Annotated in this window: 59 protein-coding genes (2 of these 59 cut by a window edge); 35 read left to right on the top strand and 24 right to left on the bottom strand. The window is 64.4% G+C overall.

Translation table 11 applies throughout. From position 1 onward, the window contains the following. A protein-coding gene (locus tag EDE08_RS22395) for a molybdopterin-dependent oxidoreductase (protein WP_131870954.1) crosses the window boundary here: on the top strand, positions 1–1,558 show its 3' portion. The gene continues 1,169 nt to the left of window position 1, outside the view; only the last 1,558 of its 2,727 coding nucleotides appear in the window; its start codon lies beyond the left edge, outside the window; the stop codon is at positions 1,556–1,558. A 166-nt stretch (positions 1,559–1,724) separates the two neighbouring features. Here the strand turns inward: EDE08_RS22395 and uraD are convergent, their stop codons facing one another. The 4 genes from uraD to EDE08_RS22370 form a co-directional block, all read right to left on the bottom strand. Continuing rightward, complete coding sequence (gene uraD, locus EDE08_RS22390; RefSeq protein ID WP_165936108.1) at positions 1,725–2,612, bottom strand: 2-oxo-4-hydroxy-4-carboxy-5-ureidoimidazoline decarboxylase; 888 nt, start codon at positions 2,610–2,612, stop codon at positions 1,725–1,727. Between the two features lie 4 nt (positions 2,613–2,616). Further along, entirely contained in the window at positions 2,617–3,552 is a 936-nt protein-coding gene (gene puuE, locus EDE08_RS22385; protein WP_131870952.1) for an allantoinase PuuE, read from the bottom strand. Further along, complete coding sequence (locus tag EDE08_RS22380) at positions 3,553–3,966, bottom strand: DUF3830 family protein (RefSeq protein WP_131870951.1); 414 nt, start codon at positions 3,964–3,966, stop codon at positions 3,553–3,555. Between the two features lie 1,215 nt (positions 3,967–5,181). Next, entirely contained in the window at positions 5,182–5,610 is a 429-nt protein-coding gene (locus EDE08_RS22370) for a hypothetical protein (protein WP_131870950.1), read from the bottom strand. A gap of 302 nt (positions 5,611–5,912) precedes the next feature. Between EDE08_RS22370 and EDE08_RS22365 the strand changes: the two genes are divergently transcribed. After that, positions 5,913–6,164 (top strand): DUF2798 domain-containing protein, encoded by a 252-nt coding sequence (locus EDE08_RS22365; RefSeq protein ID WP_131870949.1) that lies wholly within the window; start codon positions 5,913–5,915, stop codon positions 6,162–6,164. Positions 6,165–6,171: 7 nt separating this feature from the next. Here the strand turns inward: EDE08_RS22365 and EDE08_RS22360 are convergent, their stop codons facing one another. Further along, positions 6,172–7,959, bottom strand: a complete 1,788-nt coding sequence (locus EDE08_RS22360; RefSeq protein WP_131870948.1) for a chloride channel protein — start codon at positions 7,957–7,959, stop codon at positions 6,172–6,174. A gap of 13 nt (positions 7,960–7,972) precedes the next feature. Then, entirely contained in the window at positions 7,973–8,626 is a 654-nt protein-coding gene (locus EDE08_RS22355) for an L-fuculose-phosphate aldolase (protein WP_207913066.1), read from the bottom strand. Between the two features lie 281 nt (positions 8,627–8,907). On the opposite strand from EDE08_RS22355, the gene EDE08_RS22350 reads away from it, so the two are divergent. The 5 genes from EDE08_RS22350 (at position 8,908) to EDE08_RS38540 (ending at position 12,891) form a co-directional block, all read left to right on the top strand. Then, positions 8,908–9,114 carry a hypothetical protein gene (locus EDE08_RS22350; protein WP_131870947.1) on the top strand — a complete coding sequence of 69 codons (207 nt, stop codon included), beginning with the start codon at positions 8,908–8,910 and terminating at the stop codon, positions 9,112–9,114. A gap of 110 nt (positions 9,115–9,224) precedes the next feature. After that, positions 9,225–9,791, top strand: a complete 567-nt coding sequence (locus EDE08_RS22345) for a YciE/YciF ferroxidase family protein (protein ID WP_131870946.1) — start codon at positions 9,225–9,227, stop codon at positions 9,789–9,791. A 165-nt stretch (positions 9,792–9,956) separates the two neighbouring features. Continuing rightward, positions 9,957–10,340 carry an Hsp20/alpha crystallin family protein gene (locus EDE08_RS22340; protein WP_024342525.1) on the top strand — a complete coding sequence of 128 codons (384 nt, stop codon included), beginning with the start codon at positions 9,957–9,959 and terminating at the stop codon, positions 10,338–10,340. Between the two features lie 8 nt (positions 10,341–10,348). Then, complete coding sequence (gene lon, locus EDE08_RS22335) at positions 10,349–12,730, top strand: endopeptidase La (protein ID WP_131870945.1); 2,382 nt, start codon at positions 10,349–10,351, stop codon at positions 12,728–12,730. Between the two features lie 5 nt (positions 12,731–12,735). Further along, positions 12,736–12,891, top strand: a complete 156-nt coding sequence (locus EDE08_RS38540; RefSeq protein WP_162832024.1) for a hypothetical protein — start codon at positions 12,736–12,738, stop codon at positions 12,889–12,891. Between the two features lie 73 nt (positions 12,892–12,964). On the opposite strand, the gene EDE08_RS22330 is transcribed toward EDE08_RS38540, so the two are convergent. From EDE08_RS22330 to EDE08_RS38535, 5 genes are all read right to left on the bottom strand, one after another. After that, positions 12,965–13,267 carry an HU family DNA-binding protein gene (locus EDE08_RS22330; RefSeq protein WP_025037698.1) on the bottom strand — a complete coding sequence of 101 codons (303 nt, stop codon included), beginning with the start codon at positions 13,265–13,267 and terminating at the stop codon, positions 12,965–12,967. A gap of 343 nt (positions 13,268–13,610) precedes the next feature. Then, a complete protein-coding gene (locus EDE08_RS22325) occupies positions 13,611–14,843 on the bottom strand; it encodes an acetyl-CoA C-acetyltransferase (protein ID WP_131870944.1) in 1,233 nt (410 codons plus the stop codon). 233 nt (positions 14,844–15,076) lie between these two features. Continuing rightward, entirely contained in the window at positions 15,077–16,540 is a 1,464-nt protein-coding gene (locus tag EDE08_RS22320) for a GH1 family beta-glucosidase (protein ID WP_131870943.1), read from the bottom strand. Between the two features lie 148 nt (positions 16,541–16,688). After that, positions 16,689–17,096, bottom strand: a complete 408-nt coding sequence (locus tag EDE08_RS22315) for a hypothetical protein (protein WP_165936098.1) — start codon at positions 17,094–17,096, stop codon at positions 16,689–16,691. Positions 17,097–17,158: 62 nt separating this feature from the next. Beyond that, positions 17,159–17,326, bottom strand: coding sequence for a hypothetical protein (locus EDE08_RS38535; RefSeq protein WP_165936097.1), 168 nt, complete (start codon positions 17,324–17,326; stop codon positions 17,159–17,161). Positions 17,327–17,625: 299 nt separating this feature from the next. Here EDE08_RS38535 and EDE08_RS22310 point away from each other — a divergent pair, with 299 nt between their 5' ends. From EDE08_RS22310 to EDE08_RS22290, 5 genes are all read left to right on the top strand, one after another. Next, the gene (locus tag EDE08_RS22310) at positions 17,626–18,585 is read left to right on the top strand and encodes a helix-turn-helix domain-containing protein (RefSeq protein WP_245524854.1); all 960 of its coding nucleotides are present in this window, start codon (positions 17,626–17,628) and stop codon (positions 18,583–18,585) included. A gap of 97 nt (positions 18,586–18,682) precedes the next feature. After that, complete coding sequence (locus EDE08_RS22305; RefSeq protein ID WP_165941764.1) at positions 18,683–18,952, top strand: hypothetical protein; 270 nt, start codon at positions 18,683–18,685, stop codon at positions 18,950–18,952. 121 nt (positions 18,953–19,073) lie between these two features. Then, a complete protein-coding gene (locus EDE08_RS22300) occupies positions 19,074–20,279 on the top strand; it encodes an NAD(P)/FAD-dependent oxidoreductase (protein WP_131870939.1) in 1,206 nt (401 codons plus the stop codon). Between the two features lie 85 nt (positions 20,280–20,364). Beyond that, a complete protein-coding gene (locus EDE08_RS22295; RefSeq protein WP_165936096.1) occupies positions 20,365–21,282 on the top strand; it encodes an MBL fold metallo-hydrolase in 918 nt (305 codons plus the stop codon). Between the two features lie 147 nt (positions 21,283–21,429). Next, the gene (locus tag EDE08_RS22290) at positions 21,430–22,176 is read left to right on the top strand and encodes an SDR family NAD(P)-dependent oxidoreductase (RefSeq protein WP_245524853.1); all 747 of its coding nucleotides are present in this window, start codon (positions 21,430–21,432) and stop codon (positions 22,174–22,176) included. Between the two features lie 113 nt (positions 22,177–22,289). Here the strand turns inward: EDE08_RS22290 and EDE08_RS22285 are convergent, their stop codons facing one another. Continuing rightward, on the bottom strand, positions 22,290–24,728 hold the full coding sequence (locus EDE08_RS22285) for a TonB-dependent receptor (protein ID WP_131871034.1): 2,439 nt from the start codon (positions 24,726–24,728) through the stop codon (positions 22,290–22,292). 353 nt (positions 24,729–25,081) lie between these two features. Between EDE08_RS22285 and EDE08_RS22280 the strand changes: the two genes are divergently transcribed. Then, positions 25,082–27,250, top strand: coding sequence for a PQQ-dependent dehydrogenase, methanol/ethanol family (locus EDE08_RS22280; RefSeq protein WP_207913064.1), 2,169 nt, complete (start codon positions 25,082–25,084; stop codon positions 27,248–27,250). A gap of 100 nt (positions 27,251–27,350) precedes the next feature. After that, the gene (locus EDE08_RS22275) at positions 27,351–27,989 is read left to right on the top strand and encodes a response regulator transcription factor (RefSeq protein ID WP_245524852.1); all 639 of its coding nucleotides are present in this window, start codon (positions 27,351–27,353) and stop codon (positions 27,987–27,989) included. 16 nt (positions 27,990–28,005) lie between these two features. Here EDE08_RS22275 and lanM (EDE08_RS22270) read toward each other — a convergent pair whose 3' ends face one another. Together lanM (EDE08_RS22270) and EDE08_RS22265 are read right to left on the bottom strand one after the other, a co-directional pair. Continuing rightward, positions 28,006–28,404, bottom strand: a complete 399-nt coding sequence (gene lanM / locus EDE08_RS22270; protein ID WP_131870936.1) for a lanmodulin LanM — start codon at positions 28,402–28,404, stop codon at positions 28,006–28,008. A 38-nt stretch (positions 28,405–28,442) separates the two neighbouring features. Then, positions 28,443–29,801: a histidine kinase gene (locus EDE08_RS22265; protein WP_131870935.1), complete on the bottom strand. Its 1,359-nt coding sequence runs from the start codon at positions 29,799–29,801 to the stop codon at positions 28,443–28,445. Between the two features lie 207 nt (positions 29,802–30,008). On the opposite strand from EDE08_RS22265, the gene EDE08_RS22260 reads away from it, so the two are divergent. Next, a complete protein-coding gene (locus EDE08_RS22260) occupies positions 30,009–30,629 on the top strand; it encodes a response regulator (protein WP_028180673.1) in 621 nt (206 codons plus the stop codon). Between the two features lie 69 nt (positions 30,630–30,698). After that, positions 30,699–31,544 carry an S-formylglutathione hydrolase gene (gene fghA / locus EDE08_RS22255; RefSeq protein WP_131870934.1) on the top strand — a complete coding sequence of 282 codons (846 nt, stop codon included), beginning with the start codon at positions 30,699–30,701 and terminating at the stop codon, positions 31,542–31,544. A 47-nt stretch (positions 31,545–31,591) separates the two neighbouring features. Here the strand turns inward: fghA and EDE08_RS22250 are convergent, their stop codons facing one another. Beyond that, the gene (locus EDE08_RS22250; protein ID WP_131870933.1) at positions 31,592–32,164 is read right to left on the bottom strand and encodes a DUF3280 domain-containing protein; all 573 of its coding nucleotides are present in this window, start codon (positions 32,162–32,164) and stop codon (positions 31,592–31,594) included. A gap of 60 nt (positions 32,165–32,224) precedes the next feature. Here EDE08_RS22250 and EDE08_RS22245 point away from each other — a divergent pair, with 60 nt between their 5' ends. From EDE08_RS22245 to EDE08_RS22220, 6 genes are all read left to right on the top strand, one after another. Further along, entirely contained in the window at positions 32,225–33,406 is a 1,182-nt protein-coding gene (locus EDE08_RS22245; protein ID WP_131870932.1) for a lanthanide ABC transporter ABC transporter substrate-binding protein PedA1, read from the top strand. Between the two features lie 113 nt (positions 33,407–33,519). Continuing rightward, complete coding sequence (locus EDE08_RS22240; protein ID WP_131870931.1) at positions 33,520–34,458, top strand: YVTN family beta-propeller repeat protein; 939 nt, start codon at positions 33,520–33,522, stop codon at positions 34,456–34,458. Continuing rightward, complete coding sequence (locus tag EDE08_RS22235; RefSeq protein ID WP_131870930.1) at positions 34,455–35,264, top strand: lanthanide ABC transporter ATP-binding protein PedB/LutE; 810 nt, start codon at positions 34,455–34,457, stop codon at positions 35,262–35,264. Before EDE08_RS22240 ends, EDE08_RS22235 begins: the two co-directional genes overlap by 4 nt. Beyond that, a complete protein-coding gene (locus tag EDE08_RS22230) occupies positions 35,261–36,109 on the top strand; it encodes a lanthanide ABC transporter permease protein PedC (protein WP_131870929.1) in 849 nt (282 codons plus the stop codon). The genes EDE08_RS22235 and EDE08_RS22230 overlap by 4 nt, the downstream gene beginning before the upstream one ends. After that, positions 36,106–36,714 (top strand): hypothetical protein, encoded by a 609-nt coding sequence (locus EDE08_RS22225; RefSeq protein ID WP_131870928.1) that lies wholly within the window; start codon positions 36,106–36,108, stop codon positions 36,712–36,714. Before EDE08_RS22230 ends, EDE08_RS22225 begins: the two co-directional genes overlap by 4 nt. A gap of 125 nt (positions 36,715–36,839) precedes the next feature. Next, positions 36,840–37,142: a copper-binding protein gene (locus EDE08_RS22220; protein WP_131870927.1), complete on the top strand. Its 303-nt coding sequence runs from the start codon at positions 36,840–36,842 to the stop codon at positions 37,140–37,142. Between the two features lie 55 nt (positions 37,143–37,197). On the opposite strand, the gene EDE08_RS22215 is transcribed toward EDE08_RS22220, so the two are convergent. Together EDE08_RS22215 and EDE08_RS22210 are read right to left on the bottom strand one after the other, a co-directional pair. Then, the gene (locus tag EDE08_RS22215; protein WP_131870926.1) at positions 37,198–37,758 is read right to left on the bottom strand and encodes a PQQ-dependent catabolism-associated CXXCW motif protein; all 561 of its coding nucleotides are present in this window, start codon (positions 37,756–37,758) and stop codon (positions 37,198–37,200) included. Then, on the bottom strand, positions 37,755–38,639 hold the full coding sequence (locus EDE08_RS22210; RefSeq protein ID WP_165936095.1) for a substrate-binding domain-containing protein: 885 nt from the start codon (positions 38,637–38,639) through the stop codon (positions 37,755–37,757). Before EDE08_RS22210 ends, EDE08_RS22215 begins: the two co-directional genes overlap by 4 nt. A gap of 128 nt (positions 38,640–38,767) precedes the next feature. Between EDE08_RS22210 and EDE08_RS22205 the strand changes: the two genes are divergently transcribed. Both EDE08_RS22205 and EDE08_RS22200 read left to right on the top strand, forming a co-directional pair. Next, a complete protein-coding gene (locus tag EDE08_RS22205) occupies positions 38,768–39,691 on the top strand; it encodes a quinoprotein relay system zinc metallohydrolase 2 (RefSeq protein ID WP_131870925.1) in 924 nt (307 codons plus the stop codon). 53 nt (positions 39,692–39,744) lie between these two features. Further along, the gene (locus tag EDE08_RS22200) at positions 39,745–40,563 is read left to right on the top strand and encodes a quinoprotein dehydrogenase-associated SoxYZ-like carrier (protein ID WP_165936094.1); all 819 of its coding nucleotides are present in this window, start codon (positions 39,745–39,747) and stop codon (positions 40,561–40,563) included. 119 nt (positions 40,564–40,682) lie between these two features. Here EDE08_RS22200 and EDE08_RS22195 read toward each other — a convergent pair whose 3' ends face one another. Continuing rightward, positions 40,683–41,042 (bottom strand): hypothetical protein, encoded by a 360-nt coding sequence (locus EDE08_RS22195; protein ID WP_131870923.1) that lies wholly within the window; start codon positions 41,040–41,042, stop codon positions 40,683–40,685. 138 nt (positions 41,043–41,180) lie between these two features. On the opposite strand from EDE08_RS22195, the gene EDE08_RS22190 reads away from it, so the two are divergent. The 5 genes from EDE08_RS22190 to EDE08_RS22170 are packed head-to-tail and all read left to right on the top strand — an operon-like array spanning position 41,181 to position 44,814. Continuing rightward, positions 41,181–42,128 carry an ABC transporter substrate-binding protein gene (locus EDE08_RS22190; RefSeq protein ID WP_165936093.1) on the top strand — a complete coding sequence of 316 codons (948 nt, stop codon included), beginning with the start codon at positions 41,181–41,183 and terminating at the stop codon, positions 42,126–42,128. 1 nt (position 42,129) lies between these two features. Then, positions 42,130–42,867: an ABC transporter permease gene (locus EDE08_RS22185; protein WP_131870922.1), complete on the top strand. Its 738-nt coding sequence runs from the start codon at positions 42,130–42,132 to the stop codon at positions 42,865–42,867. Then, complete coding sequence (locus EDE08_RS22180; protein WP_131870921.1) at positions 42,857–43,597, top strand: ABC transporter ATP-binding protein; 741 nt, start codon at positions 42,857–42,859, stop codon at positions 43,595–43,597. The genes EDE08_RS22185 and EDE08_RS22180 overlap by 11 nt, the downstream gene beginning before the upstream one ends. Before the next feature lie 48 nt (positions 43,598–43,645). After that, complete coding sequence (locus EDE08_RS22175) at positions 43,646–44,440, top strand: pentapeptide repeat-containing protein (protein ID WP_131870920.1); 795 nt, start codon at positions 43,646–43,648, stop codon at positions 44,438–44,440. Between the two features lie 26 nt (positions 44,441–44,466). Further along, positions 44,467–44,814 (top strand): hypothetical protein, encoded by a 348-nt coding sequence (locus EDE08_RS22170; protein WP_131870919.1) that lies wholly within the window; start codon positions 44,467–44,469, stop codon positions 44,812–44,814. Positions 44,815–44,836: 22 nt separating this feature from the next. On the opposite strand, the gene EDE08_RS22165 is transcribed toward EDE08_RS22170, so the two are convergent. From EDE08_RS22165 to lanM (EDE08_RS22145), 5 genes are all read right to left on the bottom strand, one after another. Next, positions 44,837–45,046 (bottom strand): hypothetical protein, encoded by a 210-nt coding sequence (locus EDE08_RS22165; protein ID WP_131870918.1) that lies wholly within the window; start codon positions 45,044–45,046, stop codon positions 44,837–44,839. A 187-nt stretch (positions 45,047–45,233) separates the two neighbouring features. After that, entirely contained in the window at positions 45,234–46,076 is an 843-nt protein-coding gene (locus EDE08_RS22160) for a DUF6662 family protein (RefSeq protein ID WP_245524851.1), read from the bottom strand. 248 nt (positions 46,077–46,324) lie between these two features. Further along, complete coding sequence (gene pqqA / locus EDE08_RS22155; protein ID WP_008562446.1) at positions 46,325–46,405, bottom strand: pyrroloquinoline quinone precursor peptide PqqA; 81 nt, start codon at positions 46,403–46,405, stop codon at positions 46,325–46,327. A 216-nt stretch (positions 46,406–46,621) separates the two neighbouring features. Next, positions 46,622–47,074: a hypothetical protein gene (locus tag EDE08_RS22150; RefSeq protein ID WP_245524850.1), complete on the bottom strand. Its 453-nt coding sequence runs from the start codon at positions 47,072–47,074 to the stop codon at positions 46,622–46,624. Positions 47,075–47,094: 20 nt separating this feature from the next. Continuing rightward, positions 47,095–47,493 (bottom strand): lanmodulin LanM, encoded by a 399-nt coding sequence (gene lanM, locus EDE08_RS22145; protein ID WP_131870916.1) that lies wholly within the window; start codon positions 47,491–47,493, stop codon positions 47,095–47,097. A gap of 346 nt (positions 47,494–47,839) precedes the next feature. Between lanM (EDE08_RS22145) and EDE08_RS22140 the strand changes: the two genes are divergently transcribed. The 4 genes from EDE08_RS22140 (at position 47,840) to EDE08_RS22125 (ending at position 51,941) form a co-directional block, all read left to right on the top strand. Next, positions 47,840–49,504 carry a methanol/ethanol family PQQ-dependent dehydrogenase gene (locus EDE08_RS22140; RefSeq protein WP_131870915.1) on the top strand — a complete coding sequence of 555 codons (1,665 nt, stop codon included), beginning with the start codon at positions 47,840–47,842 and terminating at the stop codon, positions 49,502–49,504. 11 nt (positions 49,505–49,515) lie between these two features. After that, positions 49,516–49,872, top strand: a complete 357-nt coding sequence (locus EDE08_RS22135; RefSeq protein ID WP_131870914.1) for a c-type cytochrome — start codon at positions 49,516–49,518, stop codon at positions 49,870–49,872. Continuing rightward, complete coding sequence (locus tag EDE08_RS22130) at positions 49,869–50,798, top strand: type 2 periplasmic-binding domain-containing protein (RefSeq protein WP_131870913.1); 930 nt, start codon at positions 49,869–49,871, stop codon at positions 50,796–50,798. Before EDE08_RS22135 ends, EDE08_RS22130 begins: the two co-directional genes overlap by 4 nt. A gap of 141 nt (positions 50,799–50,939) precedes the next feature. Next, positions 50,940–51,941: a Bug family tripartite tricarboxylate transporter substrate binding protein gene (locus tag EDE08_RS22125; protein WP_131870912.1), complete on the top strand. Its 1,002-nt coding sequence runs from the start codon at positions 50,940–50,942 to the stop codon at positions 51,939–51,941. 60 nt (positions 51,942–52,001) lie between these two features. Here the strand turns inward: EDE08_RS22125 and EDE08_RS22120 are convergent, their stop codons facing one another. After that, entirely contained in the window at positions 52,002–52,970 is a 969-nt protein-coding gene (locus tag EDE08_RS22120) for a helix-turn-helix domain-containing protein (protein ID WP_131870911.1), read from the bottom strand. Positions 52,971–53,483: 513 nt separating this feature from the next. On the opposite strand from EDE08_RS22120, the gene xoxF5 reads away from it, so the two are divergent. Beyond that, positions 53,484–55,289, top strand: a complete 1,806-nt coding sequence (xoxF5, locus tag EDE08_RS22115; protein ID WP_131870910.1) for a lanthanide-dependent methanol dehydrogenase XoxF5 — start codon at positions 53,484–53,486, stop codon at positions 55,287–55,289. A 122-nt stretch (positions 55,290–55,411) separates the two neighbouring features. Then, positions 55,412–55,606 carry the beginning of a c-type cytochrome, methanol metabolism-related gene (locus EDE08_RS22110; RefSeq protein ID WP_131871028.1) on the top strand. The gene runs 297 nt beyond the window's last position, so 195 of the gene's 492 nt are visible here — the first part of the coding sequence; its start codon is at positions 55,412–55,414; the stop codon falls past the right edge of the window.

The following is a 55,606-nucleotide window of genomic DNA, read 5'->3' as shown; positions in this document are numbered from 1 at the left end:
GGTCCGCGTGTTCTGCGAACGCGTCGGAGGCGGCTTTGGCGGCAAGCAGGAGATGTTCGTCGAGGACATCCTGGCGCTCGCTGCGCTGAGGACCGGGCGGCCCGTGAAGCTGGAGCTCACCCGCGAGGAGCAGTTCATCGCGACCTCGACGCGGCATCCGATGCGGGTCCACATCAAGGCGGGCGCCGATGCCGACGGCAAGCTCACCGCGCTCCAGCTCGACGTGCTCTCCAATACCGGCGCCTACGGCAATCATGCCGGCCCCGTGATGTTCCACGCCCTGGCCGAGTCCATCAGCGTCTACAATTGCCCGAACAAGCGGGTGGACGGCGTCGCCGTCTATACCAACACCGTGCCGGCGGGCGCGTTTCGCGGCTATGGCCTGCCGCAGACACTGATCGCGGTGGAGGCCGCGATCGACGAGCTCGCGCGTCAGCTCGGCATCAGTCCGTACGAGATGCGCCGGCGCAATATCGTGAGGCCTGGCGATCCCATGCTGTCGCCGCCGCCGTCCGAATATCACGATGTGCTCTACGGCTCCTATGGGCTCGACCAGTGCCTCGACCTCGTCGAGCGCGCGATGCAGGCCGATGGCCCGCAGCCGGACCTGTCGCCGGAATGGCTGATCGGTGACGGCATCGCGCTGGCCATGATCGATACGGTGCCGCCGGCTGGCCACATCGCCGACGCGACGATCGCGCTCAACGACGACGGCGGCTTCGACCTCACCGTCGGCACGGCCGAGTTCGGCAACGGCACCAGCACCGTGCACCTCCAGATCGCCGCGACGACGCTCGCGACCACGGTCGAGCGGATCCACCTTCGCCAGTCCGACACCGCCCATGGCGGCCACGACACCGGCGCCTATGGCAGCGCCGGCACCTTCGTCGCGGGCAAGGCGACGCATGCGGCGGCGATGCAGCTTGCGACCGAGCTGCGGGCGGCCGCAGCCGGCGCGTGGCTGTGCGACGTGGATACTTGCGTGCTCGATGGGGATGCCGTCGTCAGCGGCGTACGGCGCATGCCCTATACGGAACTTGCAAAGCTCGCGCACGACCGCGGACGGCCGTTCACAGGCAGCGGCAATTCCACCGGCACGCCGCGTTCGGTCGGCTTCAACGTGCAGGGTTTTCGTGTCGCCGTGAACAAGGCCACCGGAGAGCTCAGGATTCTCAGGAGCGTGCACGCGGCGGACGCGGGCGTCGTCGCCAATCCCGCGCAATGCCGCGGTCAGGTCGAAGGCGGCGTGGCGCAGGCGCTCGGCGCTGCGCTCTACGAGGAGATGGTGATCGATGCGAATGGCCGCGTCATCAACCCGAAATTTCGCGACTACCACCTGCCCTCCTTCGCCGATGTTCCGCGCACGGAGGTGCACTTCGCCGAGACGTCCGACACGATCGGACCGCTGGGCGCAAAGTCGATGAGCGAGAGCCCGTACAATCCGGTCGCCGCTGCACTCGGCAACGCAATTGCGGATGCCACCGGCATTCGCTTCACCGCACCGCCCTTCAAACCGGATCGGCTGTTTCCGGCGCTGCACGAGAAGTTCGGCGACTAGAGTGGGTTTCACCTCTCCCGTAGGGAGAGGTCGGAGCGCATCGAAGATGCGATCCGGGTGAGGGGTTTAGGTCTCACCGAGCGCCGCAGCCCCTCACCCGGATTGCTGCGCAATCCGACCTCTCCCCGTCTGGGAGAGGTGAACCAGCCCGCCCGACCTACGTGCTTTAGCTGCCGCGATAGGTCGAATAGCTCCAGGGCGTGACCAGCAGCGGCACGTGGTAATGGCTTTCCGGCTCGCTGATCGCAAAGCGCAGCGGGATCTCGTCGAGAAACGGCGGATCGGACAGCGGCACATTGCGCTCCGCGTAGTATTGGGCAACGCGGAATCTGAGCTCGTAGCGGCCGATCGGCAGCGGGCGACCGCCGATCAGAGGCTGGTCGGTGCGCCCGTCGGCATTGGTCACCGCGCGCGCGATGACGCGGCTCTCGCCAAGGCTCGCGAGCTCCACGAGCTCGATCGGGACGCCCGGCGCAGGCTTGCCAATGTGATTGTCCAGCACATGGGTCGAGAGCCGGCCGTGCACCTTCAGCCTGTCATCGGCAATGACGAGCTGATCCAGCCGCAGCGCGGAGATGCGGCCAATTTCCTCGATCGCACGTCGCGTCTCGGTCTTGGCGATATTGAGCAGTCGCGTCTCGAAGTCGCGCAGCACGGAATCCCTGGTGTGTCTGCGCACGCAGACGATATAGGGAAAGCCGAACTTGTCGCGGTAGGCGTTGTTGGCGCGCTCGAACGCCGCGTATTCGGCCTCCGACAGGCGGTCGAGCCCGGCGCTGTTCTGCTCGTCGGTCGATTCCGCGGTGAGACCGGCGGCGCGCTGCGTCTTGTCGGCGAGATCGGGATGCGCCCGGATCAGCGCCAGCTGCACGTCAGGCTCGGCACTCTGGATCGCCGCCATCAGCGCGGCGTGCAGCTCATTGATGCCGGCGAACGGCCGCTTTACCGCGAGCTGCTCGGCGATCCACGGCGAATATTCGACGACGTTGGCGAGCGCGGCGACGAAGTCGGCCCTGCTTGCGGCGTTGAGGTCGGCGAGCGAGATCTGCGACATCATCTCACCCGATCTCGAATGCGTTGACGGCAAGATGGGCATGCTTCTCGTGCCAGTGCTGCGCGATCTGCAGCCGCGTCGGCACCCAGACGCGCTCGTGCTTGCCGATATGGTCGAGGAAGCGGATCAGCCCCGCCGCGCGGCCGGGCCGGCCGACGAGGCGGCAATGCAGGCCGACCGACATCATCTTCGGCGCGGTTTCGCCTTCCGCGTAGAGCACGTCGAAGGCGTCCTTGAGATAGGTGTAGAACTGCTCGCCTTCCGCGAACCCTTGCGGGTTGATGAAGCGCATGTCGTTGGCGTCCAACGTATAGGGAATGATGAGCTGCTTGCCGCCCGGACCCTTCACCCAATAGGGCAGATCGTCGGCATAGGAGTCGCAGAGATAGAGGAAGCCGCCCTCCTCCATCAACAGACGGTTGGTGTTGATGGAGGAGCGCCCGGTGTACCAGCCGAGCGGACGCGAGCCGGTCGCCTCGGTATGCACGCGGATGGACTCGGCGATCTCGGCGCGCTCCTGCGCCTCCGTCATGTCCTTGTGCTCGATCCATTTCAGGCTGTGGCTGGCGATATCCCAGCCCGCCTCCTTCATCGCCGCGACGATTTCCGGATTGCGCTTGAGCGCGGTGGCGACGCCGAACACTGTGGTCGGCCAGTTGCGCGCGGTGAACATCCGCCACAGCCGCCAGAAGCCGGCGCGCGAACCGTATTCGAACATGGATTCGATATTGGCGTGGCGCTGGCCGGGCCAGGGCTGCGCCCCGAGCACGTCGGATAGGAAGGCTTCCGAGGCGCGGTCGCCGTGCAGGATGTTGTTCTCGCCGCCTTCCTCGAAATTGACGACGAACTGCACCGCGACCCGCGCGTCACCGGGCCATTGCGGATGCGGTGGGTTGCGGCCGTAGCCACGGAGATCGCGCGGGTAGCGGGGCTCGGTCACTCAGACTTCCTCGAAGCGGATCGGCAGGGCGCCCTTCCACAGCACGCTCTTGCCCAGTGTCGCCAGATTCTCCAGGCCCGAGGTCAGCGTGATGAAATGGTTGCCGGCGAGCTGGCCCATCTTGCTCGCGAAATGCACGCCGCCATAGGCGAGCAGGATCTCGGTCTCGCTGATGCCGCCCGGGTAAAGGATGATCTGGCCGGGCGCGGGATAGCTGGTGTGGTTCTCGTAGCCGACACCGAAATCGAGGTCGCCGAGCGGCATCCACACGCCCTCACCGCTCCAGCGCACATGGATGATGTGGCTTTCGAACGGCAGTGCTTTGCGGAACGCGGCGACGGTCTTCGGCGCCAATTGCTCCTCGAAGCGGGCATCGAAGGTGAAATCGCCGGCGCTGATAACGAGTTTGCTCATCTCATCTCTCTGGATCGGGGCCGGTGGCCCCACGGATAACGCTCAAGCAAAGAGCATTCCCGACAGTTTCACGCAAGTGGTGGAGTGAAGCCCGGCAGCACCGGGACCAGAAGATGTCTCGACACCCTCGTCGCCTGAAACCTCAACCGGTTCATTGAACCGGATTGTGGCGGGCAAGTCCACCGGCGCCGCTGGCGGAATTGCCGAATAATTGGCCGCGCCCCAGGGGCCACACGGCACGATGCCGCAACATGGGCCCCGGCTCAGCAGCGCACCGTCGAAGGGACGCTGCGCCGCGTCCGGGGCAAGACAGCTGAGTATGGCGCAGGCTCTGTCGACGTCGTCATTGCGGAAAATGAGGCGACGATGCCATTCTTCCAACATGCATCTTGAAGCACAGACACGCCTTCGCATTCTCGCAGCACATTCCGCCCGAGTTTTGCTTCGTCGCTCACCCTCTCGAGCCAAGAGGGCGCAGGGAAGACCGGGTGCTGACCTCGCACCCGCGGTCCGCTGCGCGAAAATGTAGCGCGAAGAGACCGCACAGCAGCATACAGGTGGTGCCAATCACTCGGCCTTCCCTGCGCGATGGTCGGACGGCTTATGCCGCGCTCTCCGGGAGCCGAGTTCGTTCTGGCCTCCCTCATTCCTGCGAAATTCACCGACCTCCGCGCCGGTTGACGCGATTGCCGCCTCCGCAAGAGCTTGACCGTAGCAACGACGGCCAGGACCACACGGTTTTGCCGTACGCACGGCCCGCCATTTCGCCGCAGTTTTCCCGGCCCTGTCGACGGAGCCGGAAACTTACTGACGAGACGAAGCCTAGCAGCGCCGCTCGTCCGCACGCAGCTTCGGGCTCACGGAGAGCAATCCGCCCTGCCCTTCACCTCTCGTGCACGACGCTGCCGCGTCCACCGCAAGCCCGGCTCGCGACAATGACGACCACATGATCGCCCCTCAAGGATGAGCCGGGATGGGCGACACATACGACAAATCCGAATTTCGGTAAAGTGGAATATTTTCACGGAGCCGGATTGACAGACGGCGACACAGCAAGGTGCCGTAGCCCGGATGAGCGGAGCGACATCCGGGTTTTCACAAGCACGGTCCCGGGTATCGCTGCGCTCACCCGGGCTACAAGGGTACCGATACATCAAAGAGGGCCGCACGAAGCGCCGCCCTCTTCTGGGCAACTCAATCCGTCAGCTGGCCTGCTCAATACGGCGCGTAACCATAGCCCGGACCGTAATAATTGGGACCGCCGCCGTAGTAACCCGGACCGCCATAATAGCCCGGGCCGCCATAGTAAGGACGCGGGCCATAATAGTAGCGGTTCTCGTAGTACTCGCGGCGGCGGCTCTCGGCGATCGCGCCTCCGATCAGACCTGCCGCCATACCCATGAAGGCGAGACCTGCGGCGTTCGGCCCGCCTCGGCGGTAATGGCGACGCCGGGCTGCGCTGAAATCAGTGACGTCGGACGCGGCCTGGCCGGCAACGGCCGCCTTGACAGCCGCCTTGGCGACCGGTGTCCCGGCCGAGGCGGCCGTGGACGGGGATGCGGAGGCCGCAATCAGGGCGAGGCTTGCGAACGCGGCCACGACCGTGTTGCGGCCAGCTGCGGAAATCATCGGTCCAATACTCATTTCGACCTTCCTCTGTTCTCGCCTCTGTTCTCGCCAAAAAGACATAAGCAAACCTCCTATAACGCGCAAACCATTGAAGTAGTTTCATGATCGCGGCGATCTGCCACGCTTTGAACGATTGTAAACCGAACGATCAGGTCCAGCTTGAACCATCCAACCTGAGCGGTTAATGAACAGCCGCACCGTTTCTCGGTCGCCGTAAGCGTTTCACGTGAACCAACGCATCAACCGACGCCGTCGGGATCGATGCATTTTCAAGGTTCAACGTGATCGACGCGTCCTTTTCCTCGAAAGAAGTTCAGATGATTGCGGTTCGCAAACTGCCGGCGCGCTATGCGCCGATCGTCATGCCATTCGTGCTGTCCATCCTCATGACCGCGGTGGTCTCGGTCATATCGACGCTGCGAAGCCTCGGCGCAACACCGGCGTTCCTGGCGACCTGGCCAGGCGCCTGGGCGCTGTCCTGGTTCGTGGCGTTTCCGACGCTGCTCATGGTCCTGCCACTGGTCCGCCGGATCGTCGCCTGCCTCGTCGCTGCGCCACCCGGCCGATAGCCGATCCTTACGAGAGCGCCCCAAGCACGCCCCTCGTCGCCTTGTCGATCTCCTCGACATAGCGGCGGCGGGCGAAGCTCTCGGTGAGGAAGCCGACCACCTTGCGGCTGTCGGTGGAATCTACCACCGCCAGCATCTCGGCCTCGGCCTCGTCGAACACCGCCATCGCCGATTTCACGTTCATTTCCGGGATCAGCACGATGTCGATCAGGCGGGCGAGCTCGATCACCTGAATGTCGTCGGCGATGCTGTCGAGATCGTTGGAGAACAGGTCGGGCAGCATGACCAGCCCGACATATTCGTCCGCATTGTTGACGATCACGATTCCGGGCCGCGAGCCCAGCGCGAACTCGCGGCGGACCGCGGCGATCGTCGTGGTCGACGGCACCTTGCCGACGTCGGAGCGCATCAGCCGCTCGACCGTGAGGTTGCGCAGCCAGCCGACGTCGTTGGCGCTGCGGATGGTCTCGCCGCGCAGATGCAGCCGCCAGGTCGAGAAGGAGTGCCCGAACATGAAGCGGACGCAGATCGAGGTGACGATGCAGCCGGCGAGCACCACGGCGGTGACGTCGACATTGCGGGTCATCTCGAGCACGAGGAACGACATCGTCAGGGGACCGCCGACGATGGCGACACCGAGCGTCGCCATTCCCGTCAGCATCGCCACCAGCGGATCGATCGCGAAGTTCGGGCTGATCAGGAGCAGCACCGCGGCAAAGAACTTTCCGATCAGGCTGCCGACGAACAGCGAGGCGAAGAACAGGCCACCGCGAAAACCCGAGGCGAGCGAGATCAGGCAGGCCGTTACCTTCAAGGCGATGACCAGCGCGATCAGGCCGATCGTCATCTCGTGAAAGAGATCGAGCACCATGGCACCGTGGCCGGCCGCCAGCACCTGCGGCGTGATGATCGCGAAGCCGCCGACGATGAGGCCGCCGATCACCGGACGCAGCCAGACCGGCATCCAGGCGAACAGGCGCTCGAACATCGGCGAGGAGCGCATCACGGCGATGCCGACGCCGCTGGTGATGAGGGCGAGCACGATCAGGGCCAGGTACTGCTCGACGCCGACGGCGCTGACCTTGGGGATCTCCAGCGAATAGGGTGCACCACCCAGCCATTGCGCGGTCAGGGCGCCCGCCAGCGAGGCCGCCAGGATCGGCGCGGCGCTGCCGACCGAATAGACGCCGACGATCAGCTCGCAGGCGTAGAAGGCGCCGGTGATCGGCGCGCCGAATGCCGCCGCGATCGCGGCCGCCGCGCCGCAACCGACCATCAGACGCAGATCGTTGCGGCGAAGATTGAAGAACTTGCCGAGCAGCGAAGCGATTCCCGAACCGATCTGGGTATAGCCGGCCTCGAGGCCGACCGAGGCGCCGCAGCCGTTGGAGATCAGCGTCTGGCTCGACACCACCACGCTGTCGCGCATCGACAGATTGCCGCCGCGTAGCGCATTGGCCTCGATCGGGTCCACCGCGTTCGAGATCTTCATGCGCCGCCGCGACCATTCCATGATGCCGAGCGAGAGCCCTCCGAGCGCAGGTGCGATCAGCGCCGCCCACGGGCTGACGCTCTCGTGAGCCGACAGGTGAACATCAATGGGAATGCCGTAGATCACCACATGCGCGAGCTGGGCAATCTGGGCCATCAGCGTCACGACCGAACCCGCGAGCGTGCCGATCACGAGCGCGAGCGGGATCAGGTAGAACTCGTTGCTGCGCAGCAGGGCGCGCAGCCGAACCATGGTGCGGTTCGTCCCCTTGCGATCGACGAGATGCCTGATCCGCACGAACACCCTCTGCCCGCCCCTACCCTTCCGCCAGTCCGTAGCCGGCCATGCGCCGGCGGACCCGCTCGATCTCGTCGCTGGAGAGCAGCGGCGGCCGTCCGATCTGGAGGCAGCCGTGATATTGCCGCGCCAGCGTCTCGACCTCGACGGCGAGCCACATCGCCTTGTCCAGCGTCTTGCCGATCGCGATCATGCCGTGGTGGTCGAGCAGGCAGGCAAGCCGGCCTTCCAGCGCCCGCACCGCATGTTCGGACAGCTCCGTCGTTCCGAACGTCGCATAGGGCGCGCAGCGGATGCTGTCGCCGCCGGCCGCCGCGATCATGTAGTGCACGGGCGGAATCTCCATGCCCATGATCGCCAGGATGGTGCAATAGGTCGGATGGGCGTGCACCACGGCATTGACGTCGGGCCGCGACTTCAGGATGTCGCGATGGAAGCGCCACTCGCTGGACGGTTTCTGCTCGGGCGCGTGTGTGCCGTCCATGGCCATGAAGACGATCTGGTCCGGCGACATGGCATCATAGGGCACGCTGGTCGGCGTGACCAGGAGCCCGTCCGCATGCCGGACACTGATATTGCCCGAGGTGCCCTGGTTGATGCCGAGCGCGTTCATGCGCCGGCAGGCGTCGATAATGGCCTGTCTCTTGGCGAGTTCGTCCGCTCTCATCGACATTGCGATTTCCTGACGAAGGGCTTGTCAGACCGGAAGTACGTCAAAGCAATACGGCAGCGCAAGCGAAAGAGTCCCGGATCCTCTCCGTCTCGGCGACGTGGCGAAATGGCAGCGGAGTTCTGCCGAATCCGGTGACTTCACCGCCCGGGGCAGCGAGCCCAAGGGTGTGCCGGTCCGGCCACCGCTTGCGGATCTGGTCTGACGCCGCAGGCGCATGGAACGAGGTTTCGACAGCCGACTTAGCTCAGCATGACCGCAACGGAGATCGGTGGAGACCAATCATGAGTGACAGCGGAGTTGGCATGCTCTTGGGCCACGCCTCGGCTCAGATGCTTTGGCTCTGGTTCATCGGCGCGTTCGTGCTCGGCGGGGCCCTCGTTTACGGGGTGATGAAAGCCGGCCACCTGCGCCGCAGCGAGCGGGCACGCCTCGATCGCGCGACGGAAGAGCGGCAGCGCCAGGAAGACCCGTACAAGCGCCCGACCTGAGCGATCCGCGAACGCGGGTTGCAGTTTGGAACTTTCGTTCTCCCAAGGTTTTGATCGCCCGAGGATTGAGGAAGGCGACGCCTTCCCGTGTCACCTCAAGAGGAGGACGTATGGCTAAACGAGCAAAGAAGCGCGCGACCAGGAAGACAGCGGCGCGGCGACCGCGTCAGGCCCCGAAGATGCTCAGCGACCTGTTTCTGGAGACGCTGAAGGACATCTATTTCGCCGAGAACAAGATCATCAAGACCTTGCCCAAGATGGCGAAGGCAGCGCAGTCGAAAGAGCTGACCGCCGCCTTCAACAAGCACCTGCGCGAGACCCAGGGCCAGGTCAAGCGGCTGGACCAGATCTTCAGGATGCTGGGCAAGCCAGCACGCGGCAAGCCCTGCGAGGCCATCAACGGCATTACCGACGAGGGTGCCGAGATCATGAAGGAGTTCAAGGGCGCGCCGGCGCTCGATGCGGGGCTGCTCGCGGCCGCCCAGGCTGTCGAGCACTACGAGATCTCCCGCTATGGCACGCTCCGCACCTGGGCCGAGGAGCTCGGCATGCAGGACGCGGCAAGGCTGCTCCAGGAGACGCTGGACGAGGAAGAGGCGACCGATCACACCCTGACGGAGCTCGCCACCTCCGTGATCAACCTGGAAGCGGAAGAAGAGTACCGCGCCGCGGCCTGACCCGCACCGGCCAATGACGAAACGCCGCGGCCCTTGCCGCGGCGTTTTCTCGTTCGACGCTTTCTTGTTCGATGGCATGACGGCGCATGGCACACCGGCGCCAACGCACTGGATTTCCCGGGAACCAGCCCCATATGCAGGCTTTCCCACCCCCGAGCCCGCATCATGCAACCCAAAAATCCCCTCGACTGGATGCTGTCCGAAGCGCTGGATTCGCTGACCCGCGCCGACCGGCTGCGCCAGCAGTTCGGCCGCCAGGAAGCCTGCTGGGAGCCGCCGATCGACGTGCTCGAAACCGAGCGCGAGCTCCTGATCCTGGTGGCGCTTCCCGGCGTCAATCCGGACAATGTCGAGACGGTCATCCATGACGGCGTTCTCGTCATCTCCGGCCAGCGCACCCTTCCGCCGGAGCTTCGCAACGCCCGCATCCATCGGCTCGAGCTGCCACAGGGGCGTTTTGAGCGCCGCATTGCATTGCCCCTTGGCCGCTACGCCATCAGCCGCTTCGTAATGGACGGCTGTGTCGCGCTGCGCCTCGCCAAATCCTGAGGTCGATCATGGCCAACGAACAGATGAACAACGAACAGACCAACAACGACGTGAAGATCCCCGAAGACGCGCTGATCATCATCCCCGTGCGCGAGATGGTGCTGTTTCCCGGCGCCATCGCGCCGATCACGATCGGCCGGGCGAAGTCCATTGCCGCCGCGCAGCAGGCGCTGCGCGAGCAGCGGCCGATCGGCATCGTCCTGCAACGCAGCCCCGAGACCAATGACCCCGGGCCGGACGACCTCTACAGGGTCGCAACCATCGCCAACATCGTGCGCTACATCACCGCGCCCGACGGCACCAACCACATCGTCTGCCAGGGCGTGCAGCGCGCGCGCATCCTCGACTTCCTGCCGGGGACACCGTTCCCGGCCGCCCGCTTCCAGCAGATCCCCGAGCCGACCACGACCTCACCCGAGATCGAGGCGCGCGCGCTGAACCTGCAGCGCCTGGCGATCGAGGCGATCGAGCTGCTGCCGCAGGCGCCGCCGGAGCTGGCTGCGGTCTTCCAGGGCACCAGCGCGCCCGGCGCGCTGGCGGATCTGGCGACCTCCTTCATGGACATCAAGCCGCAGGACAAGCAGGAGGTGCTGGAGACCATCGACCTCGCTCTCCGCGTGGAGAAGGTGTCGAAGCACCTGGCCGAGCGGCTGGAGGTGCTGCGCATCAGCAAGGAGATCGGCCAGCAGACCAAGGCCTCCTTCGACGAGCGGCAGCGCGAGGCGATCCTGCGCGAGCAGATGGCAACCATCCAGCGCCAGCTCGGCGAAGGCGACGGCAAGGCGGCCGAGGTCACCGAGCTGACGGCGGCGATCGCCAAGGCCAACATGCCCCCGGAGGCGGAGGCGCACGCCAAGAAGGAGCTGCGCCGCTACGAGCGCATGCCGGAAGCCGCCGGCGAAGCCGGCATGGTCCGCACCTATCTCGACTGGCTGATCGAGCTGCCCTGGGCGCTGCCCGCGGAGAAGCCGATCGACATCAAGGAGGCGCGCCGCATCCTCGATGCGGATCATTTCGGCCTGGAGAAGATCAAGAGCCGGATCATCGAATATCTGGCGGTGCGCAAGCTCGCCCCGCAGGGCAAGGCGCCGATCCTGTGCTTCGTCGGCCCGCCCGGCGTCGGCAAGACTTCGCTCGGTCAATCCATCGCACGCGCGATGGATCGCCCCTTCGTGCGCGTCAGCCTGGGCGGCGTGCATGACGAGGCCGAGATCCGCGGTCACCGGCGCACCTATATCGGCGCGCTGCCCGGCAACATCATCCAGGGCATCAAGAAGGCAGGCAGCCGGAACTGCGTCATGATGCTGGACGAGATCGACAAGATGGGCCGTGGCGTGCAGGGCGACCCTTCCGCCGCCATGCTTGAGGTGCTCGACCCCGAGCAGAACGGGACGTTCCGGGACAATTACCTCGGCGTGCCCTTCGACCTGTCGCGCGTGGTGTTCATCGCGACCGCCAACATGCTGGACCAGATCCCGGGTCCGCTGCTGGACCGCATGGAGCTGATCAGCCTTGCCGGCTACACCGAGGACGAGAAGCTCGAGATCGCGCAGCGCTATCTGGTGCGGCGGCAGCTTGAGGCCAATGGCCTCTCGGCCGAGCAGGCCGAGATCGAGCCGGAGGCGCTGAAGCTGGTGGTCAAGGGCTATACCCGCGAGGCCGGCGTGCGCAACCTCGAGCGCGAGATCGGCAAGCTGTTCCGCCACGCGGCGGTGCAGGTCGCCGAAGGCACGGCCACGAAGGTCGTGATCGCGCCGAAGGACATCGCCACCGTGCTCGGCCAGCCGCGCTTCGAAGGCGAGATCGCCCAGCGCACCAGCGTTCCCGGCGTGGCCACCGGCCTTGCCTGGACGCCGGTCGGCGGCGACATCCTGTTCATCGAGGCATCAAAGGTGCCCGGCAAGGGCGGCATGATCCTGACCGGTCAGCTCGGCGACGTCATGCGCGAGAGCGTGCAGGCTGCGATGACGCTGGTAAAGAGCCGTGCCGCGCAGCTCGGCATCGATCCGCAAGCGTTCGAGAAGAGCGACATCCACGTTCACGTGCCCGCTGGAGCAACCCCGAAGGACGGGCCGAGCGCCGGCGTTGCGATGTTCACGGCGCTGACGTCCCTGCTCACCAACCGCACCGTGCGCAGCGACACCGCCATGACCGGCGAGATCTCGCTGCGCGGCCTGGTGCTGCCGGTCGGCGGCATCAAGGAGAAGGTGGTGGCTGCGGCCGCCGCCGGATTGAAGCGGGTGATGCTGCCCGCGCGCAACAAGCGGGACTATGACGACATCCCGAAGAGCGCGCGGGACAACCTCGAGTTCATCTGGCTGGAGCGCGTCGACGAGGCCATCGCCGCGGCGCTCGAGCCGACCGAGGTCAAGGTCGAAGCGGCGGAGTGAATGCGATGAAGAAACTGCTGGAGAAAGCGAAGAGATCGCGGAAGACGCAGCGGCTGCGCCAGTTGCTCGATCGCGCGATCGACCGGGTTCGCGATGCGCTTGCGGCGCCTGAGCCGCGGCTTCAGCCGGTCCCGGTCCGGGTGAAGCGCCGCAAGGGTTGAGCCCCTCCGTCTCAGGCCCTCACGGCTGCCCCAAACAAAAGGCCCCCTCTAACCCGAGGGGGCCTTTGCGTTGTTAGCCCACGGCGTCCTTGGCCGCCTTGACCGGGCGGGCGCGGACGATCTTGCGGGCCGGCTTGGCCTTGAACATCATCTCTTCACCCGTGAACGGGTTGGTGCCCTTGCGCGCCTTGGTCGCGGGCTTCTTGATGACCACGAACTTGGCGAAGCCCGGCACCAGGAACAGGCCGTTCTTCTTGAGCTCCTTGTGGCCGACGTCGGTCAGCGTCTCCATGACGTTCTTGACGTCGCGCTTGGAAAGCTCTGTGGCGGTCGCAATCTTTTCGATCAACTGCGATTTGGACATTTGGGTTGCCATCGTGTCTCCTCTGATTCGTGACGGCTGCATATTAGACCAACCGGCGAAGGCCTATAGCCTTCTGCACAGTTTTGTCGCGGTTTTACGGGCATTTTTGGCCCTCTGTGACAAAAAACCCTGCATTTTAGCCACTTCCAGTGCGGAAGGAGCCTTGAGCAGCGGATTTTGCCTTGTTTCAAAGGCCCGCACGACATCTTGCTAGAACTGATTCGCCGCTTTCGACAAGCGAAGACCGGCCTCTTTGTGAAAGGCCGGTCGTGTTTCACCCTGAAAAATAAGGGTCGGATCGCATGTCGCCGGTCTTCCGCCCCGCAAAAACAGGGAGAAAGTAAGGGGCGATCGGCTAGACGCGCTCGATGATGATGGCCGGCGCCATGCCGCCGGCCGCGCACATGGTGACGAGACCGCGCTTGAGATCGCGCCGCTCGAGCTCGTCGAGCACGGTGCCGATCAGGATCGAGCCGGTGGCACCGATCGGATGGCCGAGCGCGATCGAACCGCCATTGACGTTGACCTTGGCGCGGTCGAGCTTGAGGTCGCGGATATATTTTTCCGTCACCACCGCGAACGCCTCGTTGATCTCGAACAGGTCGATGTCGTCGATGGTGAGGCCCGCCTTCGCCAGCACCTTGCGCGTCGCCGGCACCGGGGCGTTCAGCATCAAGGTCGGCGAGTCCCCCATGTTGGCCATCGCGACCACGCGGGCGCGGGCTTTAAGGCCATGCGCCTTGGCGTAGGCGGGCGAAGCCAGAAGGATCGCGGCCGCGCCGTCGACGACGCCGGAGGAATTGCCGGCGTGATGCACGAAGTCGATGTTCAGATCGGGATATTTTTGCAGGATCAGGCCGCGATAGGTCGTGCCCTTGTCGTCGAGCGCGTAGTCCGCAATCGCGGGGAATGCCGGCTTCAGGCTGCCGAGGCCCTCCATCGTGGTCTGCGGACGCGGATACTCCTCGTGGTCGAGCGCGAGGCTGCCGTCCTCGCGGTGAACCGGCACGAGGCTCTTCTTGAAGTGGCCGTTGGCGATCGCATGCGCGGCGCGCTTCTGGCTCTCCAGCCCGAGCGCGTCGACATCCCTTCGCGTGATGCCTTCCATGGTCGCGATCGCATCGGCGCAGACGCCCTGATGCGACTGCGGATGCCGCGCGCGCAGACGGAGATTGCCGCCGTCCATCATCATCGGACCGCCGCCACGGCGTCCGTCCATCGACATCATCTCGCAGCCGCCGGCGATGACGAGGTCCTCAGTGCCGGCCATGATCGAGCTTGCGGCCATGTTGACGCTGGTGATGCCGGAGCCGCAGAAGCGGTCGAGCGTCACCGCGCTGGCGCGCACGTCGTAGCCGGCATCGAGCGCGGACATGCGGCCGAGATCGCCGCTTTGCGTTGCGACCTGCGCGCTGCAGCCCCAGACGATGTCGTCGACGTCGACCGTATCGATGCCGGTGCGATCGGCAAGCGCGCGCAGCACGGTTGCGCCCAGTTGCTGTGGATGAATGCCGGAGAGCGCTCCCTTGCCGGCCTTGCCGATGCCTCGTGGGGTCCGGCAGGCATCGATGATCAGTGCGTCGGGCATGGGCGTTGTCCTCTCGTTTATGGATGTTGAGGACAGTTCTGAATAACGGGGAGAGGAGAGTCAATCTGGACGGGCTTCTTCGCCTCTCCCCACGTGCGGGGAGAGGCCGGATTTTACGCGCAGCGGAAAATCCGGGTGAGGGGGAGCTTCAGCAAGGACGGTGACAGATGGACTCGCGGAGAGAGCCCCTCACCCCTGCCCTCTCCCCGTAAGAACGGGGAGAGGGAGAAGAGCTACACCCCTGCCGCGTTCTTCGCGATCACGTTGCGATAGAAGCTGGCGCTGAGTTTGGGCGTGCGAACCTGGGTGTCGAAATTGACGTGGTAGAGGCCGAAGCGCTTGTTCAGGCCATAGACCCACTCGAAATTGTCCATCAGGCTCCAGAGGAAATAGCCGCGCACCGGTACGCCCTCGCTGGTGGCGCGCTGGAGCTGGGCGAGATAGTTGCGCAAATACATGATGCGATCGGTGTCGTAGATCTTGCCGTCGGGCGTCACCGCATCGTCGCCGGATGCACCGTTCTCGCTGATATAGATCGCATCCGTCTTCCAGATCTTTGCCGCCAGCTTCGGCACCCAGTAGATCGTCTCGGGCCCCACGCGCAGCCAGTCCGAATTCATGTGCGGAAACGATTTCGGGATCGGCAGCGGCATGAAGCCCGCGCCCTGGTCGGAGGCCACGACGTAATTCTGTGGCGCGTAGATGTTGAGGCCGAGGAAGTCGACCGGCGAGGAGATGATCTTAAGCTCCGCATCGGTGAATTTCGGCGCGTTGGGCCCGGCGAATTTCAGGAAGGCGTCGGTATAGCGCCCCGTCATGATGACGTTGAGATAGCCGGCATTCATCTCACGCAGCGCGATCTCCGCTGCGCGAACGTTCTCCGGCGTGTCGATCGCGGGGGCGCAGGCATCGACGTTCTCGGCCGGCCCAACCCTGGTGCCGCGGCGGCCATGGGCGCGCACCGCCTGCACCGCGAGTCCGTGCGCCAGCGCGCTGTTGTGCCTGATCTGGTTGACATCGGCCTGCGGCAGCGTCAGGCCCGGCGCGTCGATGCCGATGCCGTAACCGAAATAGACGAAGCGGCCGCTCTCGTTCAGCGTGAACACGTTCCTGACCCGGTCGGTCAGACGCTCGGCGACATAGGCCGCGTAATCGCCGAAGATCTTGCAGGTTTCCGTCGAACGCCAGCCGCCAAAGCGGTCCTCGAGCGATTGGGGCAGGTCCCAATGATAGAGCGTCAGCCACGGCTCGATGCCGTTCTTCAGGAGCTCGTCGACGAGACGATTGTAGAAGTCGAGCCCCTTCGGGTTGGGCTTGCCGTCGCCGTCCGGAAACAGCCGCGGCCAGGCCACAGAGAAGCGATAGGCCCTGCAGCCGAGCTCCTTGATGAGCGCGATGTCCTCCTTGTAGCGGTGATAGTGCTCATTTGCGCGGTCGCCCGTGGTGCCGTCCTCGATCTTGCCGGGAACGCGCACGAACTTGTCCCAGATCGACGGCCCTCGCCCGTCCTCGTCGACCGCGCCTTCCACCTGGTAGGACGAGGTCGCCGTGCCCCAGACGAAGCCCGACGGAAAGCTGCTTCCACCGCGCGGCGGCCGTGCCGGCTTGGCTTCGGCTGCGTCGAGCGCGCCAGTCATCCCGGCTGCGGACAGCCCCGCGATCTTCGCGAGCTGGCGACGCGAGACCTTGTCCGTCATCGATGCTTCTCCGCTTCCGGTGGTTGCGGACGCACAATGGCGAGTCGCGGGCCGTTTGAAAAGCAAGCTTTGGCGAAGGCCGGATGCAGAAACTGGCGGCCTTGGCGCGACATATGGATGCGGGCGAGCCGACGCGGTGGCTTTCCGATCAGCGCGAGCGCTTCGGCAATTTTCGCAGCCTGTCGGGATTGAACGCCGGCACCTGCTCGGCTCGTTCGCGTGCGGGCGGCTGCTGTTCCGTCAGGATGAGTGTGCCATGAAGGATCATTCCCGGCACCTGTTGTGCCGTAGCGGTGTAGCTCGCGATCCTGCCGGGGCAGCGTCCCTCGATGTCCAGCGTGAGCTCATCCTCAACGCCAAAGACCGTCGAACGCCCATCTGTATGACGCTTCGTCGATACGGTCGCGGTGAAGCAGTCGCCATCGATCGTGCAGCAGCCGTGATACGTCATCAGGCTATCACGGCCCCAAATCTGGCCGTCTGCGACATGGACGATCCCGGTACCCTGGTCGAGCGGCGTCCTGTACCACGCCGCGTAGGTGCCGTCCTTCAGCATGGGAGCAGTCTCTCCTGATATTCCCACGCCGACCATTGGCACGATTTAATGCCAAGAAATCGTTAATGGCCGTGCCCGTGCCAACCCGGTCTTTCCTTGCGCAGCTCGGCCTCAAGCTCCTCGATGATGCTGTGAAGCAGATGCGCGGCAAGCGGGTCGGTGACTTCGCGCTCCAAATGCCGGTAACGCGCGATCAGGAATTCCTGCTCTCTCAACTGGCGTTCTGTCATCAGACGGGCCCTCCGACAAATCGACGCGGAGAGGACCGAGCAGTTTCATTAAAATTTTCAGATCATTTTCCATGGTTTCTGATCGGTTAAAGGCGGCGCCAAGCCCGCGGCGCCGGGGCGGCAGCTCAACGTCGCTCATCGTGCGTTCGCGAAACCGCGCGATCGCCTGGAGCAGGATCGGGCAAAGCAGAACCGCTTCAGGCAAGACCCGGAGCCTGTGCACCGCATAGAACCCGCGCCGACCCGTAAAAGCACGGGCACCTGATCTGAGGCAGCAAGCGATCAGAAGGAGCCACGCAATGACCGGGAGCACCGCACCTATGCGCAATCCCTCGTCCGAGGGCCGCCCGTCCCTCCCCAGCGCACACCCCGTCGACATCGCCATGGCCGAGCGGCGCGCCGCCGAGGCGGAGATGGCGCGGGTGCTCAGGACCGAACCGACCCGCATGGCGCTGGACTCCTCCGGCGCCGGGATCGCGCACTGGAACCACGATCCATTGCATGACGTCGTCGAACCCATGAGCCACCACGTGATCATGGCCTATAACGGCGTGATGCAGCGCATGGAGCGCCGGTCGGGAAAATCGGTTTCGATCGGCACGTTTCGTCCTGGAGTCGTGATCATCATCCCGGAAGGATCGAGTTCCCGATGGGACATTCCGAAGCCCGTTGATGTCGTTCAGCTCTACCTTCCGAATGCGACACTGAAGCGCGTTGCCGGAGAAGCCGGAATCGCAGGAGCGACCGACCTGCTGGAGCGGACCGCGCACCCTGACCCCATTACGTCCCGGCTGCTCTTGAGCGCAGCGGATGCGCTCGAAGGCAATGGGGTCCTCGACACGCTGTTCCGGCACCAGGTGACGGATCTTCTTGCCACGCGCGTCCTGGCTGCGCACACGGGTTCACCGGCCACGTTCCAACCGACCATGGGCGGGCTGTCGCCGAAGGTCCTGCTCCGCGCGATCGAACGGTTGCGCTCGGACAGCGATGCGGACGTCTCCCTCGATGCGCTGGCGTCCGATGCCGGCCTCTCGCGCTTTCACTTCTGCCGCGCCTTCAAGGAGAGCACCGGGCTCTCGCCGCATGCCTGGCTGCGCCAACACCGGCTCGAGCAGGCCATGAACATGCTGCGGGAGAGCGACGACCCGGTCGTCTCGATCGCTGCGGCGCTTGGCTATTCCTCGCAGACGGCGTTCGCCGCAGCCTTCAGGAAGCTCACCGGCGAAACGCCGAGCGAATGGCGCAGGCGCATGCGTTAGCAGCAATCGCTCGATGGCGACAGCAATCGCGCTGGGGCAGCGGCACGCCTGATCGGTTAGATCGTCACCATGTCCAATCCCATGACGGAGGCAAATGATGATCGGGAAAGACTTTGTCCACCGGTTGGCCATCACCTCATCACGCAAGGGTCTCGTCACCGCGGTCGTGTACGGACTTACGCTGGCTGTTCGCTTCACTTCAGCAACAGGTGACGACATTCCGCCGCAATCCGCACAACGCGCCCACCCGGTGATTTCGGTGATCAGCGGGGACAGCTTCCGCCTTCCCTACCAGGACTGGAGCCGCAAGTCCGCGCGGTCGATCGTCTTTCGTCAGGACTGGTCGACCGGCTGCCCGCTCCAATAGGCGTCAGCAAGCTCGCTTCAATCATTCGCGTCGTCGCTGACCGCGACAGGACTTGCCGCAAACCCGCAGCGGCAGCGGCAACGCAACTGTGCCCAGGAAGATCAACCAAAGGAGACCGTCAATGCGACTAGTCATCATCGGCGCCGGCTTCGCCGGCATGTACGCCGCCCTTTCCGCAGCCCGCCTGCGCGAGATCCAGGGCGTCTCGCCCGACGAATTCGAGATCGCGCTGGTCGCACCCGAGCCGACGCTGGTCGTCCGCCCGCGGCTCTACGAGAAGAATCCGGAGACCTTGACGGCACCGCTCCTCGATGTGCTCGAGGCGATCGACGTCACCTATGTTCAGGGCAGCGTCGAGACGGTTGAAACCCAATCCCGGATGGTGAGGATCGCCACGGCGGAGGGCAGCAAGAAGACGCTCTCCTACGATCGCCTCGTGGTCGCCACCGGCAGCCGGCTGTTCCGCCCGAACATCCCGGGTCTTGCCGAACACGGGTTCAGCGTCGACTCGCTCGACGATGCGATCGCGCTCGACAGGCACCTGCATGGCCTTGCCAAGCGACCGGCCGTGAACGGACGCGACACGGTCGTCGTCGCCGGCGGCGGCTTCACCGGCATCGAGGCGGCCACCGAAATGCCGGCGCGGCTCCGCGCAATCCTCGGCCCGAATGCCAGGACTCGTGTCATCATCGTCGAGCGCAACAGCGCGATCGCACCCGACATGGGTGCAGGTCCGCGGCCGGTCATCGAGAGCGCCCTCCACAAGCTCGGCGTGGAGACCCGCCTCGGTGCCGGTGTCGCCTCGCTCGACGGGTCCGGCGTCACCCTGTCCAGCGGTGAGCACATCGAAACCGAAACCGTGATCTGGGCGGCGGGTATCCGAGCCGCCCCTCTGTCGGCGCAAATCCCCGCCGAGCGCGACAATTTCGGCCGGCTGCTGGTCGATCGCTGCTTGCGGGTGCCAGGCGTCGAGGGCGTCTTCGCGACCGGCGATGCGGCCCGTGCCGCCTGCGACGACGAGGGCAATTACGCACTGATGTCCTGCCAGCATGCCACGCGGATGGGCGCCTTTGCAGGCAACAATGCCGCCGCCGAACTGCTCGGCGTTCCGACCAGGTCCTACCACCAGAAGGCCTACGTCACCTGTCTCGATCTCGGCGAAGCCGGCGCATTGTTCACGCGCGGCTGGGATCGCAAGGTCGAGATGGTCGGTGACGTCGCCAAGAAGACGAAGCAGGAGATCAACACGGTCTGGATCTACCCGCCGAAGGCCGAACGCGCCGCTGCGCTCGCGTCTGCCGATCCGGAACGCGTGACCAGCCTCTAACGCACGACACGATGACGGCCGCGCTCCCTGGCTGCGCTACCGGATCGACCAAGACCAGCCAGAAGCACTGAAACAGGAGATCAACATGAACCTGCACAACACCTCCTACCCCGCGACATCGAAGCCCGAAGAGCTTGTCCCGTCGCGCTATGCGCTGAAGGTCGGCGACATCGACGTGCTGGTGGTCAGCGACGGCGTACTGCCGCTGCCCGCCGAGATGTTGGCGCACAATGCCGACCCCGCGGTCCGCGCGGCCTGGCTGGACGACATGTTCCTGCCGCCGGACGCGTTCGACTGGGCGTTGAACGTGGTCGTGGTGCGCAGCGGAGCGCAGACCATTCTGATCGACGCCGGGCTCGGATTGGACCCGGACCTGCACCTCCCGCGAGCCGGGCAGCTGGTCAAGCGACTGGAGGCCGCCGGCATCGATCTGGCATCCGTGACCGACGTGGTGCTGACCCACATGCACATGGACCATGTCGGCGGCTTGCTCGTCGAAGGCGTGAAAGACCGGCTGCGTCCGGACCTGCGGATCCATGTGTCAGCCGCCGAAGTCAAGTTCTGGGAGTCGCCCGATTTCTCCCGCGTCTCCATGCCGCCGGGATTCCCCGAGGCACTTCGACAGACGGCCAAGCGGTTCGCGCACGAATATCACAACCAGCTCCGGACGTTTGAAGCCGAATTCGAGGTCGCACCGGGAGTGGTGGTCTGCCGCACCGGCGGTCACACCCCCGGGCACAGCGTGGTCCGCCTGACCTCCGGAGGCGAGCGACTGACATTCGCCGGTGACCTCGTGTTCACCGTCGGGTTCGAACACCCAGACTGGCACAACGGCTTCGAACACGATCCCGAGGAGGCCGCCCGCGTCAGAGTGAACCTTTTGCGGGAGCTTGCGGCGAACCGCGAACTGCTGGTGGCCACGCATATGCCGTTCCCGTCCGTCGGCCATGTCGCTGTCGCCGGCGACGCTTTCCGCTGGGTGCCGGTGTCCTGGGACTATTGAGCGCTTGCCGGACCGAATCCAACCGGGGCGCGCGCTCATCGCGACGGGTTTGCGCTCCGGGACTCCACATGCACTGAGCCGTCGAAGCCGAAACGTTGGTCTACGGTCGCTCCGGCGATTTCGAACGGCGCAACCACGCGAATGAACATGCAAGAAAACAAAGTCGTGATCATCACCGGCGGCAGTTCCGGCATCGGTCGAGCCGCAGCTCTCCGTTTCGCCAACCAAGGCAACAAGGTGCTCATCACCGGCCGTCGTGCCGCAGCTATTGAGAAAACGATGGCGGAGCATCAGAACATCGCCGGCCTGATTGCGGATACCGCTTCCGCGGAAGACGCCGGGCGGACCATCACCGAGGCGATCAGCAGATGGGGCCGGCTGGACACGCTCGTCAACAACGCCGGCGCGGGAGCCATCCTTCCGTTGTCGGATGTTGCGGCCGAGCGGATCGCGGACATATTTTCCGTCAATGTGGTCGGTCCGAGCCTGCTGGCCCGCGCCGCCCTTCCTCACCTGCAGTCAACGCGGGGCACCATCATCAACATCTCCTCGACGTTTGGTCACCGGCCGGCCGCGGGACTGTCCCACTACGCCGCGAGCAAGGCGGCGCTGGAGCACCTGACACGCTGCTGGGCGCTCGAGCTCGCGCCACTTGGAATAAGGGTGAATGCGATCGCGGCCGGCCCAACCGAATCCGGCGCCTTGACCGGAATGATGGGGCTGTCCGCGGACGCGGCCGAAGCCGTCAAGGACGAAGAGCGCGCGCGAATACCGCTCGGTCGGCGCGGCGTTCCCGACGACATTGCGCGATGGGTCCTGCAGCTTGCAGGTCCCGCCTCGCAATGGATAACGGGCCAAGTTCTCGCAGTCGATGGTGGCCTGGGACTGGCCTAGTTTAGAGCATGATCCAGAAAGGTGTGCAGCGGCCTTCCGAAAAAGGCCCTGCTCGAAGAATAACCCGAAGCACGGCAACGAATCATCCCAATCGCACCGCACTTCGCATGCGCCTAGAACGTCACCCGCATTCCTGCGTAAAATGCCCTTGGCCTCGCCGGGCTCAGCGAGCGCGGGTCGACGAACTCCGCGCCACCATTGGTGAAGTTCGGCAGGGCGTCGCGATCGAAGAAGGTGCCGAGTGTCGAGTAGCGGTGGTCGAAGATATTGTTGACGCGACCATAGAGCTGAACGTTCTTCGTGACCCGATAGGACGTGTGCAGATTGAAAACCGCGTAGGACGGCAACTGCGGAAACTGGTTGGATTCGTCGCCGACGAAATACTGGCTTGAGACAAAGAGCGCGTCGCCACCGACTTTCCAGACATCGGTAACTGCGTATTCGACGCTGGCCTTGATGAGATGGCGCGGCAGGCGCGGAATCTGATTGCCCGGCAAGACCTGGATATTGCCGTCGGCGTCTGCGAACGGGCTATCCGAGCCCAGCGTTAGCGCATCGAGGAAGCGCGCATCGAGGAATGCATAGCTCGCCTGGAACTGCAGCACGTTCGACTTCAGGCTCACCTCGGCTTCGAGCCCCTGCCTGCGCGTGCGACCAACGTTCTGGAAGAAGCCGAAACCGGTCAAGCCCGGGATCGGGGTCGCGACGATGTCATCGTAGTTGGTGGCCCGGTAGGCACCGATCTTCCATCCGAGCGAACCGATGATCAGCTCCTTCGTACCGCGGAAGCCTGCTTCCACCGTCTTGGACACCACTTGCTGCAGCGGAGGGTCGGCGACCAGGAATTGTCCGATGACACACGGCCGCGCCGGATCGGCGCAGCCGAGCTCGAGCGGTGTCGGCACTCTGTTGGCTTCGGAGTAGCCGGCATAGGCCGTTATTTCGGGCGTAATCTTGAAGGTGCCTCCGACGATGGGATTGAAGCGGTAGAAGGCATGATCGCCGTTGAGCGCGGTGCCGAGCTGGTCCATTAGGGAAATTTGGGCGGCGTTGAACCGTCCGCCGCCAGTGATCGCAAAACGATCCGTCACGTCGAACGTGTCCAGCGCATAGAGGCCCTGATACTGGTTGACGGTGCGAAGCGACACCGGGCCGATCGACGTCGGCTCGCCCGACTGACCGAGGAATATGCCGCTGCCCGTAACGACATAGTTAGTGCCGATCGTTCCCAGTTCGGTGCTGCCCGTGAAATGCGTCTTGCTGAGGTCATAGCTTGCGCCGACCACAAAGCGGTTCCCGTGACCGAACAGCTGATCCGTGTTGGTTGCCTGTCCGGACACGCCAAACGAGGTCGACTTGGTGGAGGTGCGATCGATCTGGCTGAGAATGGCACCAGGTCCAAAGGTGTTGGCGAGTTGCACGCCATTCAGGCCGAAAGCCGGGACGTCGTCATCGTCAAAGCACAACAAGGTCGGGTCGTCGCAGGGCAGGGTATCGGTCGGATTACCGTCGACCGTACTTTGTTTGAAGCGCCGCACGCGTGCCGTGCCTTCAAAGGTCCAGGTCGGCGTCGCCTCCACCTTGCCGGTCAAGTTGAGGTAAGCGACCTTGTTGGAGATGGTCTGTGGTGTCGTGTAGGTGGCTCCCCAATATTGCTGGAGCAGTTCGGCCGGAACAGTACTGGGACCAGCCAGCGAATTGTTGGCGACGCCGCCATTGAGGTGGAATTCGTTCCCTTCAAAGCGATAGCCGACGTCACCGTAGAAGCGCCGGACGTCCGACGACGAAAAATTGCGGAAGCCGTTGTCGTGAATGCCTTCGAGTGCGCCATAGACAGACCAGTTTCCATCGACCTGCTTGCCCCATTGCGCAGAGCCCTGAATACGACCGAACGAGCCGCCCATGATGTCGATTTCGGCACCCTGATAGTTGAAACCATTCTTCATCTGCAGATCGATGGCGCCGCCGAGGGCATTCAAGCCGTACGCCGGGTTGTTGGTGACCACGACCGCCGACCGGATCGCAGCCGTCGGAATCAGATCCCAATTGACGATATCGGAGAAGGCTTCGTTGATGCGCACGCCGTTCTGATAAACGGCGAGGCCTTGCGGCGTCCCGGCCAGGGGTGAAGCAACGTAGCCGCGGAACTGAATATCGGGCTGAAAAGGATTGCCGGTCACTTCATTGATGCTGACGCCGGGCACGTATTGCTGCAGGGCATCGGCGATATTCGGCGAATGGGTGCGCCTAATCTGGCTGGCATCGACGGCATTGATCGCCGATGGAACCTTGTCGACGTCGAGACCCCGGCCGGTGCCCGGCGAGGTCGGATAGACATAAAGCCGTGTCCTCGGGGCGGCGGAGCCCGGCGCCCCCACGCGCGCGACCGGTCGCGCCGGTGCAACGCGCCTCGCCGCCGCAGGCGGTGGTGCCGCCACCTCGACCGGCGGCAGGTTCTGGATGTTGGTCTCCTCGTCCTGCGCGGCCATCGCGTTGGTCGCAACAACCATTCCCGTGGAAACTGAAATGATGACCAGACCACGAACGCCCATTCCTGCCCGCCTCCACCCGTATCGTCCGGCTCTCTCGGTTCCCCGCCGGTTAGGCGAACGATACAGGCCAACAGCCGAAGAGCACCAGCCGTAAAAGGTCCGCCCGGTCCGGCGCACGAATTCCCGACCAAATCGGGAATTATTCCCGACCCGTCCCACGTCGTGCGCGCGCCTCATCGGGCGCGACCGGGAACTATTCCCGGCCGCCGCGAGACTTTTTGCCGAACCTCACGAAAGACCTTCGTGCAATCCTTGGCCCGACATCGCGATCCGATCGCGAGTCATTCATCCGTAGACTCACTCCGCCCTCGCGGGCGGGGTGCCTTTACGGCAAACAAGAATACAGGAGGAAAATGATGACGTTGGGGGACCGCTTTTCCGCTCGATATTCATCGGCTCGGCCAGTCCGCAGCAGTCTTGCCGTCGGTCTTCTCGCAGGCTTCGGCCTCGCCGCATCCATCACCGCCGCCTCTGCGCAGGATTCCGCGAAGACCCCGACGCCGGAGAGCATGAAGGCCATCACCTCGCAGGTCGACGGCGCCTACATCAAGGCCAACACCGCAACGTCCAACAACTGGCCGACGATCGGTCTCGACTACGCAGAGACCCGCTTTTCGAAGCTCAATCAGATCACGAGCGACAACGTCAAAGGCCTCGGCCTGGTCTGGACCTACAACCTCGAATCCTCGCGCGGCGTCGAGGCGACGCCGGTCGTCGTCGACGGCATCATGTACCAGACCGCCCCGTGGAGCGTCGTGCATGCCATCGACGCGCGAACCGGCAAGCGCATCTGGACCTTCGATCCGGAAGTCAACCGCGAGCTCGGCTACAGGGGCTGCTGCGACGTCGTCAACCGCGGCGTCGCCCTCTACAAGGGCAAGGTGTTCGTGGCCGCCTATGATGGCCGCCTGATCGCGCTCGACGCGGCAACCGGCAAGAAGGTCTGGGAAAAGGACACGCTGATCGACCACGAGCATTCCTACACCATCACCGGCGCGCCGCGCGTCTTCAACGGCAAGGTCGTGATCGGACAAGGCGGCGCCGAATATGGCGCGCGCGGCTACGTCACCGCCTACGATGCCGAAAGCGGAAACCAGCTCTGGCGCTGGTTCACCGTCCCCGGCGATCCGTCGAAACCGTTCGAGGACGAGTCGATGGAGAAGGCGGCCAAGACCTGGGATCCCGCCGGTCAATATTGGCTCAACGGCGGCGGCGGCACACCATGGGACACCATCACTTTCGACCCCGATCTCAATCTCGTCTACATCGGCACCGGCAACGGTTCCCCCTGGAACCGAAACGTGCGCAGCCCCGCCGGCGGCGACAATCTCTATCTCGCCTCGGTCGTGGCGCTGAACGCCGACACCGGCAAATACGCCTGGCACTATCAGGAGACGCCCGGCGATCACTGGGACTACACCTCGACCCAGCCGATGATCCTCGCCGACATCAGCATCGACGGCGCGCCGCGCAAGGTCATCCTGCACGCGCCCAAGAACGGCTTCTTCTTCGTGATCGACCGCACCAACGGCAAATTCATCTCGGCGAAGAATTTCGTCGATGTGAACTGGGCCACCGGCTACGACGCCAACGGCCGCCCGGTCGAGGTGCCGGCCGCGCGCGGCGACGCGGCCTATGACTCGATCCCGGGACCCTACGGCGCTCACAACTGGCACCCGATGTCGTTCAACCCGCAAACCGGGCTGGTCTATCTGCCGGCCCAGAACGTGCCGCTGAACCTCATTCCGGAAAAGAAGTTCAAGCAGAATGCCGCAACGCCGGGCAAATTCGGCGGCGCCACCGGCTGGAATGTCGGCTTCGTGCTCAACGGAGAGCCGCCCAAGAGTCTTCCGTTCGGACGCCTCGTCGCATGGGATCCGGTCAGGCAGAAGGAAGCCTGGCGCGTCGAATACCCCTCGCCATGGAACGGCGGCACGCTGACCACGGCCGGAAACCTGGTGTTCCAGGGCACCGCGGATGGACGCTTCGTCGCCTATGACGCCACGACGGGCAAGACGCTGTGGGAAACACCGACCGGCACCGGCGTCGTCGCTGCGGCTTCGACCTACATGCTCGACGGCGTGCAGTATGTCTCGATTGCCGTCGGCTGGGGCGGAGTCTATGGCATGGCGCAACGGGCAACCGAGCGGCAAAGTCCCGGGACGGTCTACACGTTCGCGCTGAACGGCAAGGCGCCGCTGCCGGAGTTCGTGAAGTACCAGACCGAAGGCCTTCTCCAGGGCGTGAAGTACGATCCGAAGGACGTGCCCGAAGGAACGGCGCTCTATGTCGCCGCCTGCGCCACCTGCCACGGCGTGCCCGGCGTCGACAAGGGCGGCAACGTCCGCAACCTCGGCTACGTGCCAGCGGAGGAGATCGCCAACCTCAAGAACATCGTGTTCAAGGGACCGTTCCGCGACAAGGGCATGCCGGACTTCACGGGCAAGCTGACCGAAGCCGACGTCGTGAAGATTCAGGCTTTCATCCAGGGCACGGCCGACGCAATACGGCCGAAGAAGTGACGCGGTGAGCCGGCTGCGGCAGGCATCGCCGCAGCCGGCTCACCCGACGCTCGCGACACGCCTCAATCCTTCGAAGCATCATGCCTTTCAGAGAGATCCATTGAGTCCCATACTCGTCGTCGATGACCATCCCATCATTGCCGAAGCCTGTCGCATCGTGCTGGGGGACGTCGAGGACGTGGTCGCTGCGCGCGATGTGCCGAGCGGCTATGAAGCATTTCTGGAGCACCGCCCTGGGGTCGTCATCCTCGATTTGACCTTTCCGGGAGAAGCACTCGGCGGTGTCGACCTGCTGCACCGCATCTCCTCGGATGCGCCGCTCGCGCGCATCCTGGTTTTCAGCATGCATGCGGACGCGAATATCGTCGCGTCCGCGATCAAGGCGGGAGCCATCGGATATTTGCTGAAGGACTCTCCGCCGGACGAACTGCCAAAGGCTGTGCGTCAGGTCAGGCTCGGCCATCGCTATGTCGACGAGCGGATCAATTTGCGCGGCGTGCCCCTGCCCGATCACGTCGACTCCGGCAACGTCGCCATACTGACGCGCAGAGAACGAGAGGCGCTCAGCCTGCTTGGCCAGGGAAATTCATATTCTGCGATCGCCGAAGAGCTGGTCATCACGCCCCGGGCCGTCGCCCGACTGATCAAGCAGGCGAGGACCAAGCTCGGCATCCGCCGCACGAGCGACCTGCTCCGCCGGGCGCGCGATCTTGCCGGCGGAGAAGACAGCTCGAACTGACGCGCGACCACCCGATCTATTGCAGGAGCTGAAGCAGCGCGCGCCCGGCAGACGTCTTCAATTCTCTCCCATCCAGCGTCCCGTCGTGATCGGGATCGGCTGCGTCGAAGCGCCGCGAGACGACGGCGAGATATTCATTCACCGAGAGCGTTCCATCGTGGTCGGGATCTGCTGCCGCTATCTCTTTGGCGGATAATCTGCCCCGCAACTCCCGCACGTCCAGCGTGCCGTCGTGATCCGGGTCGAGCCTGGCGAAAAGCGCCGTCGCCGCCTTCCTGACCTCGATATGGTCCAGCGTCCCGTCGTTGTCGGTATCGAACTTCTTGACCGGATCACCGCGAGAAGCCGCCAGCGCAGATCCCGACACCATCCCGACAGCTAGAATTGAAACCATCCATCGGCCAAATTTCGGCATTTCGAGCTCTCCCGGAGGTCGTCGACGTCACATTCAGATCAGGACGAGGCAGTCGGAATCAAGGCCTCCACGGTCAGCCCGGCATCGCCGGAGACGACGTTGAGCGTGCCTCCCAGCGCCAGGATCCGCTCGCGCATGCCGACGAGGCCGAAGCCGAGCTTCTGCCCCGGCTCCATGCCGCGGCCGTTGTCGCTGACCCGCACCCGGGCACAGCCGCGGCCGTCGTGAGCCATCTGCTCCACCGGCTCGATGACGACATTGACCGTGGTCGCACCGGCGTGACGGAATACATTGGTGAGCGCCTCCTGCACGATACGATAGATGGTGAGATCGGCCGTCTCGCCGGTTGCGCCCAGCGCCGGCGAGATCACGGTCTCGATCGCGACGTCGGGATGCGACTGCCGCCATAGCCGCGACAGGGATTCGAGCGCCTTGCGCAAGCCGAGCTCGGCAAGACCCACGGGCCGAAGGCGCTCCAGCACGCGGCGGTTGAATTGCTGGAGTGCATTGATCTGCTCCAGCATGGCGCTGCCATGTTTTCGCACGGCATCCGCACTCGGGTCGCGTCCGTCCGCCAGCTTCGCCAGCGCGCTCGCATGCGCGCGCAGCGAGAACAGGTAAGGCCCGAACTCGTCATGGAGCTCGCGCGCGATCTCCTTGCGTTCCATATCCTGAAGGGACACCGCGCGTTCGGCAAGACGCCGCTTGTCCTCGACCGCCTCACCAAGCGTCGCAGCAAGGTGGTTGAGCTTGGTGCAGATCGCGGCGAGCTCCGGCGCGCCGCCCGGCGCGACACGGGCATCGTAATGTCCGCCCTCGAGCTTCCCCATTGCCTCCGCCAGAGACTGGAGCGGTGCCAGCGCCCGGCCGACCACGTTCATCATCAGGAAGAACAGCGCGAGCGCGATCACCGAGCCGACCTCGAGCTGGGTCACGATCCCGTCCCAGATCTCGGCGATCTCGTCGTCGGGATGCGAGGTGATCACAAGCGAGGCGGGCTTGCCGCGGATCGAGACCGGCACGCTGACTGCGGTCTGCTCGGGATGAACCAGGGCGACGAACCAGGCCGGCGGCGCGCGCGTGTCGGCGTCGGCGTCAAGCCGGGGGGGCGTCAGCGGATGGCCGCCGGCGTCCCGAAGCGTGATGCTGACGTGGCGCAGGCGGCTGAGATCGCGCGTGATCTGGTTGAGCCTGGCATCCGGATCGGGGGCCTCGTTGAGATCCGACACGATCATCTCGATGAACTCTCGGGCAAGGCGGATCACGCTCTGGTCCTCGGCCTGCACGCGCGGCCCGGCCTCCGCGACCTGCCGGCCGATATTGACGGCGAGCCCGAGCGCCAGCAGCAGCGCCAGCAAGAGGTTGATGCGCCCGCGCAAGGATAAATTCTGCCACATTGGTATCGCCTGTGCCTCGCGAAGGATGCCCGCGCCTGTCCGATGACGTTGACAGAGGCGAAGCGCCGGATATCTAATCGGAAGCGTACAGCAATCCCAGCCGGGTTGCATGAGGCCACATGAGACACGCAGCTCCTCATGCCGGCAGCGTGCAGCGCAAAACAGGCAAATTCCAACACGGGAAACGCGCTGTCGCGGGGAACGCCTATGCGCATTCTGATCGTCGACGATCACCCCATTGTCGCCTCCGGCTGCCGTGCCGTGCTGGCCGACGAGGGCGAGATCGAGATTTTGGAGGCCGCCGACGCCGAAGACGGCGAGTGCGTCTTCATCGTCGAACGCCCCGAGCTCTGCATCATCGACATCAACCTGCCGACCGTCTCCGGATTCGAGCTCGCGCGCCGCATCCTCGAGCGCGCGCCCGAGGCCCGCATCATCATGTTCAGCATGAACGACGATCCCGCGTTCGCCGCGCGGGCGATCGAGTGCGGCGCCAAGGGCTATGTCTCCAAGACCGGCGATCCCGACGATCTGGTCGAGGCGATCCGCGCCGTCGGCGGCGGCGGCACGTACCTTCCGACCGCGATCGCGCGCAGCATCGCCTTTGCGGGGCCGACTCTGGCGCAAAGCCCGCTGTCGAAGCTGAATGCGCGCGAGATGGAGATCCTGCGGCTGCTCAGCGCCGGCAAGAGCCTGTCCGAGATTGCCTGGCTGGTGCAATCGTCCTACAAGACGGTGGCCAATACCTCGTCGATCATGCGCCAGAAGCTCGGGGTGAAAACCTCCGTCGAGCTGGTGCGGCTGGCGATCGACAGCGGCGTCGCCTGACGGCGCCACAAATTTCGGTCACACCAGCGTTGCAATGTTGAGGTGGTGAGATGCCACGGAGTTTCAGGCATGACGATCCAGACCGTCTCGACCAATAAATCCTATGGCGGTGCGCAAGGTGTCTACCGCCATGCAAGCCAGGCGACCGGAACCGACATGCTGTTCTCGGTCTACGTTCCACCGCACGCGAGCGACGCCAAACTGCCCGTGGTCTGGTACCTCTCCGGGCTCACCTGCACACATGCCAATGTCACGGAGAAGGGCGAATTCCGCAAAGCCTGCGCCGAGCTCGGCCTGATCTTCGTCGCGCCGGATACCTCACCGCGCGGGCCGGATGTGCCGGGTGATGTCAACAACGCCTATGATTTCGGCTTAGGGGCCGGCTTCTATGTCGATGCGACGCAAGAGCCGTTCGCGCGCAACTATCGGATGTGGAGTTATGTCACCGACGAGTTGCCCAAGCTGATCGCGGAAAACTTTCCGGTCGACGTCAAGCGGCAATCTGTGATGGGTCACTCGATGGGCGGCCATGGTGCGCTGACGGTTGCGCTGCGCAACCCGCACCGGTTTCGCGCGGCAAGCGCTTTCGCGCCGATCGTGGCGCCTTCGCAGGTGCCCTGGGGCATCAAGGCCCTGACCGGCTATCTCGGTCCGAACAGGGATACCTGGCGCAACCACGACACGGTGGCGCTGATCGAGGACGGTGCGAAATTCTCGGGCTTCCTGGTCGACTATGGCGATGCCGACAATTTCTTGAAGGAGCAGCTCAAGCCGGAGCTGCTCCAGGAGGCCTGCACCAGGACCAATATCCCGCTGACGCTGCGCCGGCAGGTGGGCTACGACCACAGCTATTACTTCATCTCGACGTTCATGAGCGATCATCTGCACTGGCATGCGGCGAGATTGACGGCGTGATCTCTCTTCTCCCTCGCCCCGCTTGCGGGGAGAGGGAGAAGAAACCCCTACTCCGGCTTGCCGTAATTCGGCGCCAGCAGGCGGTTGCGGACCAGATAGCTCATCGTGCGCGACCAGGATTCGTCGGTGTTGCCGCGCATGTCGGCGCTGGCGACGGTGATCATGTTGCCGGTCTTCACGTCGCGCAAATAGATGTTGAGATTGATGATCAGGTTCGAGACCTTCTGCACTAGGCCGGTGATCTCCAGGTCGGCGCCGAGCTGTCCGGCGAGCTTGAGGTCGCAGCCGCCGCAGGCCTGTAAGTTCGCGTGACGGGCGGCATCCCGAACCGGCGCGATGTCGAGCATCTGGAACTTGCCTGAATCTGCGAGTTCCTTGCGCAGCTGCTCGCTGATGCGCTCGAGCCGCGCCTGCTCGGGCTTCGAGCCATAGAACTCGCCGGGCAGGCTGGTGTCGATCAGCTCGAAATCGAACACCGCGAGTTTGGGCGGATCTGCGAGCGCGACCGAGCCCGTCAACAGCAAGGCCGAGAAACAAATCAGTGCTCGCATAATCGTGATTCCCGGTCTCGCGCGCGCGAGGACGAAATGCGGGGTTGCAAGGCGAGCCAAATCGGTCATGCTTGAAGCAGAAACAATTCTCCACCGGCGGTCAAGCCGGGGAGAACACCTGGAGGAAACATGATCCGATGGTTGGTCGGCCTGATCGGCTGGAGTCTTGCCGCGACGAGTGCGCTCGCGGCCGACCCCGTCACGATCGGCGTCGGCTATCTCGGCATCGCCGGCACCAGATCGACGCTGTCGCTGGTAGAGCAGCCGGCCGAGAATGACGGCGTTGCCGGCGCCCGCCTCGCCATCGAAGACAACAACACCACCGGGAAATTCCTCAACCAGCGCTTTACGCTGGAGGAGCGCCGCATCAAGGAAGGCGAGGACGTTGTGCAGGCGGCGTCCGCGCTCGCCGAGAAGAACGGCTTCATCGTCGCCGACCTGCCGGCCGATGCGCTGCTAAAGGTCTCGGACGCCTTACGCGACCGCGGCACGCTGCTGTTCAACGTCGGCGCCATCGACGAACGGCTGCGCGAGGCCGATTGCCGCGCCAACGTCATCCATACCGCCCCGACCCGGGCAATGCTCGCCGACGCGCTCGGGCAATACCTGGTGTGGAAGCAGTGGAAGCGTTGGCTGCTCGTGGTCGGCTCCCATGACGAGGACAAGCTGTTCGCCGATGCGCTCCGGCGCACCGCCACGCGGTTCGGCGCCAAGATCGTGCAGGAGCGCACCTTCGAAGACAAGGGCGGTGCACGCCGTACCGATAGCGGCGTGACACTGATACAGCGCCAGATGCCTGTCTTCACTCAGCAGGCGCCGGCCTATGACGTGCTGGTCGCCGCCGACGAGAGCGAGGTGTTCGGCGCCTATTTGCCCTATCGCACCTGGGATCCGCGGCCCGTCGCGGGCTCGGCCGGGCTGGTGCCGCGCAGCTGGGACGCCGCGCAGGACCAGTGGGGCGCGATCCAGATGCAGAACCGCTTCTTCAAGCTGAATTCGCGGCGCATGACCGCGCTCGACATGCAGGCCTGGACCGCGGTGCGCATGATCGGCGAAGCCACCTCGCGCACCAATTCCGGCGACGTCAGGAAGGTGACCGATTTCATCAAGGCTCCGGATTTCTCGGTCGCCGCGTTCAAGGGCACGCGGCTCACCTTGCGCGACTGGAACTTGCAGCTGCGCCAGCCGATCCTACTGGTCGACGGCCGCATGGTGGTGTCGGTGTCGCCGCAAGAGGGATTCCTGCACCAAGTCTCCGAGCTCGACACGCTCGGCTACGATCGTCCGGAGAGCAAATGCAAGCTGAAGTGAGCGAAGTGATGCGACGGAGCCTCCGCAGAGATGGTGCGCTCCCTCTCCCGCGTGCGGGGGAGGTAAGGACCGCTCGCGGACGGAGATCGCACCTGCTAAGGGCAGCGTTGCTGATGGTTCTGGCGACCGCCGCAGCGCCCGCACACGCGTTCATCGCCTATGTCTCGAACGAAAAGAGCAACACGGTGTCCGTCATCGACACCGACAGCTGGACCGTGACCAAGACCATCAAGGTCGGCCAGCGCCCGCGCGGCATCGATTTCACGCGCGACGGCAAGTTCGTGCTGGTCGCGGTCGGCGACGACGACACCATCCAGGTGATCGATGCCAAGACGCAAACCGTGGTCGACAGCCTGCCCTCCGGACCTGACCCCGAGCTGTTCGCACAGGATGCCGCCGGCAAGATCCTCTATGTCGCCAACGAGAACGACAACACGGTGACCGTGATCGATCTCGAGAAGCGCGCACGCCTCGGCGACATTCAGGTCGGCGTCGAGCCCGAGGGCATGACCATCAGCCCCGACGGCAAGACGCTGATCAACACGTCCGAGACGACCAACATGGCGCATTTCATCGACACCGCCTCGCGTCAGATCGTCGCCAACGTGCTGGTCGACGCCCGCCCGCGCTTCGCCGAGTTCAAGCATGACAGTTCGGAAGTGTGGGTATCCTCGGAGATCGGCGGGACCGTGTCGATCATCGATCCCAGGAAGCACGAGGTGATCGGCAAGGTCACTTTCGAGATCCCGGGCCTGCGGAAAGAGGCGATCCAGCCCGTCGGCATCGGCATGACCAAGGACGACAAGACCGCCTTCATCGCGCTCGGCCCCGCCAATCGCATCGCCGTGGTCGACGTCGCCACGCGCAAGGTGACGAAATACCTGCTGGTCGGGCAGCGGGTCTGGCACGTGGCGTTCACGCCGGACGAAAAGTACCTGCTCACCACCAACGGCGTGTCGAACGACGTCTCGGTCATCGACGTCGCCGCGCAAAAGGTGATCAAGACCATTCAGGTGGGCGAACTGCCCTGGGGCGTCACGATCGCGCCATGACCAGCCCTGCCCCGATCGCCGAACCACACGACGCCGCACCAGGGCCCGATCCCGCCGCGGTGCCGGCGCTGGCGATCGAGGGCGTCAGCCACGCCTATGGGCCGCGCCGCGCGCTGATGGACGTCTCCTTCAATGTCCAACCCGCGAGCTTCACTGCACTGCTTGGGCTGAACGGTGCCGGCAAGAGCACGCTGTTCTCGCTCGTCACGCGCCTGTTCGGCATCCAGTCCGGCCGTGTCGCCATCTTCGGTCATGACATCAGCAGGAGCCCCGGCGAGGCGCTGCGGCTGTTAGGGGTCGTGTTCCAGCCGCGTACGCTCGATCTCGATTTGTCGCTGACGCAGAACCTGCTCTATCACGCCGCGCTGCACGGCATCAGCCGCCGTGAGGCCGCCGCGCGCAGCGCCGAACTGCTCGGCCGCATCGGGCTCGAAGAGCGCGCCGGCAGCAAGGTCCGCGATCTCTCGGGCGGCCAGATGCGGCGGCTGGAGATTGCGCGGGCGCTGCTGCACCGGCCGCGGCTGCTGTTGCTGGACGAGCCTACGGTCGGCCTGGACGTCAAGGCGCGCGCCGACATCATCAGCCATGTCCGCCAGCTCGTGACCGATCAGGGCATCGGGGTGCTCTGGGCCACGCACCTGTTCGACGAGATCAATGCCGGTGACGATCTCGTGGTGCTGCACCAGGGCAAGGTGCTGGCGAAGGGGCCGATGAGCCGCGTCATCGCGGAGGCCGGCGCGCAGGACGTCAACACCGCCTTCATGCGCCTGACCGGCGCGCAAGTGATGCCGGGAGGCGGCGCATGAGCAGCATCACCACGCGCGAGACCCCGCGCGGCTTTTCGGCCCAGGAGTACCTGACCTGCCTCACCGGCATCGTCTGGCGCGAGGGGCTGCGCTTCCTGCATCAGCGCGAGCGCTTCGTCTCGGCGCTGGTGCGCCCGCTGGTGTGGCTGTTCATCTTTGCCGCCGGCTTCCGCCAGGTGCTCGGCATCTCCATCATCCCGCCCTACGAGACCTACATCCTCTACGAGGTCTATATCGCACCTGGGCTGATGGCGATGATCCAGCTCTTCAACGGCATGCAGTCGTCGCTCTCGATGGTCTATGACCGCGAAATGGGCAACATGCGCACGCTCCTGGTGAGCCCGCTGCCGCGCGGATTCCTGTTGTTCTGCAAGCTGCTCGCAGGCACCGCTGTGTCGCTGCTCCAGGTCTACGCATTCCTGCTGATCGCCTGGCTCTGGGACATCACCCCGCCGCCCCAGGGCTACCTCACCGTGCTGCCGGCGCTGATCCTGTCCGGGCTGATGCTGGGCTCGCTCGGCATGCTGATCTCCTCGGGCATCAAGCAGCTGGAAAATTTCGCCGGCGTGATGAACTTCGTGATCTTCCCGATGTTCTTCGCCTCCTCCGCGCTCTACCCGCTCTGGCGGGTGCAGGAGGGCAGCCCTTATCTGTACTATCTCTGCGAGGCCAATCCGTTCACCCATGCGGTCGAGCTGATCCGCTTCGCGCTGTACGGGCAGATCAACTGGATCTCGCTGGCAGTGGTTGCAAGCTGCACAATCGTCTTCATGGTCGGAGCGATTTTGGCCTATGATCCCTCGCGCGGGCTGGCGCGACGCGGGCCTGCGGGAGGCGAAGGATGAAGGTTTGGCTCCTGGCTGCCCTGGTGATCGCGCTGTCCGGCACGACCGCGCGCGCGGCCGATCCGCGCTATCCGGACTGGCCCTGTACCCAGGCCAAGGTGCCGGAGATCTCGCTGGCCGCCGTGTGGGCCGGTCCGCCGCTCGACGACGTCCAGAACAGATGGAAGGACGACGCCAGGGTCAGCGCGCTGGTCGCAAAATTGGCGGCGCGCAAGACGCCGCTGGACGAGGCCGAGACATCGGTGAAGGAGTTCCTGGCCGCCTCCGGTCCCGACAAGGCGACGAATGCGAAGCTGCTGTTTGCCGGCCTGTTCGACACGCTCAATGCTCAGCGCTCGCAGGTCATGAACGGGCTCGAACGCGTCAGCCGGAAGCAGCGCGAGGCCGCCGACAAGATTCGCGAGGAAACGCTCCAACTCCACACCCTGCAAGGCGCGACACCCCGCGACGAGGCCAAGGTGGAGGCGCTCAGCAACGAGCTGATCTGGAAGACCCGTATCTTCGAGGACCGCACCAAGGTGGTGCGGTTCGTCTGTGAGGTTCCAACCACGATCGACCAGCGCCTGTTCGCGCTCGGCCGCGTGATCCAGCAGGAAATGGAATAGCGGCAGCCTCGCTGACGGCTTTCGCGAAAGTTCCGCAATCATTAACCCTTTGCCGAGCTATCCGCCGGAACCAAATCGATCCAGGATGCCTTGTCGAAGTGAACCCCATACGTCGGGAGGCCTCGATGGGAACCACAAGATTCATCTTCGCGGGCGCCGCGGCCCTTAGCTTGCTCGCACCCAGCGCTTTTGCCGAAGACATGACCGGAACGATCACGCGAATCGACCGTCTCAACGGCACGATCGCGATCCAGCAGACGCAGAAGGGTACGGTCGGCGCCAGCGCTGGCAGCGCCGGCGCGCTCCAGGAGTACAAGACCAAGGATGCCGCGATGCTGGATGCCGTTCATGCCGGCGACAGGGTGAACTATACGGCCACCGAGACGAACGGCACCGGCACGCTGACGAAGCTGCAGAAGCAGAAATAGAGCACTGCGCTTGACCTCTCTCCGCTTGCGGAGAGAGGGAGCGCATCCTCGCTGATCAATGCTGCTCGGGCCGCGGCTCCGGCCGCGCCTCATCGGTCGGAAGCTTCGCGCGCTCCCAGCCGTCGGTGCCGTCGGGGTACCACACGATGTTGGAATAGCCGTAAGCCAGCGCACGCTTGGCGGCGTTCCAGGACATCCAGCAATCGGCGAGGCAATAGATCACGAGCAATGCGGCCTTGTTGCCGCGCGAGGCGCGCGCGAGGCCGCGCTGGAGATAGTCATCCATGGCCGGCGGCAGAGTGCCGTAGCCGGTGTCAGGCAGCCAGATGCTGCCCGGAATGTTCCGGCGCGGCGCATCGCGCCACACCGTGCCCTCGGGAAGGTTGTTCGGCTTCGGCGGGCGCGGCATCACGTCGACGAACGCGCCGCTGTTTGCGCGCCATATCGCTTCCGCCTCTTCGGTCGTCAGCACGCGCGCGCCGGCAAGCGTCGCCGGCACCGGCGCGCGATAATTGTCGGTGCGATAGCCCTCGGGCTCGAACGGCTCCTGCTGCTGCGCCGACGCCGGTGCCACGAGCAGAGCAACGACAATCGCAGCGGCAAGCGGCCGTCTCATGGCGTCTTCTTGGCCGCCTCCGCGCCGAGCGGCCGGTCGCTCTCGTCCAGCAGCGGCACGCCGAAATCGAGCAGGATCTTGTTGATCTCGCCCTGGTTCTCCTGGATCAGCTTGTTGAGCTGCCGCTTCCAGTTCTGGTCGGCGGGGCGCACGCCCATGCCGATGCGATAGACCAGCTTCGGCCCGGTGGTTTCCTTCACCAGCGGCGTGACATGGAGCGAAGAGCCGGCCTTCTTCGCATGGTAGCCGGCCATCGGCCCCCACAACACGCCGGCGTCGATCTTTCCGGCGGAGAGGTCATTGATCATGGCCTGTGCCGAATTGTCGAAGCGCGTGTCGATCATCAGCGGATAGGGCTTTGCATCGCCCATCAGGCCGGCCAGCGCCATGTTGGTCGCCGGCGGTGTGCCGGCGACGATGCCGACATGCTTGCCCTTCAACTTGGGGTCCTCGAGCGTGTCAACGTCCTCGAGCCCGCTGCCGGCCTTCGAGACCAGTGCATAGCTCGTGCGGTAGTAGGGATTGGTACCCTGCACGAGGTCGTCGCCTTGCGGGAAACCCATGATGACGTCGCAGCGATGCGCGCCCAGCGTCATCCGCACGAAACCGGTGGCCTGCGGAAAGAACACGTAGTCGAGCTTCTTCTGGAGCTTGTCCGCAAGAAACTCGGCGAGCTTGTTCTCGAACCCCTCGCCCTTCTCGTTGGAGAACGGCAGATTGCGCGGATCGGCGCAGACGCGCAGCACCTTGGGATCGACCAATTCGAATGAGAGATCGCCGGTCTCGCTGGTCTGCGCGACGGCGGCATCGCCGAACGCACAGGATGCGACCACGACCCACAGTGAAAACAACCAGCGACGATGTCGTCCGGCCTCCGTCATCGCGCTTCCTCCTCGTTTTGGTTGGATGTTATCCATGCAACGCATGACGCGCCACCTGTGCCAACTTTGCGCTGGCCCAACTTGTTGCAGTGCAACGAGACGAATCCCTTGAACTGAGGCAGAAAAAAGTGTCTCGCATCGCTCTGATGATCGCAGCCTGGTTCCTGCTCGAAGCGACGCTAGCACGCGCCTGCGCAGCCGAATTGCCTGTGAGCGAAGTCGCACCGGGAATCTTCGTGCACTCCGGGACCATCGCCCTGATGACCCGCGAGAACGAAGGCGACATTGCCAATGTCGGCTTCATCGTCGGCGATGAGGCCGTGGCCGTGATCGACACCGGCGGCAGCCTTCGCGAAGGCGAGGCACTGCTGGCCGCCGTGCGGGCCCGCACGCCCAAGCCGATCCGCTATGTCATCAACACTCACGGCCATCCCGACCATGTCTTCGGCAACGCCGTTTTTGTTGCGGAGGGCGCGAGCTTCGTCGGGCACAGCAAGCTGCCGCAGGCGCTCGCGACGCGCGGGCCGTTCTATCTCGACAATTTCCGCCGCATCATGGGCAGCGAGCTGATCGATCCCGTCAAGATCATTGCCCCGACCCTGCTCGTGACCGATACGATGACGCTCGATCTCGGTTCGCGCCGCCTGAGCTTGCGTGCCTGGCCGGCCGGACACAGCGACAGCGACTTGATCGTGTACGACGAGACGACCAGGACCCTGTTCGCTGGCGACCTGGTCTTTCTCCGCCACATCCCGGTCATGGACGGCAGCATCCGCGGCTGGCTCGACACCTTGAAGCGGCTCGAGACCATCCCGGCGCTCCGCGTCGTTCCCGGTCACGGCCCCGTGAGCGACTGGCCCGCCGCGCTGATCGACGAACGGCGCTACCTATCAACGCTGCTGTCCGACGTCCGCACACTGAACAAGAACGGCGAGCCGATCCGAGCCGCCGCAGACAAGGCGGCAGCGTCGGAACGGCCGCATTGGCAGCTGTTCGACGACTACAACGCTCGCAACGCAACTGCAGCATTCTCTGAAATTGAATGGGAGTAGCGGGCGCGCTAGGCTGCACCTGACGACTGTTTCGTCCGCGCGGGATCATGACCATGACGGGATGCACACGCCGGCTGGCCCTCACCGCCCTCCTGCTCGGCCTCGCTTTCGCGACGCCGACACAGGCGGAAGAGGCCTATGATCCCTGGCCCGGCCTGGTGCAGGACATCTTCAAGAGCCGTCCGATGAATGACGGCAGCGCCGTCATCGGCATCGAGATGCCCTACCGCGCCGAGGATGCGGCGATCGTGCCGGTGACCTTGCGCAGCAAGCTGTCGCCCGGCGATGCGCGGCGGATCCGTTCGATCACGCTGGTGATCGACCGCAATCCGGCGCCGATGGCGGCGAAGTTTGAACTCGGGCCCGACGCCAATGTCACGGAGATCTCGACACGCGTGCGCGTCAATAACTACACCGATGTCCACGCGGTCGCCGAGCTCAGCGACGGTCAGCTCTATGTGTCCAAGACGTACGTGAAAGCCTCCGGCGGCTGCTCGGCACCGGCGGGCAAGAACGTCGAGGAAGCCAGGAACCGGCTCGGCCAGATGCGCTATCGCCAGTTCGCCCGCGAGGATGCGCCGGCGAGCCGCGTCCGCGAGGCGCAGGTCATGATCGGTCATCCCAACAATTCCGGGCTGCAGATGGACCAGGTCACGCAGCTCTACATTCCCGCTTTCTTCATCAACCAGCTCAAGCTGACGCAGGACGACAGCCCCGTGCTGTCGATGGAAGGCGGGATCTCGATCTCGGAGGATCCCAACCTGCGCTTCACGTACGTGTCCAACGGCGCCAAGCGCTTCCGCGCGGAAGCAAAGGACACGGACGGGCACGTGTTCCGCAACGAGTGGGATGTGGAGAAGCCGGGGACGTGAGTCTCTCGATCGTCATGGCCGGGCTTGTCCCGGCCATCCACGAACTGCGGGCCTATCCAAGAACGTGGATGCCCGGGACAAGCCCGGGCATGACGAATACGGCTGCTCATCATGCACTGTCAGAAACACCTCACCTCTGCTTCCGCCTGCGCGCGCCTCAAATCGTTCACCGCCGAGTTCGCCTGCTCCGAGGTGCGGAACTGGACGCCGAGATTGCCGCGCACCTGCGACATGCTGAGCGCGGTCTCGGCGGTAACATAGCGCTCGTAGGGTATGATCGAAGCCACCACGTCGATCGAGCAGGAACATTGCTCGATCGCAGCCCGCGTCTCGCCGGTGGCCTTCATGCAGCCATAGACATACTCCGCGCGCGCCGAGGTGGGATAGTCATTGACCGCCTCGGCCCGTGCCACGCACGCGCTCGCAGCCAGCATCACCAATGCGGCAACAATCGGTCGTAGCTGTCCCGCCAGATTCATGCGCATCCTCCCGCTGGTTGCGACCAAGGCTATGCTATGCGTATTGTCCTGAAAAGCATTCCGTCAGAGGAAACGGCTCACAAGGTGATGAGAGCACTGGGTGTGACGAGGGCATTTGGTCGAACATTGGCGCTAGCAATGACGCTGGCGCTGACGCTCGCCGCGCCCGGCCGCGCTGCGGATGCGATCCGCCTTGCAGTGCAGAAGACAGGAACATTCTCCTGGGAGCTGGCCGCGATCCGCAGCGCCGGCCTCGACAAGGAGGCCGGCCTGTCGCTGGAGGTCACGGAGCTCGCGAGCACCGAGGCCGGCAAGATCGCGATGCGCGCCGGCAGCGCCGACATCATCCTGTCGGACTGGCTATGGGTGTCGCGCGAGCGTGCGCTGGGCGCCAAGCTCACTTTCTATCCCTATTCGAGCGCGTTGGGTGCGGTGATGGTTCCGGCGGCTTCTCCAATCAAGACGCTGGCCGACCTCAAGGGCCGCAAGCTCGCCGTCGCCGGCGGGGCGATCGACAAGAGCTGGCTGCTGCTCCAGGCGCGCATGAAACAGGACGGGATCGACCTGAAGTCCGAGGCAACCATCGTCTATGGCGCGCCGCCCCTGATCGCCGCGAAGGCGCTCGACGGCGAGATGGATGCGAGCCTCAATTTCTGGAATTTCTGCGCCCAGCTCGAAGCCAAGGGTTTTCGGCGCCTCGCGGGTATCGAGGATATCCTGCCGAAGCTCGGCGCCAAGGGTGCTGTCTCCGCCGTCGGCTATGTCTTCGACGAGAGCTGGGCCGCGAGCCATCGCGACGCCGTGGCGCGCTTCATCGCGATGACCCGCAAGGCCAAAGAGCTGCTGGCGACCTCGGATGCGGCCTGGGACAAGGTCGCGCCGCTCACCGGCACCAGCGATCCGGCCGTGCTCAAGTCCTACCGCGACCGCTACCGCGACGGCATTCCGCGCCGGAGCATCGACGACGAGGAAAAGGACGCACGCGTGCTCTACCGCGTGCTGGCCGAGATCGGCGGCCGCGATCTCGTTGGCCCTGCGGCCGAGCTCGACCCCGGCACGTTCTATCACGCAGTCCCCGGAGACTGAGGTGCTGCGTCTGCTCTCGTTCGCCCTGTTCCTCGCAACCTGGTGGACCGCCGCGCTGTTCGTCGGTGGCGCGAAGCTGCCCTCCCCGCCGACCGTGCTCCAGGTCATGACCGCGGAAGCATCAAGCGGCGCGCTGTTCCTGCATCTCGGCGCCACGCTGGCGCGCGTCGCGCTCGCCTTCACACTCGCGATGTCGCTCGGCAGCGCGATCGGCTACCTGATGGGCCGGGTGAAGCTCGCCGACCGGCTCGGCGATCCCTGGCTGATCCTGCTGCTCAATTTGCCGGCCCTGGTCGTGATCGTACTGGCCTATATCTGGGCCGGGCTCACCGAGGCCGCGGCGATCGCGGCGATCGCCATCAACAAGCTGCCGACCGCCATCGTCACCTTGCGCGAGGGCGCGCGCGCGCTCGACCGCTCGCTCGACGAAATGGCGAGCGTGTTCGCGATGCCGCGCTGGCGCGCTTTCCGCCACGTCGTGCTGCCGCAGCTTGCGCCCTATATCGCGGCCTCCGCGCGCTCCGGGCTGTCGCTGGTGTGGAAGATCGTGCTGGTCGCCGAGCTCCTGGGTCGTCCGAACGGCGTCGGCTTCGAGATCGGCGTCGCTTTCCAGCTGTTCGACACGCCGCGGCTGCTGGCCTATTCCCTGACCTTCGCCGCCGTCGTGCTCGTCATCGAAACCTTGCTGGTGCAGCCGTTCGAAGCCCGCGCAAACCGGTGGCGGCCCCGTGCGGCTTGAGGTCGAGATCACGGGAAAGACCTTCAGGAGTGCCGCGGGCGGAACGCACGAGGTGCTGGCGCCGGTCCGGTTCGCGCTTCAATCCGGCGAGGTCGGTGTGCTGATCGGGCCGTCCGGCTGCGGCAAGAGCACGATGCTGCGCATCATCCTCGGATTGGACCGCGACTTTGCAGGCCGCATCGCGCGGCCGCCGGAGGCACGGATCGGCATGGTGTTCCAGGAGCCGCGCCTGCTGCCGTGGCGCTCGGTCGAGCAGAATGTACGGCTTGCGGCACCGGAGGTTTCCGATGCGAAGCTGTCGGAACTGTTTCGGATCCTGGAGCTGGAAGCGCATCGCAGCCACTTTCCCGGCGAACTGTCGCTCGGCCTTGCCCGCCGCGTCGCACTCGCCCGTGCCTTCGCGGTCGAGCCCGATCTCCTGGTGCTCGACGAGCCCCTCGCCTCGCTCGACGATGCGCTCGCCGGCCGTCTGCGCGACGAGATCGCAACGCTGGTCGCGAGCCGTCCGATGATGACGCTACTTGTCACCCACAGTCTCGACGATGCGATCCGGCTCGGCGACCGGCTGTTCTTCCTGTCGCCGCGTCCCGCACGGATCGTACAGGAGCTTCCGATCGCCATCCCGCGCGCCGCGCGCAGCGAAGCCGAGATTGCGGCGATCAGGACCGAGCTTGCACGGCGCATCCAAGCGGAACAGGGCGACGTTCACGCCGGGCGGGATGTCCCATAGGCAACCGCGCGAGGCCCGTGCTAAATTGGGTCGCAGCGGAGTCTGCAGATGAAGCGAAGGATCGCCCTGACGGCACTTGGCCTTGCTCTGCTCGCGACAACGACGCGCGCGCAGGACATGATGCGCGATCTCGATCTGACGTCACCCGCCATGGTCTCCGCCGAGATGAGCCGGCAGGAGGTCGAGGCCGCGCTGGCCAAAGCGAGCGCCGGTGCCCCCGCCGATTTGACCGGCAAGCGGTTATCGGGGCTCGATCTCAGTGGTCTCGACCTGGCCAACGCAATTCTCCGTGCGGCACGGCTCAACAAGACGAAGCTCGCCGGTGCCCGGCTCGATGGGGCGATCCTCGATCAGGCGTGGCTGCTGGACGCAGATCTCACGGGCGCGAGCCTGAAGGGCGCCAATTTGTTCGCGTCACAGATGGCACGTGCTCGCCTCGACGGCGCCGATCTGACTGGTGCGCGCATCACGGCAGATCTCACCGGTGCGAGCATGGTCGGCGCGTCGATCGCGGATGCGCATCTCGGTGCCGACATGCGCAACCAGTCGATGGGGCTGATGCGCGCGGTGCTGAGATCCGCCAATCTCGAACGGCTGAACGCGCGCAACGCCGATTTGTCACGCGTCGACCTTGAATTCGCGGTCCTCAGGGGCGCCGACCTGAGCGGTGCATCACTGAAAAACGCCCAACTCGGCGGAGCCGATCTGACCGGCGCGATCGTCATCGACGCCGATTTCGACGGCGCCGATCTCGCCTCGGCGAAGCTGATCGCGCCGAACGGCCTTGACCGCGCCAAGAATTTCGACAAGGCAAAGAACCGCGAACGCCTGATCAGGGAATGACGGCGCGCCTGTGGGAGGACTGCTCGATGCGTTGGGTACTGGCTCTGATCGCGTTGTCGACGCTTGTCGGCGAGGCCGCCGCGCAAACCAAGGGCAAGGGCGTAAGGCTCTGGAACCTGACGACGGAGACGATCTCGGGTTTCCAGCTCGCGCCAGCCGGCAAGACCGACTGGGGTCCGAACCAGTGCTTGAACGACAAGGACAAGGAGGTCGATCACGACGAGCGGCTGCGCATCATCGGTGTCGAGCCCGGCCGCTATGACGCCAAGGTCAGCTATCCCGACGCGCGGCAGTGCATCGTCCGTGACATCGAGATCAAGGCGGACGCCGTGTTCTCGATCGCCGACAAGGATCTGAAGGACTGCACGAAGTAGCGCTCGAACAGATCCTTGCGCCTTATGCCCTGTCGTTGGGGCGTGGATATTCGCAGCGCCAACGCACCGCCTGCCACTTCGGATGCTCGCTGACCCATTGCGCGATATAGGGCGGCGCGGCCATCACGCATTGGCGGGGCGAGCCGGAATAGTTGAACACCAGATGCTGCTCCTCGCAGGTCGCAGGCGAGAGCACAGCACACACAGTCACCACCAGGTCAATCGGGTTCATGCTGGATCCTCTCGCAAGGGGCGCTGGAGATTAGCACGAAAGATTACGTTGCAAGGAGGGGAAAAGTTTCAGGCGGAGGTCAGGAATGGCGAAGGGAACTGCCTCCATCCCTTGCTGGCATTGCGACGCAAAACGCCGAATTCTCCGGAGGTCATGACCGGGCTTGTCCCCCATGACGATCTCGCAGCTAGAAGTTGATCCCGAACACCATCCTGGCCTGGTGTCGCTCGAAATTGACGAGGTCCAGCTTGCCGCCCGATCCGGCCGGACGTCCCCAGGCCTGCATGCTCCAGCTCAAGGTCAGCCGCGAGTGCTCGGATAGCTGGAAATATGCGGTGGGGCCGACGAACAGGGCCTGGCCTGCAAATTCTCCGAGGCCGATCCCCTCATATTGCCGGAAATAGCGCAACTCGCCACCGAGCAGCACATTCGGCCGCACGCGCGCCAGGCCGGCAAACGCAGCGCCGATCGTTGAGCTCTTCTCGGATATTCCTCCAACCTCGAGGCGCGCCCATTCCGGTTGGTAGATCAGGTTGAGGGCGCCGATGGCGAAGTTCGGGATCAGTTCGCGGTCGAATGCCAGCGTGAACTCGGTGCCGTACATTCGCCCTTTCGCGCCGCTGGTCTCGTCAATGCGGTCGCCGTGCAGTTCGGCAGCGATCGTGAAGCCGAACGGAGCGCGGTCGCGATCGAGCAGGCGATAACGCAGGTCGAGCGAGGCGCCCTGGAAGTTGAACTGGCGGCGGTCGTCGATATCAGGGACGCCGGTGATGTCGTGCAAGCTGGCGGTGCCGCCGAGCTCGATACGAAAATTCGGCAGTGGCACCACCTCGATCTCGACCTCGTGCTCGAGCGCGCGATACGCCGCCCCGCCTTTGCCGAAGCGCCCTGTCGTTTGGGTCTGGAATTCGCGCTCGCCGACATTGCCGACATCGGTGCCGATCATGAAGCCGAAAATGTGCTCGGTATCAAAGCCTTCTTCGGCGCTGCTGCGTGCCGGCGCCAGCACGATCGCGCACCCGATCATCATCCAGAACTTACAGGTTCTGCCGCCCATCCCGTGCCCCGAAGGCGCGCCGCTGTGATGCAGCAGCAACGTTCACCGAGCATCAGCGTAGCACACTGCGGCAGAGCGCGGTCGAGATTTTGGTTGAGAGGTCGAGGCCTGCACACGTGCCGCTTCGCGTCCATCGCGAAGCACGATGAGGCTATGCGGAAATCCGACACTGCCGCGGCTTCGACGGCGCTCGCCATCGAAACCGCGGCAGGTCGTCAGTCTTACTTGCGCGAAGCGCAGGCGTACATGTTGATTTCCATGCCGACCGGCACTTCCACGATCTTCGGAGCTTTCCAAGCCATTCGGGGTCTCCCAAGGTATTGAGCGCGACATCGCGCGGCGCAAAACGTAGGGCTGCGTCAGGTGTAGTTCAAGCCTCGATTGGACTGCCGAGCGCGTCCGTGTCGCTTCTTCGCCACTGCATTTCTCTCTCGGACAAAGCCAGTTCCCTCTTGGTCAAGCACGACCAGCGAGACAACAACTTGTGCAATGCACCGCGCGTCTGATCGACAGCGCCGTCAGCAGCCCTTGTCGGCCATTTCGGTATTCGGCTTGGCGCCTTCGGCGCGCTGGGCCGCGGTCGGCTCACTCTGCATTTGCCGCTGAGCATCCTCGGACGAAGCCGGCGTTTCACCGCTTGCACGATTCATCGTGCTCGTCGGCGGATGCTGGCTGGCATCACGCGTTGAACTGGACGAGTGCGATTGAGCGGAGCCGACGGTGACCGGACCAGAGCCGGCATCCTTGTCGGTGCTGGCGCTACCGGTGTTGCACGGACCGGCGACGGCAACGCCGGCGCTCAATGTCAGGATGGCGCAGGCAGCAAGAACGGAACGTTTTGTGTTCATCTGCATCTCCTCTTCGCCTGCCGCGCAGCCCCGGCGCCAGGCAGGACGTTGCGGAGAAAACAGGCCGAGCAGCCCGATGTTCCCGGGCGTCACCGGAATGATCGCAAATACGGCCCTCGTCACGTCAGTTCCGATTGCACCGCTCACCGTAGCAATCGCAGCAGGGAGCGGCCTGCGCGCGAATTCAGCTCCTTCGTATCCAGCGTTCCGTCCTTGTCGGGATTCGCCGCGTTGAAGCGTTGCTCGACCACGGACAGATATTCGTCCAGCGTAAGTGTCCCGTCGCGGTCAGGATCGGCGGCGGCGAGCTCTTTCGCCGACAACCGTCCGCGCAGTTCGCGCGCATCAAGCGTGCCGTCATGATCGGGATCAAGCTTTACGAACATTGCGGCAGCCACCTTCTTCACCTCGGCAAGATCGAGCGTGCCGTCATTGTCGGTGTCGAACAACTTGACCGCGTTGCCGGAGGCCGACCACGCCGGACCGGCCGACAATGCAATCGCAAGCGAAAGGGCAAGGGCAATTGAACGACGCGAAATCATCTAGACCTCCCTGACGATGAGCCCCGAATCGACGGGGGCATAAGCGACATAAATCCGCAAGCGGGCCTTGGTTCAAGTCCGGACTTGCAACTTGCGCGCACCACAACCCGGGAGAACCCGGCCGTGCGCCGGCACGCCTGTACCCCGGGACCCGCTTCGTAGCGCGGAATTTTCGCAGCGTCTCAGCACAAGTGGAAGTTGCTTTCGCAAGGTTTCCGTAAGGTGACCGACACGCCGCGTCCGACGATATCGGCACGGCACTTACGACTTTCGTATTGACGAGTTTTGCTTTCAGGCGGAGTGTTGCAATCGCAGCGTCAAAAGGCGCGCATATTGGGAGGAACGGATGAAACGCTTTGCGATGGCCGCAGGCCTCGTCATGCTTGCGTCAACCTGTGCAAATGCACAAACCACCGAGCAGCTGGTCAAGGGCGCGACCGACACGTCGAACGTTCTCAATTATGGAATGGGCTACAATCTCCAACGGTTCTCGACGCTGAAGCAGATCAACAAGGATACGGTCAAGAACCTCGTCCCGATCTGGAATTACAGCTTCAATGACGATCGTAGCGAGGAATCCCAGCCCATTGTCTATCAGGGCGTGATCTATGTGACCACGCACAATTCGACCATGGCGGTGGACGTCAGGACCGGCAAGCAGATCTGGAAGAGCAAGATCGAATATCCGGCGGAGACGCCGCGAATTGTCTGCTGCGGCATCATCAACCGCGGCGTCGCGATTCATGAGGGCAAGCTGTTCCGTACGACCCTCGATGCCCACGTGATTGCCATCGACGCCAAGAACGGCAAGGAGCTGTGGCGGCAGAAGGCGGCCGACATCAAGGAAGGCTATTCGATGACGGTGGCCCCGCTCGTTGCCGACGGCGTCGTCATCACCGGCATCTCCGGCGCCGAATTCGGCACAAGGGGCTTCATCGACGGCTGGGATCCGGCAACGGGCAAGCATCTCTGGCGCACCCATTCGATCCCCTCGCCCGACGAGCCGGGCGGCGACACCTGGAAGGGCGACACCTGGAAGCTCGGCGGCGGCTCGACCTGGATCACCGGGTCTTATGATCCCGAGTTGAACACGATCTATTGGGGCATCGGCAATCCCGGCCCGTTCAACTCGGCGGTCCGGCCCGGCGACAATCTCTACACCTGCTCCGTCCTGGCGCTGGATCCCAAAACCGGCAAGATCAAGTGGCACTACCAGTTCTCGCCGAACAATCCGTTCGACTACGACGCCGTGGCCGAGATGGTGCTCGCCGATGTGAACGTCGAGGGAAAGCCGACCAAGACGCTGATGAATGCCAACCGCAACGGCTTCTTCTACGTGCTCGACCGCACCAACGGCAAGCTGCTCGCGGCCAACCCTTACGTGAAGGTCAACTGGGCAACCGGCATCGACATGAAGACGGGACGTCCGATCGAGACCGACGTTTCCAAGGACGCACGCGAGGGCAAGAAGGTGACGGTCTATCCGTCCATCCTCGGCGGCAAGAACTGGGAGCCGATGTCGTTCAATCCGCAGACCGGCCTTGCCTATGCCAACACGCTCGCCTTCGGCGGCAGGTACAAGACCGAGCCAGTCACCTACAAGCAGGGTGAATGGTACCTCGGCATGGACCTGACCGACCTCTGGGAATACGGAGACGGGCCGCGCGGCCATCTCAAGGCCATCGACCCCATGACCGGCAAATCGAAATGGGAAGCGCCGAGCGACATTCCGCGCTTCTCCGGCGTACTCTCGACGGCCGGAGGCGTCGTGTTCTCTGGCGCGCTAACCGGCGAGTTCGAGGCCTTCGACGCCGACACCGGCAAGAAGCTCTGGCAGTTCCAGACCGGCTCCGGCATCGAGGGACAGCCGGTGACATGGCAGCAGGATGGCGTGCAATATGTCGCCGTGACGAGCGGCTATGGCGGCGTCTACTCGCTGTTCTCCGGCGACGAGCGGCTTGCCAACGTGCCGCCCGGCGGCTCGCTGTGGGTCTTTGCGGTCAAGCAGTAACCACGGGTACGATGCAGAAGGTGATCTCTCATAAGACGGCGGCGATGATCGCCGCCGTCGCGGTGCTGTCGGTCGCGCTTGCGGCGGCCGGTCGTGCCGATAACAACACCACTGGCAATTCCATGCAGGCGCAGATCGACCATGGCAAGTCGACTTACGCCTCGAAATGCTCGCACTGCCACGGCCCCAATCTGATGAACTCCGGCACCGTCACGCCGGACCTGCGTGCCATTCCCGACGACAAAACGCGCTTCGTCACCACGGTGAAGAACGGCAAGAACAACAAGATGCCGCCCTGGGCCGACATTCTCAGCGACGACGAGATCGGGAACCTCTGGGCCTTCGTCTCCAGCCGGAGAAAGCCATGAGACGATGCCTCTCCATCTGGAGCGTTGCCGCGATCCTCGCGGCGGCGCCTCTCGTTGCGGGCGCGGCCGAGGATCCGCTCAAGGTCTGTCTCGACGAGGACCGGCCACCGCTGTCGGTGCATCGAAAGGGCAAACCGGATGCCGGCTTCGACGTGCTGCTGGCGCGCGCCGTGGCCGAACGCCTGCGACGGCCCCTCGCGATCCAATGGTTCGAGAGCAGGCTCGATGAGGATTCCAGCCCGCAGCTCGAGGCCAATGCGCTGCTCTCGGATGGGCGTTGCTCGCTGGTCGGCGGCTATGCGCTGACGCAGGACTCGCTGGTCGTGCCCGGGATGAAAACGGCGCGCCTGCCGGATTTCGCCGGAGCTACACGCGACGACCGGCGGCGTCGCGTCGCGCTCGGCGTGCTTGCGCCAAGCCAGCCTTACATCTATTCGCCAATGACGGTGGTGCTCGGGCCGAAGGCCCGTGACCGCACGATCGGCGACATCGGCGATCTCGCCGGCCTGCGTCTCGTCATCGACAGCGGATCGCTCGGCGATGCCATCCTGATGACCTTCGACAAAGGGCGCCTGATCGAGAATATCACGCACCTCGTCCCCGGCCGCGACGATCTCCTGGGCGCGCTCGAGCGCGGCGACCATGACGCGACCCTAATCGATCTTGCCCGCTTCGACGCCCATCGCGCCGCGCACCCCGACACGGCGATCACGGCGTCCGGCTACTATTACCCGATCGGAGCCAATCGCGGCTATGTCGGGCTCGCCAGCGATGGCGCGCTGGTCGAGGCCGTCAACAAGGCGCTCGGCCAGCTTGCTGCCGAAGGCAAGATCGCCGAATTCGGCAAGCAGGCCGGCCTCACCTATCTGCCGCCGCGGGAGCCAGCGATTCTGGGCGACGTCTGGACGAAAATCATTCAGCGGTGATTGCAAGGGCGCTGATGTCCCGGACGGCACGCAGTGACGCCTGCGCGCAGCGCACGCATCATGCGCCAATCTGTCTCGCCTGCCGGCCATGCCCGGCGCCAGCCTGATGCAGTAGGTTCCGCAGAAATCCGGGAGAGAATCATGTCCGCCAAACTCGATCGCCGCCACTTCATCGCCGCCGGTACCACTGCACTGGCCGTGCCTTTCGTCTCGCGCGGCGCCTCGGCGCAAGGCTCATCACAAGGCACTTGGCCGGCGCGACAGATTCGCATGATTTGCAGCTATCCGGCCGGCGGCCAGACCGACCTGCTCGCGCGCGCCTATGGCGAGTCCATCTCCAAGCAGGTCGGCAAGACCGTCGTCGTCGAGAACAAGCCCGGCGCCTCCGGCGCGATCGGCACGGCCGAGGTCGCCCGCGCCGAGCCCGACGGCCACACCATCCTGTGCTCGATCTCGACCACCTACATCATGAACCGGGTGGTGATGAAAAATCCCGGCTACGACATGGACAAGGATCTGACGCTCGTCAGCGTCATTCCCGGCGCCGGCCTGCTGCTGGTGGCGAACCCGAAAACCGGGGTCAAGACGCTGGAGGATTTCGTCGCCTTCGCGCGCAAGAGCGGCAAGGTGAATTTCGGCACCTACAGCGCGGGCTCGGCCCCGCACATGACGATCAACGAGCTCAACAAGCAGTACGGCCTCAACATCGAGCCGATCCATTATCGCGGCGAAGCGCCGATGTGGACGGGCATGCTCGAAGGTACGCTCGATGCCGCCATGGGCAGCTACACGGCCGCACAATCGGTGCTGCAAAGCGACCGCGGCACCGTCTTCGCCGTGCATTCGAAGAAGGTCGACGCGATCCCGAACGTGAAGACGCTGCCCGAACAGGGCGCGACCTCGAAATTCTTCACCGTCAGCGGGTTCACCGGATGGGCCGTGCCGAAGGCGACGCCGCAGCCGGTGGTCGATCGCCTCGCCGAGCTCTGCGTCGCCGCCAACGGCGATCCGAAGGTCAAGGAGGTTCTCGCGACTTTCGTGCTCGAGCCCGCGATCGGCTTCAAGGAGACCAACGCGCTGTACCAGCGCGAGCTGCCGATCTGGATCGAGAGCGCGAAGTCGTTGGGCCTCGAGCCGGCCTGACCAGACAGCCGGCGCGCATCAGGAGGATGGCCTCTCCGGCCGCCTTCTTAAAAGCCATGCCTAATGTTCGCCCGAAGCCACGGTGCCCTGCTGCGACTTATGGATCGAGGACGGCACCACGCCGAAATACTTCCGGAACACCCGGCTGAAATGGGACGAGCTGGAGAAGCCCCAGGAGAACGCGACGTCGGTGATGGTCTTGCCGGCGTGGGCTTCGAGTTCCTGGCGGCAGTTCTGTAACCGGGCCTGCCAGATGTAGTCGCTCACCGTGGTGCCGCGCTCCGAGAACAGCATGTGCAGGTAGCGCTTGGAGCAGCCGAGCTCGGCCGAGATCTGGTCGATGCACAGATCCGGATCGCGCAGGTGCTCGCGGATGAAGAACTGCGCTCGCACATACATCGCTTCGGGTCCGACGCGATCGAACATGGTGTCGGCTTCGCGCAGCGGCAGCAGCAACAGGTCGATCAGCGAATCGGCCACGCCGACCGCGCTGTTCGCCGATAGCTTCGCCGCCTCGTCGAAGGTGGCATGGACGAAATCGTGGGCGATCCGCCCCGTGCCGGTCTTCGCCGACAGCTTGCACGCGGGCATCCGCTGCGAGGGGAATCCGCGGTCGCGCAGCAGTGCCTTCGGCACGATCACCACGTCGTGACGCGTGAAGGCCGGGCTGATGATCGAATGCGGGCAGGAGACATCATAGGCGATGATATCGCCTGGGTTGATTTCGATGTGGCGGCCGTCCTGTTCGAAATAGGACACCCCGTAGGTCTGGAAGTGAATTTTTATGTAGGGATGCTCATTGGCCTTGGCGCGCGCCAGCGTATGCGCGATGCGATGCTGGCTGACCTCGATCTGGCAGAGCTTCAGGCGCGAGACGCTCGTGTAATCGATGCGGCCTTCGAGCGAGGACGCCTCCAGCGGATCGACGTCGAAATGCCCACACAGGCTCGTCAGCCCGTCGATCCAGCTTTGGATCTGGCGCTTCGGCGTCATACCGGTCGTCGAGAGCGTGTGAATGGTGTCGGACATTAATCCAGCCACTGGTTTGATCCGGAGATTCGACGCGAATCGCAACCAGCGCTGCCGGAGCCCTCAGCCGTGATTGCGTGACGTTTACCTCGAATTTGAGCGGTCTCTTGGCACGAGCGCCATCGTGCCATTGCCACTCTTGAAAGTTAATCCTCCGCCTTAGTTGCAGCGCCGTCAAGGGGAACCTGAGCACCGAGGGAGCGGTCAAGGGGGTGCGGAAGCCGCTGAATTCGCTACTGCAAAACAAAATCTTCGCGTCCGTGCGCTGTCGAGCAAACCGGCTTCTCTCTTGGGCAAGTTTCCCGATGACGAAGCCGTTAGGGATTGGGCAGGAACAACAAGAACGGGCCGCTCCTGCACGTGGACCCGTGGCTCTCATCAGGAGGAGGAAACAGAACAGCATTCGTTTCTGGTCCCAACCGTGACCGCCCTGCACGAGCAGACGCCGGACGAGAAGCCCGGCGATTGAGCAATGCTTCGGAAACAATAAACGCGACCAACGGAGGAATGACTATGCGCAAGGTGCTACTGGCGACCTATATCGGCTCCGCGGCGGCTCTCGCCGTCGGCAGCGCCTCAGCCAACGACGAGCTGATCAAGATGTCGCAGAACCCGAAGGACTGGGTGATGCCGGCGGGCGACTACGCCAACACCCGTTACTCCAAGCTGAACCAGATCACCGCCCAGAACGTCGGCAAGCTGCAGGTGGCCTGGACGTTCTCGACCGGCGTGCTGCGCGGCCATGAGGGCGGGCCGCTGATCATCGGGAACATGATGTACGTCCACACGCCGTTCCCGAACAAGGTCTATGCGATGGACCTTTCGCAGGAGAACAAGATCGTCTGGAAGTACGAGCCGAAGCAGGATCCGAACGTCATCCCGGTGATGTGCTGCGATACCGTCAATCGTGGCTTAGCCTACGGCGACGGCAAGATCATCCTGCATCAGGCCGATACCACCCTCGTTGCGCTCGACGCCAAGACCGGTCAGGTCGCGTGGTCGGCCACCAACGGCAATCCGGCAAAGGGCGAGACCGGCACTTCGGCAGCCCTGGTCGTCAAGGACAAGGTCATGGTCGGCATTTCCGGCGGCGAGTTCGGTGTGCAGTGCCATCTCACCGCGTACGACCTCAAGTCCGGCAAGCAGGTCTGGCGTGCCTTTTCCGAGGGCCCGGATGATCAGATCAAGATCGATCCGGCCAAGACGATGTCGCTGGGCAAGCCGGTCGGCCCGGATTCGTCGCTGAAGACCTGGCAGGGCGATCAGTGGAAGATCGGAGGCGGCTGCACCTGGGGCTGGATCTCCTACGATCCCGCTCTGAACCTCGTCTATTACGGGTCGGGCAATCCCTCGACCTGGAACCCGAAGCAGCGTCCCGGCGACAACAAGTGGTCGATGACGATCTTTGCGCGCGATGCCGACACCGGCATGGCGAAGTGGGTCTACCAGATGACGCCCCATGACGAATGGGACTATGACGGCGTCAACGAAATGATCCTCAGCGACCAGCAGATCAATGGTCAGAACCGCAAGCTGCTGACGCACTTCGACCGCAACGGCCTCGCCTACACCATGGACCGCGAGACCGGCGAACTGCTGGTGGCCGAGAAGTACGACCCGAAGGTGAACTGGACCAGCGGCGTCGACATGGACAAGAACTCGCCGACCTACGGCCGTCCCAAGGTCGTCGCTCAATACTCGACCGAGCACGGCGGAGAGGACAAGAACACCAAGGGCATCTGCCCGGCCGCGCTGGGCACCAAGGACCAGCAACCGGCAGCCTACTCGCCGGACACGCAGCTGTTCTACGTTCCGACCAATCATGTCTGCATGGACTACGAGCCGTTCAAGGTGAGCTACACCGCGGGCCAGCCCTATGTGGGCGCGACGCTCTCGATGTACCCGCCCCCGGGTGAAAGCCACATGGGCAACTTCATCGCCTGGGACAACAAGACCGGCAAGATCGTCTGGTCGAACAAGGAGCAGTTCTCGGTCTGGTCGGGTGCGCTCGCAACGGCAGGCGGCGTGGTGTTCTACGGCACGCTCGAAGGCTACCTGAAGGCGGTCGACGCCAAGTCCGGCAAGGAGCTCTACAAGTTCAAGACCCCCTCGGGCATCATCGGCAACGTCACCACCTATGAGAACAATGGCAAGCAGTACGTTGCCGTGCTCTCCGGCGTCGGTGGCTGGGCCGGCATCGGCCTGGCGGCAGGTCTGACCGATCCGACCGCAGGTCTCGGCGCAGTCGGTGGTTACGCGGCCCTCAGCAACTACACGGCACTCGGCGGTACGCTGACCGTGTTCTCGCTGCCGAACTAGGCCTCGCTCTGCATCGCTCCGGCGCGTGGATCAACTCCACGCGCCGGCTCGTCTCCCACCGGGTCCCACCGGGCTCCTCGAGGAAAAATCTCTTGCGTAAAATCTGCTCTGTCATTGCTGCGATGATCTTGGTTGCGTCCGGAGGAATTGCGGTCGCGGACGGTCCGGGCGACCCCACCGCAGTGAAAAAGGAAGACGACGGAAAGTGGCTCGATAAGGAAGGAATTCCGACCTACAAGATTTCGGCCGACGGCACCGTGGACTGGTTCACCTATTCCGGATACCGCCGCTATCATTCCGACTGCCACGTCTGTCAT

Source organism: Bradyrhizobium sp. R2.2-H (assembly GCF_004346455.1).
In the GTDB taxonomy this organism is placed as follows: domain Bacteria; phylum Pseudomonadota; class Alphaproteobacteria; order Rhizobiales; family Xanthobacteraceae; genus Bradyrhizobium; species Bradyrhizobium diversitatis.
The sequence above is the reverse complement of the archived record's forward strand: the minus strand, read 5'-3'. Positions and strand labels throughout refer to the sequence as shown.

Coding starts and splice junctions, on each gene's coding strand:
- uraD (WP_165936108.1), bottom strand. CDS start 2,612: ATGTCGCAGATCTCGCTCGCCGACCTCAACGCCGCAAGCAGGGCCGAC.
- EDE08_RS22380 (WP_131870951.1), bottom strand. CDS start 3,966: ATGAGCAAACTCGTTATCAGCGCCGGCGATTTCACCTTCGATGCCCGC.
- EDE08_RS22370 (WP_131870950.1), bottom strand. CDS start 5,610: ATGAGTATTGGACCGATGATTTCCGCAGCTGGCCGCAACACGGTCGTG.
- EDE08_RS22365 (WP_131870949.1), top strand. CDS start 5,913: ATGATTGCGGTTCGCAAACTGCCGGCGCGCTATGCGCCGATCGTCATG.
- EDE08_RS22355 (WP_207913066.1), bottom strand. CDS start 8,626: ATGTCGATGAGAGCGGACGAACTCGCCAAGAGACAGGCCATTATCGAC.
- EDE08_RS22350 (WP_131870947.1), top strand. CDS start 8,908: ATGAGTGACAGCGGAGTTGGCATGCTCTTGGGCCACGCCTCGGCTCAG.
- EDE08_RS22345 (WP_131870946.1), top strand. CDS start 9,225: ATGGCTAAACGAGCAAAGAAGCGCGCGACCAGGAAGACAGCGGCGCGG.
- EDE08_RS22340 (WP_024342525.1), top strand. CDS start 9,957: ATGCAACCCAAAAATCCCCTCGACTGGATGCTGTCCGAAGCGCTGGAT.
- lon (WP_131870945.1), top strand. CDS start 10,349: ATGGCCAACGAACAGATGAACAACGAACAGACCAACAACGACGTGAAG.
- EDE08_RS38540 (WP_162832024.1), top strand. CDS start 12,736: ATGAAGAAACTGCTGGAGAAAGCGAAGAGATCGCGGAAGACGCAGCGG.
- EDE08_RS22330 (WP_025037698.1), bottom strand. CDS start 13,267: ATGGCAACCCAAATGTCCAAATCGCAGTTGATCGAAAAGATTGCGACC.
- EDE08_RS22325 (WP_131870944.1), bottom strand. CDS start 14,843: ATGCCCGACGCACTGATCATCGATGCCTGCCGGACCCCACGAGGCATC.
- EDE08_RS22320 (WP_131870943.1), bottom strand. CDS start 16,540: ATGACGGACAAGGTCTCGCGTCGCCAGCTCGCGAAGATCGCGGGGCTG.
- EDE08_RS22315 (WP_165936098.1), bottom strand. CDS start 17,096: ATGCTGAAGGACGGCACCTACGCGGCGTGGTACAGGACGCCGCTCGAC.
- EDE08_RS38535 (WP_165936097.1), bottom strand. CDS start 17,326: ATGACAGAACGCCAGTTGAGAGAGCAGGAATTCCTGATCGCGCGTTAC.
- EDE08_RS22310 (WP_245524854.1), top strand. CDS start 17,626: ATGACCGGGAGCACCGCACCTATGCGCAATCCCTCGTCCGAGGGCCGC.
- EDE08_RS22305 (WP_165941764.1), top strand. CDS start 18,683: ATGATCGGGAAAGACTTTGTCCACCGGTTGGCCATCACCTCATCACGC.
- EDE08_RS22300 (WP_131870939.1), top strand. CDS start 19,074: ATGCGACTAGTCATCATCGGCGCCGGCTTCGCCGGCATGTACGCCGCC.
- EDE08_RS22295 (WP_165936096.1), top strand. CDS start 20,365: ATGAACCTGCACAACACCTCCTACCCCGCGACATCGAAGCCCGAAGAG.
- EDE08_RS22290 (WP_245524853.1), top strand. CDS start 21,430: ATGCAAGAAAACAAAGTCGTGATCATCACCGGCGGCAGTTCCGGCATC.
- EDE08_RS22285 (WP_131871034.1), bottom strand. CDS start 24,728: ATGGGCGTTCGTGGTCTGGTCATCATTTCAGTTTCCACGGGAATGGTT.
- EDE08_RS22280 (WP_207913064.1), top strand. CDS start 25,082: ATGATGACGTTGGGGGACCGCTTTTCCGCTCGATATTCATCGGCTCGG.
- lanM (WP_131870936.1), bottom strand. CDS start 28,404: ATGCCGAAATTTGGCCGATGGATGGTTTCAATTCTAGCTGTCGGGATG.
- EDE08_RS22265 (WP_131870935.1), bottom strand. CDS start 29,801: ATGTGGCAGAATTTATCCTTGCGCGGGCGCATCAACCTCTTGCTGGCG.
- EDE08_RS22260 (WP_028180673.1), top strand. CDS start 30,009: ATGCGCATTCTGATCGTCGACGATCACCCCATTGTCGCCTCCGGCTGC.
- fghA (WP_131870934.1), top strand. CDS start 30,699: ATGACGATCCAGACCGTCTCGACCAATAAATCCTATGGCGGTGCGCAA.
- EDE08_RS22250 (WP_131870933.1), bottom strand. CDS start 32,164: ATGACCGATTTGGCTCGCCTTGCAACCCCGCATTTCGTCCTCGCGCGC.
- EDE08_RS22245 (WP_131870932.1), top strand. CDS start 32,225: ATGATCCGATGGTTGGTCGGCCTGATCGGCTGGAGTCTTGCCGCGACG.
- EDE08_RS22240 (WP_131870931.1), top strand. CDS start 33,520: ATGGTTCTGGCGACCGCCGCAGCGCCCGCACACGCGTTCATCGCCTAT.
- EDE08_RS22235 (WP_131870930.1), top strand. CDS start 34,455: ATGACCAGCCCTGCCCCGATCGCCGAACCACACGACGCCGCACCAGGG.
- EDE08_RS22230 (WP_131870929.1), top strand. CDS start 35,261: ATGAGCAGCATCACCACGCGCGAGACCCCGCGCGGCTTTTCGGCCCAG.
- EDE08_RS22225 (WP_131870928.1), top strand. CDS start 36,106: ATGAAGGTTTGGCTCCTGGCTGCCCTGGTGATCGCGCTGTCCGGCACG.
- EDE08_RS22220 (WP_131870927.1), top strand. CDS start 36,840: ATGGGAACCACAAGATTCATCTTCGCGGGCGCCGCGGCCCTTAGCTTG.
- EDE08_RS22215 (WP_131870926.1), bottom strand. CDS start 37,758: ATGAGACGGCCGCTTGCCGCTGCGATTGTCGTTGCTCTGCTCGTGGCA.
- EDE08_RS22210 (WP_165936095.1), bottom strand. CDS start 38,639: ATGACGGAGGCCGGACGACATCGTCGCTGGTTGTTTTCACTGTGGGTC.
- EDE08_RS22200 (WP_165936094.1), top strand. CDS start 39,745: ATGACGGGATGCACACGCCGGCTGGCCCTCACCGCCCTCCTGCTCGGC.
- EDE08_RS22195 (WP_131870923.1), bottom strand. CDS start 41,042: ATGAATCTGGCGGGACAGCTACGACCGATTGTTGCCGCATTGGTGATG.
- EDE08_RS22190 (WP_165936093.1), top strand. CDS start 41,181: ATGACGCTGGCGCTGACGCTCGCCGCGCCCGGCCGCGCTGCGGATGCG.
- EDE08_RS22175 (WP_131870920.1), top strand. CDS start 43,646: ATGAAGCGAAGGATCGCCCTGACGGCACTTGGCCTTGCTCTGCTCGCG.
- EDE08_RS22170 (WP_131870919.1), top strand. CDS start 44,467: ATGCGTTGGGTACTGGCTCTGATCGCGTTGTCGACGCTTGTCGGCGAG.
- EDE08_RS22165 (WP_131870918.1), bottom strand. CDS start 45,046: ATGAACCCGATTGACCTGGTGGTGACTGTGTGTGCTGTGCTCTCGCCT.
- EDE08_RS22160 (WP_245524851.1), bottom strand. CDS start 46,076: ATGATGATCGGGTGCGCGATCGTGCTGGCGCCGGCACGCAGCAGCGCC.
- pqqA (WP_008562446.1), bottom strand. CDS start 46,405: ATGGCTTGGAAAGCTCCGAAGATCGTGGAAGTGCCGGTCGGCATGGAA.
- lanM (WP_131870916.1), bottom strand. CDS start 47,493: ATGATTTCGCGTCGTTCAATTGCCCTTGCCCTTTCGCTTGCGATTGCA.
- EDE08_RS22140 (WP_131870915.1), top strand. CDS start 47,840: ATGAAACGCTTTGCGATGGCCGCAGGCCTCGTCATGCTTGCGTCAACC.
- EDE08_RS22135 (WP_131870914.1), top strand. CDS start 49,516: ATGCAGAAGGTGATCTCTCATAAGACGGCGGCGATGATCGCCGCCGTC.
- EDE08_RS22130 (WP_131870913.1), top strand. CDS start 49,869: ATGAGACGATGCCTCTCCATCTGGAGCGTTGCCGCGATCCTCGCGGCG.
- EDE08_RS22125 (WP_131870912.1), top strand. CDS start 50,940: ATGTCCGCCAAACTCGATCGCCGCCACTTCATCGCCGCCGGTACCACT.
- EDE08_RS22120 (WP_131870911.1), bottom strand. CDS start 52,970: ATGTCCGACACCATTCACACGCTCTCGACGACCGGTATGACGCCGAAG.
- xoxF5 (WP_131870910.1), top strand. CDS start 53,484: ATGCGCAAGGTGCTACTGGCGACCTATATCGGCTCCGCGGCGGCTCTC.